At 53.4% G+C, this 49425-nt stretch carries 46 protein-coding genes; 29 read left to right on the top strand and 17 right to left on the bottom strand.

From position 1 onward, the window contains the following. Positions 1-524 precede the first annotated feature (524 nt). The 3 genes from INT33_RS15285 to INT33_RS15295 form a co-directional block, all read right to left on the bottom strand. The gene (locus tag INT33_RS15285; RefSeq protein ID WP_192536929.1) at positions 525-1457 is read right to left on the bottom strand and encodes a lysine exporter LysO family protein; all 933 of its coding nucleotides are present in this window, start codon (positions 1455-1457) and stop codon (positions 525-527) included. Beyond that, the gene (locus INT33_RS15290) at positions 1458-2192 is read right to left on the bottom strand and encodes a hypothetical protein (protein WP_193092302.1); all 735 of its coding nucleotides are present in this window, start codon (positions 2190-2192) and stop codon (positions 1458-1460) included. A 312-nt stretch (positions 2193-2504) separates the two neighbouring features. Further along, positions 2505-3440, bottom strand: a complete 936-nt coding sequence (locus tag INT33_RS15295; RefSeq protein WP_192536931.1) for a 2-hydroxyacid dehydrogenase — start codon at positions 3438-3440, stop codon at positions 2505-2507. Between the two features lie 136 nt (positions 3441-3576). Between INT33_RS15295 and INT33_RS15300 the strand changes: the two genes are divergently transcribed. The 4 genes from INT33_RS15300 (at position 3577) to INT33_RS15315 (ending at position 7507) form a co-directional block, all read left to right on the top strand. Then, entirely contained in the window at positions 3577-4587 is a 1011-nt protein-coding gene (locus INT33_RS15300; RefSeq protein ID WP_192536932.1) for a DNA topoisomerase IB, read from the top strand. Positions 4588-4752: 165 nt separating this feature from the next. Continuing rightward, positions 4753-5952 (top strand): ectoine hydrolase DoeA, encoded by a 1200-nt coding sequence (gene doeA, locus INT33_RS15305; protein WP_192536933.1) that lies wholly within the window; start codon positions 4753-4755, stop codon positions 5950-5952. 53 nt (positions 5953-6005) lie between these two features. Then, positions 6006-7022 (top strand): N(2)-acetyl-L-2,4-diaminobutanoate deacetylase DoeB, encoded by a 1017-nt coding sequence (doeB, locus tag INT33_RS15310; protein ID WP_192536934.1) that lies wholly within the window; start codon positions 6006-6008, stop codon positions 7020-7022. Between the two features lie 8 nt (positions 7023-7030). After that, entirely contained in the window at positions 7031-7507 is a 477-nt protein-coding gene (locus INT33_RS15315; RefSeq protein WP_192536935.1) for an Lrp/AsnC family transcriptional regulator, read from the top strand. Between the two features lie 84 nt (positions 7508-7591). Here the strand turns inward: INT33_RS15315 and INT33_RS21465 are convergent, their stop codons facing one another. Continuing rightward, a complete protein-coding gene (locus INT33_RS21465) occupies positions 7592-8809 on the bottom strand; it encodes a GGDEF domain-containing protein (protein ID WP_193092303.1) in 1218 nt (405 codons plus the stop codon). 379 nt (positions 8810-9188) lie between these two features. Here INT33_RS21465 and INT33_RS15325 point away from each other — a divergent pair, with 379 nt between their 5' ends. The 5 genes from INT33_RS15325 (at position 9189) to INT33_RS15345 (ending at position 13920) form a co-directional block, all read left to right on the top strand. After that, on the top strand, positions 9189-10685 hold the full coding sequence (locus INT33_RS15325; protein ID WP_193092304.1) for an NAD-dependent succinate-semialdehyde dehydrogenase: 1497 nt from the start codon (positions 9189-9191) through the stop codon (positions 10683-10685). A gap of 87 nt (positions 10686-10772) precedes the next feature. Further along, positions 10773-12206, top strand: coding sequence for an aminotransferase (locus tag INT33_RS15330; RefSeq protein WP_192536938.1), 1434 nt, complete (start codon positions 10773-10775; stop codon positions 12204-12206). Between the two features lie 112 nt (positions 12207-12318). Further along, a complete protein-coding gene (locus tag INT33_RS15335) occupies positions 12319-12996 on the top strand; it encodes a haloacid dehalogenase type II (protein ID WP_193092305.1) in 678 nt (225 codons plus the stop codon). 60 nt (positions 12997-13056) lie between these two features. Beyond that, the gene (locus INT33_RS15340; protein ID WP_193092306.1) at positions 13057-13404 is read left to right on the top strand and encodes a putative quinol monooxygenase; all 348 of its coding nucleotides are present in this window, start codon (positions 13057-13059) and stop codon (positions 13402-13404) included. Positions 13405-13452: 48 nt separating this feature from the next. After that, on the top strand, positions 13453-13920 hold the full coding sequence (locus tag INT33_RS15345) for an S-ribosylhomocysteine lyase (RefSeq protein WP_192536941.1): 468 nt from the start codon (positions 13453-13455) through the stop codon (positions 13918-13920). Positions 13921-14021: 101 nt separating this feature from the next. Here the strand turns inward: INT33_RS15345 and INT33_RS15350 are convergent, their stop codons facing one another. Next, positions 14022-14726 (bottom strand): inorganic diphosphatase, encoded by a 705-nt coding sequence (locus INT33_RS15350; protein ID WP_193092307.1) that lies wholly within the window; start codon positions 14724-14726, stop codon positions 14022-14024. A gap of 88 nt (positions 14727-14814) precedes the next feature. Further along, positions 14815-15465: a DUF1826 domain-containing protein gene (locus INT33_RS15355; RefSeq protein ID WP_193092308.1), complete on the bottom strand. Its 651-nt coding sequence runs from the start codon at positions 15463-15465 to the stop codon at positions 14815-14817. A gap of 255 nt (positions 15466-15720) precedes the next feature. On the opposite strand from INT33_RS15355, the gene INT33_RS15360 reads away from it, so the two are divergent. Both INT33_RS15360 and INT33_RS15365 read left to right on the top strand, forming a co-directional pair. Beyond that, positions 15721-16752 (top strand): CNNM domain-containing protein, encoded by a 1032-nt coding sequence (locus INT33_RS15360; RefSeq protein ID WP_193092309.1) that lies wholly within the window; start codon positions 15721-15723, stop codon positions 16750-16752. Between the two features lie 170 nt (positions 16753-16922). Beyond that, positions 16923-17573: a peroxiredoxin gene (locus INT33_RS15365; protein ID WP_192536945.1), complete on the top strand. Its 651-nt coding sequence runs from the start codon at positions 16923-16925 to the stop codon at positions 17571-17573. Between the two features lie 67 nt (positions 17574-17640). Here INT33_RS15365 and INT33_RS15370 read toward each other — a convergent pair whose 3' ends face one another. Next, the gene (locus INT33_RS15370; protein ID WP_193092310.1) at positions 17641-18915 is read right to left on the bottom strand and encodes a methyl-accepting chemotaxis protein; all 1275 of its coding nucleotides are present in this window, start codon (positions 18913-18915) and stop codon (positions 17641-17643) included. Positions 18916-19052: 137 nt separating this feature from the next. Further along, positions 19053-19490 (bottom strand): MerR family transcriptional regulator, encoded by a 438-nt coding sequence (locus tag INT33_RS15375; RefSeq protein ID WP_193092311.1) that lies wholly within the window; start codon positions 19488-19490, stop codon positions 19053-19055. Between the two features lie 68 nt (positions 19491-19558). Here INT33_RS15375 and INT33_RS15380 point away from each other — a divergent pair, with 68 nt between their 5' ends. Then, a complete protein-coding gene (locus tag INT33_RS15380; RefSeq protein ID WP_193092312.1) occupies positions 19559-21685 on the top strand; it encodes a heavy metal translocating P-type ATPase in 2127 nt (708 codons plus the stop codon). An 83-nt stretch (positions 21686-21768) separates the two neighbouring features. On the opposite strand, the gene INT33_RS15385 is transcribed toward INT33_RS15380, so the two are convergent. Continuing rightward, positions 21769-22782, bottom strand: coding sequence for an isocitrate dehydrogenase (locus INT33_RS15385; protein ID WP_193092313.1), 1014 nt, complete (start codon positions 22780-22782; stop codon positions 21769-21771). A 523-nt stretch (positions 22783-23305) separates the two neighbouring features. Here INT33_RS15385 and INT33_RS15390 point away from each other — a divergent pair. Together INT33_RS15390 and INT33_RS15395 are read left to right on the top strand one after the other, a co-directional pair. Continuing rightward, complete coding sequence (locus INT33_RS15390) at positions 23306-24796, top strand: SulP family inorganic anion transporter (RefSeq protein ID WP_193092314.1); 1491 nt, start codon at positions 23306-23308, stop codon at positions 24794-24796. Between the two features lie 19 nt (positions 24797-24815). Continuing rightward, positions 24816-25673 (top strand): universal stress protein, encoded by an 858-nt coding sequence (locus INT33_RS15395; protein WP_192536951.1) that lies wholly within the window; start codon positions 24816-24818, stop codon positions 25671-25673. A 47-nt stretch (positions 25674-25720) separates the two neighbouring features. Here INT33_RS15395 and INT33_RS15400 read toward each other — a convergent pair whose 3' ends face one another. The 3 genes from INT33_RS15400 to crcB are packed head-to-tail and all read right to left on the bottom strand — an operon-like array spanning position 25721 to position 27508. Further along, positions 25721-26707: an arsenic resistance protein gene (locus tag INT33_RS15400; RefSeq protein ID WP_193092315.1), complete on the bottom strand. Its 987-nt coding sequence runs from the start codon at positions 26705-26707 to the stop codon at positions 25721-25723. A 52-nt stretch (positions 26708-26759) separates the two neighbouring features. Beyond that, entirely contained in the window at positions 26760-27134 is a 375-nt protein-coding gene (locus INT33_RS15405; RefSeq protein ID WP_192536953.1) for a fluoride efflux transporter FluC, read from the bottom strand. Beyond that, entirely contained in the window at positions 27131-27508 is a 378-nt protein-coding gene (crcB, locus tag INT33_RS15410) for a fluoride efflux transporter CrcB (protein ID WP_192536954.1), read from the bottom strand. Before crcB ends, INT33_RS15405 begins: the two co-directional genes overlap by 4 nt. Before the next feature lie 252 nt (positions 27509-27760). On the opposite strand from crcB, the gene INT33_RS15415 reads away from it, so the two are divergent. Next, entirely contained in the window at positions 27761-28615 is an 855-nt protein-coding gene (locus INT33_RS15415) for a universal stress protein (protein WP_193092316.1), read from the top strand. A gap of 121 nt (positions 28616-28736) precedes the next feature. On the opposite strand, the gene INT33_RS15420 is transcribed toward INT33_RS15415, so the two are convergent. After that, positions 28737-30431, bottom strand: a complete 1695-nt coding sequence (locus tag INT33_RS15420) for a 2-isopropylmalate synthase (protein WP_193092317.1) — start codon at positions 30429-30431, stop codon at positions 28737-28739. A gap of 247 nt (positions 30432-30678) precedes the next feature. On the opposite strand from INT33_RS15420, the gene INT33_RS15425 reads away from it, so the two are divergent. Both INT33_RS15425 and INT33_RS15430 read left to right on the top strand, forming a co-directional pair. After that, positions 30679-31161 (top strand): Lrp/AsnC family transcriptional regulator, encoded by a 483-nt coding sequence (locus INT33_RS15425; RefSeq protein ID WP_192536957.1) that lies wholly within the window; start codon positions 30679-30681, stop codon positions 31159-31161. Between the two features lie 71 nt (positions 31162-31232). Then, entirely contained in the window at positions 31233-31592 is a 360-nt protein-coding gene (locus INT33_RS15430; RefSeq protein ID WP_192536958.1) for a RidA family protein, read from the top strand. A 3-nt stretch (positions 31593-31595) separates the two neighbouring features. Here INT33_RS15430 and INT33_RS15435 read toward each other — a convergent pair whose 3' ends face one another. The 4 genes from INT33_RS15435 to INT33_RS15450 form a co-directional block, all read right to left on the bottom strand. Then, complete coding sequence (locus INT33_RS15435; RefSeq protein WP_193092318.1) at positions 31596-32459, bottom strand: MurR/RpiR family transcriptional regulator; 864 nt, start codon at positions 32457-32459, stop codon at positions 31596-31598. Further along, positions 32449-34221, bottom strand: a complete 1773-nt coding sequence (locus INT33_RS15440) for an EAL domain-containing response regulator (protein WP_193092319.1) — start codon at positions 34219-34221, stop codon at positions 32449-32451. Before INT33_RS15440 ends, INT33_RS15435 begins: the two co-directional genes overlap by 11 nt. Continuing rightward, positions 34218-36830 carry a hybrid sensor histidine kinase/response regulator gene (locus INT33_RS15445; protein WP_193092320.1) on the bottom strand — a complete coding sequence of 871 codons (2613 nt, stop codon included), beginning with the start codon at positions 36828-36830 and terminating at the stop codon, positions 34218-34220. Before INT33_RS15445 ends, INT33_RS15440 begins: the two co-directional genes overlap by 4 nt. A gap of 67 nt (positions 36831-36897) precedes the next feature. Next, positions 36898-38253, bottom strand: coding sequence for an aldehyde dehydrogenase family protein (locus INT33_RS15450; RefSeq protein ID WP_193092321.1), 1356 nt, complete (start codon positions 38251-38253; stop codon positions 36898-36900). A 161-nt stretch (positions 38254-38414) separates the two neighbouring features. On the opposite strand from INT33_RS15450, the gene INT33_RS15455 reads away from it, so the two are divergent. From INT33_RS15455 to lpxL, 12 genes are all read left to right on the top strand, one after another. After that, the gene (locus INT33_RS15455) at positions 38415-39560 is read left to right on the top strand and encodes a GNAT family N-acetyltransferase (RefSeq protein ID WP_193092322.1); all 1146 of its coding nucleotides are present in this window, start codon (positions 38415-38417) and stop codon (positions 39558-39560) included. 111 nt (positions 39561-39671) lie between these two features. After that, entirely contained in the window at positions 39672-40013 is a 342-nt protein-coding gene (gene ftsB, locus INT33_RS15460; protein WP_018916423.1) for a cell division protein FtsB, read from the top strand. Between the two features lie 46 nt (positions 40014-40059). Continuing rightward, positions 40060-40758: a 2-C-methyl-D-erythritol 4-phosphate cytidylyltransferase gene (gene ispD / locus INT33_RS15465; protein ID WP_193092323.1), complete on the top strand. Its 699-nt coding sequence runs from the start codon at positions 40060-40062 to the stop codon at positions 40756-40758. Positions 40759-40767: 9 nt separating this feature from the next. Further along, positions 40768-41256: a 2-C-methyl-D-erythritol 2,4-cyclodiphosphate synthase gene (gene ispF, locus INT33_RS15470; RefSeq protein WP_193092324.1), complete on the top strand. Its 489-nt coding sequence runs from the start codon at positions 40768-40770 to the stop codon at positions 41254-41256. Beyond that, complete coding sequence (gene truD, locus INT33_RS15475; protein WP_193092325.1) at positions 41249-42289, top strand: tRNA pseudouridine(13) synthase TruD; 1041 nt, start codon at positions 41249-41251, stop codon at positions 42287-42289. The genes ispF and truD overlap by 8 nt, the downstream gene beginning before the upstream one ends. A 36-nt stretch (positions 42290-42325) precedes the next feature. After that, entirely contained in the window at positions 42326-43072 is a 747-nt protein-coding gene (surE, locus tag INT33_RS15480) for a 5'/3'-nucleotidase SurE (protein ID WP_192536967.1), read from the top strand. Continuing rightward, entirely contained in the window at positions 43059-43736 is a 678-nt protein-coding gene (locus INT33_RS15485) for a protein-L-isoaspartate(D-aspartate) O-methyltransferase (RefSeq protein ID WP_192536968.1), read from the top strand. Before surE ends, INT33_RS15485 begins: the two co-directional genes overlap by 14 nt. Further along, positions 43733-44701: a DUF368 domain-containing protein gene (locus INT33_RS15490; RefSeq protein WP_193092326.1), complete on the top strand. Its 969-nt coding sequence runs from the start codon at positions 43733-43735 to the stop codon at positions 44699-44701. Before INT33_RS15485 ends, INT33_RS15490 begins: the two co-directional genes overlap by 4 nt. Before the next feature lie 7 nt (positions 44702-44708). Next, positions 44709-45803, top strand: coding sequence for a peptidoglycan DD-metalloendopeptidase family protein (locus INT33_RS15495; RefSeq protein ID WP_193092327.1), 1095 nt, complete (start codon positions 44709-44711; stop codon positions 45801-45803). A gap of 160 nt (positions 45804-45963) precedes the next feature. After that, positions 45964-46938 (top strand): RNA polymerase sigma factor RpoS, encoded by a 975-nt coding sequence (gene rpoS / locus INT33_RS15500; protein ID WP_193092328.1) that lies wholly within the window; start codon positions 45964-45966, stop codon positions 46936-46938. A gap of 112 nt (positions 46939-47050) precedes the next feature. Next, positions 47051-48151: an alanine racemase gene (alr, locus tag INT33_RS15505; RefSeq protein ID WP_193092329.1), complete on the top strand. Its 1101-nt coding sequence runs from the start codon at positions 47051-47053 to the stop codon at positions 48149-48151. A gap of 9 nt (positions 48152-48160) precedes the next feature. Next, complete coding sequence (gene lpxL / locus INT33_RS15510) at positions 48161-49075, top strand: LpxL/LpxP family Kdo(2)-lipid IV(A) lauroyl/palmitoleoyl acyltransferase (protein WP_193092330.1); 915 nt, start codon at positions 48161-48163, stop codon at positions 49073-49075. Positions 49076-49425: the final 350 nt, after the last annotated feature.

The following is a 49425-nucleotide window of genomic DNA, read 5'->3' on the forward strand; positions in this document are numbered from 1 at the left end:
CGACGCTGAACGAAGACGATCTCAGTGCACTGTTGCCCTGGCACTGGAAAGAAACCTTACCTACCTGAGAAATGCTTGACTAGATGTGGTTAGTGGCGCGCTTACAAACTACTTTAGTCGAAAAAGCATACGTTGGAGGCATGGCGCTCAACCATAACCTATATCAACTGATGTTTTAGATAATGGTTAAATGGCCTGGATAACGTTTTTAAACGGCCGATTGAATCTAATAAGCTATTATAATGTATGGCGTTTAATATCGATGTTAATGATAGTTAAAATTTTTGATCGGAGTCTGGGTTATCTATTTCTATATTTGTTAAGGAGTTTTAGGGCTTTGTTTTTAATTTATCTTAAAAAGTTTGTTAATTGTTAAGTTTGATCGATAAAGCGTTATATCGTTAAAAACCGAAAGAAGAACAACCCGCTCTGAGGGATTAACAAACCAGAGAGAGAGCTTGCATCACCGTCTTTTGTTAGGCGTTGAGCGCAGTCTTTCATTTTGGCCAATGGAGCCTGTGGCCTTATGCCGACAGGGAGAGAAAGAACAGAATCAGTGGAGGCGAGAGCAGCGAAAGAATAAACCCGCTAACTACCGCAATGGGCACGCAGGCGACGCCGCCGTGCTGTTGAATCACAGGCAGCGTAAAGTCCATTGACGTCGCGCCGCCATAGCCGATGGCAAGGGCGGTGTGTCGATGAATCACCAGCGGAATCAAAATAAACGCCAAGAGCTCACGAGTAAGGTCGTTAAAAAACGCCACGCCGCCCATTAGCGGCCCTAGCTGGTCACCAATTAAAATGGCCGACAGCGAATACCAGCCAAAGCCCGAGGCCATGGCGAGTCCTTCGTTCCAGCTAAGCGAGAGCAAAGGCGCTGCAGCCAACCCCGCCAAAAGAGAGCTAACGGCCAGTGTGACCGCGATAGCAAGCCCTAGCCGATTGAGCAGAATTTGCTTCAGCGGCATGCCGGAATTACGTAGCTGACAGCCAATTAGCACCAATAACGCATACAACACCCACTCGGCCATAAGGTCAGCGGTGGTAAACAGCGCTTCACCTAGAAAGGGGCCCAGCAGAAGGCCTGTTATAACGCCGCCCGCTACTACGGCTAGCAAAAGTAGCGAACCCTGCATGGCGGCAAGCTTGCTAGTTGGAGCATTTTTAACCACCGGTGAATTGCCCGCTTTTAATGCGACCCGACGAGACAGCCACCACAGAGCTCCCAGGTTAAACACCGTAGTAATGCTAAACAGCAGTAATGCATTGCCTCCTAAGCGTGAAAGCTGGCTTGCCAGATTCTCAAGCCCGGCCAGGCTAATCCCCATAAAGAGCAAAATGAGATAAACCGAGCCGCTAACGGCCCGGTTGATAAGTTGCTGCAAATGGTGAGAGCGAACGCGTATTAAATAACCCACTACGAGGGGGAGCAGAACAATCAGTAATCCGGACAGCATCTAGGGTGTGGTGCCCCCTTCGGGAGTAAAGCGGGTAAGCCTAATACGAGTTTGGCGACGTCCTTCTTTTTGATACTCCGCGGAGAGAATCAAACCAGGCCAGTCTGGGTGAAAGTTAATCTCCAAGTGGCGATCAGGCTTCTCTTTATCTATTAAAACCACCTGCTGGGCATCGAATTCACCAGCCGGTACGCTTAACGTGTGGGTTTGGGGGGCGGCATAGTACTGAAAATTCTCATCACGGCCACGGTGGTCCACAAAGTCGAGATCGCAAGGCGCGCTTTGCGTGCAATTCTCATGGCCGGCGCGACGCGATAGATCTACCAGCGCGGCTTGACGGTCTATGGAGAGAATATCCCCTTCATTCAATTGATAGCTATCGCCGACGCCTAGTAGTGAATAACTGCTGCTGTACAGCAGCGAGCGTATTGAGTCATTACTTTCCGAAAAGCGGCTGTACTCCTGTCCGCGCGCAATAGTCACCGAAAAGCTCATGTCGCTTAACCAATGCAGGCCTTCCTGGCTTAGTTTATGGTTAATGGTGGCTCCCGGCCAGCCACGCGTTTCCAGCCGGTATTGGGCTTCGAAAGGCATGAGTTCAGTCAACTCATCGGTTGCTTCTTCGCCCGCGTTTACCTGCAGCGAAAATAGCGACAGGCAGGCGGTGCCTAACAGCGTACTGGCCGATAAAGGAACCATTGAGCCCAAAAAGTGCTTTGAACGGGCTGGTCGCATAGTGACTCTCCTTGTTAGCAAGCGATTGCCCAATAAACCGGGCAGTAGGGTGGTGCGAAAGAGTATTTAATCAATGACCAAGCGGCAGGTTCAGCGCCAGCGCTTAGTCGCTTTGCTCTTTTTCCATGTCTCAATATGTTGGCAAATACGTCTGTCTCGCTTTTCCATAGCCTGACATAACCATATCCGAACGCTATACGCGTCTATCTTAACATCGGTTACGTACTGATTCCTGGCGACAGCCTATTATCTGCCTAAGAAAACGCCGTGCGCCCTCACCAGACGCGTTCGCTACCCAAGGTTTTAAGCGTTTTAGTAGCCTTGGCTGGAGTTAACGATCGTCAGCGTTTCACCTGCCTCAAAGGCGTGCAGATAGGAAATAACCTGGTCAATGGCGTCATTCAGAGGGGTTGGGGCCGCCATATGAGGTGTAACTATCACCCGTGGATGCTGCCAAAGAGGATTTCCAGCAGGCAGCGGCTCTTCGCAAAACACATCTAACAATGCGCCGCGCAGGTGGCCGGGTTGATCGTTATCGCCCAGCGCCTCAAGAAGCGCCTGTTCATCAATCAGGCTACCCCGCCCGGGGTTTATCACGCTGGCGCCCTGGGGCAGTTTGGCCAGCCGTTCAGCGTTAAGAATGCCTTGGGTTGCGGGGGTATCAGGCAAAATAGCGACTACGCTCTGCACCTGGCTAAGCAGCTCATCCAGCCCTTCATCGCCATGCAAACACTGTACGCCTTTAATTGTCTTGGGCGAGCGGCTCCAGCCCAGCACCGGAAAGCCTGCCTGCTGCAGGGCGCTTGCCACATACGCGCCGATAGCACCTAGACCGAGTACACCCACCGGCCAATCGGCTTTATCTACCACGCGTTGTGGCTGCCATTCGGCGCTGGTTTGCTGATCGGCGTAGCAGTCCATGCTGCGGTAAAAGTGCAAAACGCCGTAGAGGACATAGTCGGCCATAAGCTCGCCCATACCCGCATCGCGCAGTTTTACGATGGGAACATCGACGGGCAGCCCTGGTGTGCTGAGCAAATAATCCACCCCGGCGCCCAGGTTGATGATGCCTTTAAGCTGTGTCTGCTCTTTCAAGAGATGCGCAGGTGCCTTCCACACGGCGAGGTAATCAGCATTTTGTCGTGCTTCTTCAGGCGCATCGCTGGTGACGACCGTTGCGTTAGGTAGCGCTTTAGAAAGGGCAGCGCGCCATTGTTCGGCGTCATCGGTATGCACAACAATTTTCATCTTGCCTCCTGGCGTGGTGGGTTTATCTGTTAACTATCATGGGTGAGGTCGACTATAGGCTGCAAGTCGTAACACCACGATAAACCAGTGCGTTTGGCCTACGCTTAAACGAACATCACGGTAAAGGGAAATTACCATGTCCGAGGCTTCGCTTCGTAAGGTGACTCGCCACCGCAGTGGCAAAGGATTTACCTATAGAACAGCGACAGGAAAAACATTACGCGATACGCGCTGGCGCGAGTGGATCGATTCCTTGGCGATCCCGCCCGCCTGGCAGAACGTCGAGATTACTCTCAATCGCCGCCACCATATTTATGCGGTAGGGCGTGATGACGCTGGGCGCAAACAGTACATCTATAACCCCAAATGGCGTGAAGCCCGCGAGGCAAAAAAGTTTGATCGCATCGTCGACTTCGCCCAGCGGCTGACCACTATGCGACGTATAACGGGGCAGCATTTAACGCTTGAAGGCCTGCCCCGGGAAAAGGTATTGGCCTGCATGGTGCGTTTGATCGACAGCGCCTACTTTCGGCCCGGCAGTGAGCGCTATCGACGGGAAAACGAATCCTACGGGTTAACCACCATGCGCTCCAAGCACCTCACCATTGAGGGCGATGAGCTGATTTTTGATTACCAGGGTAAAAGTGGCCAGCATCAGCACCGGGTCGTCGAGGATGCGAAACTCGCTCAGGTGGTCGCCGAGCTTGACGATATTCCGGGTTACGAAATCTTTAAGTACTTTGACGAAGATGGCAGCAAGGTACGCGTTGATAGTGCCGATCTGAACGACTATATCCACGAAGTGATGGGCGAAACTTTCAGCGCAAAAGATTTCCGCACCTGGGCGGGTACGTCACTTGCCGCGCTGGCGCTTGAGGAGCTGGGTATTGGCGAAGATGATAAGGCCAGCCAGAAAAATGTCCGTCAGGCGGTGGAGCATGTGGCGCAATCGCTAGGCAATACGCCAAGTATCGCTAAAGCCAGCTACATTGACCCGCGAGTGGTCGAGAGTTACCTGGATGGCCGCACTCTAGAGCACTTTCGCCAGCTGGTGAAGAACGAACTTGAAAACGAGCGGCTCATTGGCCCGGATGAGCGTGCTGTACTGGAGCTTTTACGCAGCCGTTTAAAGGAACAATTAAGTTGATGGGCATAAAGGCTTTGACCCGTAACCAAGGGGTGGTGCTAGTATCGGGCTAAGACGACATTGGCAAGCCCATGAGCGGCGGGGCCAGGTCGACCCTCTGGCCCGTTGCTTGGCGTGAAACAAACGCGCACCGGTTCTTGATGATCTTTGATGGTGAGTTGCCCGATGACTCAGGTTTCCCTGCCTTTTACGCGTGAAGAGTATGCTCAGCGCCTATGGAAGGTGCGTGCTGAAATGGCCAGCCGCGGTATTGATGTATTGATCGTCAGTGACCCATCTAACATGGCATGGCTGACCGGCTATGACGGCTGGTCGTTTTATGTGCACCAGTGCGTACTGGTGAGCCTTGAGGGCGAGCCGGTATGGTTTGGTCGGCGTATGGATGCCAACGGCGCGCTGCGAACCTGCTGGATCGACCCTGCCAATATTACCTATTACCCGGATTACTATGTTCAGAATCCGGAGATGCACCCGATGGATTATCTGGCCCAGTCGATCATGCCAGATCGCGGTTGGCACACCGGCGTGGTGGGCATGGAGATGGATAATTACTATTTCTCCGCCAAGGCCTACCAGAGCCTGCTGCGTGAGCTGCCCCACGCGCGCTTTATTGATGCCAATGCGCTGGTGAACTGGTGCCGGGCGATCAAGTCGCCCCAGGAAATCGCGTATATGCGCATTGCCGGCAAAATTGTTGAAGGCATGCACTCGCGCATTCTGGAAGTGATCGAACCGGGGCTGCCCAAGAGCAAGCTGGTATCGGAAATCTATCGGGTCGGCATTGAAGGCTTTGTAGACGAAAACGGCAAAGTGTATGGCGGTGACTACCCTGCGATTGTACCGATGCTGCCGACGGGTAAAGATGCCGCTGCACCGCATTTGACCTGGGACGATACGCCGTTTCGTGAAGGCGAGGGCACGTTCTTCGAAATTGCCGGGGTGTTCAAGCGCTATCATGCGCCCATGTCGCGTACCGTGTTTCTGGGCCGGCCACCGACCGACTTTATTCGCGCTGAATCGGCCCTGCTGGAAGGGATCGAAAACGGCTTGGCGGTTGCCAAGCCCGGCAATCGCACCGCCGATATCGCGATGGCCTTGGGCGCTGCCATGGATAAATACGGCTTTGACCGGGGTGGCGCGCGCTGTGGCTATCCCATCGGTATCTCCTACCCACCGGATTGGGGCGAGCGCACCATGAGCTTGCGCCCCTCTGATGAGTCCATCCTGAAGCCCGGCATGACCTTTCACTTCATGCCTGGATTATGGGTGGAAGACTGGGGGCTGGAAATTACCGAAAGCATCTTGATTACTGAAACAGGCTGCGAAACGCTGGCCAATTTTCCACGGCAGCTATTCGTTAAATGATGATAAGTCGTTAAATGACGATAAGCCGTTGAGTAACTGATTAAGGATTCGTTATGACCCTGCGACCGAGCCCGATTTCCGCGACTGTCGACTTTGATGCTGACGGCGTGCAGCACGGTTTTTTAAAGCTGCCTATCTCCACCGATATTTCGGCCTGGGGGGCGGTAATGATCCCGATCACGGTGGTCAAGAATGGCGAAGGCCCGACGGCGCTATTAACCGGCGGTAACCACGGGGATGAGTATGAAGGTATTACTTCACTGCTTAAGCTTGCCAATGCGCTTACCGCAGAGGACGTCAGCGGGCGGGTGATCATCGTGCCGTGCATGAATACGCCGGCGGTGATGGCAGGCGCGCGCACCTCACCCATGGACAAAGGCAACCTTAACCGCAGCTTTCCGGGCGACCCAAACGGCAGCGTGACGTTTCAGATAGCTGATTACTTCACCCGCGTGCTGGTGACCATGAGTGACGTGGTGCTGGATCTGCACTCCGGTGGCCGCACGCTGGATATTCTACCGTTCGGCGCTTCTCATGTGCTGGATGACAAGGCCCAGCAGCAGGCCGCTCTGGAGGGTGCCAAGGCCTTCGGCGCGCCCTACGCCATGGTGATGTTCGAACTCGACGCCGAAAAGCTCTTCGACACCGCCTGTGAACGACAGGGCAAGGTATTTGTAGCCACCGAACTGGGTGGCGGCGGGACTTCGACGCCGCAAAGTATGGCGATTACCGAGCGCGGCGTACGCAACTTCCTGATCCATTACGGCTTAGTAGAGGGCGAGGTGGAAATGCCGGAAGGTGGGCAGGTCTATCTGGATATGCCGGATGCCAGCTGCTACGTGCAGAGCCAGCACACCGGCGTACTTGAGCTTTGCGTGGCGCTGGGCGATGCCGTGACGAAAGGGCAGGTGTTGGCCTACGTGTACGATATGACCCGCACCGGCAGCGAGCCGGTTGCCTACCGCGCTGAACGCGATGGTATTCTGATGGCGCGCCGCGCCCCGGCGCTGGTCAATATGGGGGATACCATTGCGGTGATTGCCGATGTTGTCGAACGCCTGGAGGCATAGCCCAAGGCATGATGAAACTCGACCGATATGATCTGAAAATTCTCGATATCCTTTCCCGCGATGGGCGAATCACCAAGTCCAAGCTGGCCGAGGCGATTAACCTCTCGGTCAGCCCCTGCTGGGAGCGGGTCAAACGCCTGGAAAAAGCCGGGGTTATCGAGGGCTACACCGCGCGTATCAATGCCGATGTACTGGTGCCGCGTAATCCGGTGTGGGTGCAGATTGAGCTTAAAGCCCACAACGCCGAAAGCTTTGCCCGTTTTGAAGCCTTAGTGATGGAAACCCCGGATGTTACTGAATGTGTTGCTGTAGGTGGTGGCGTCGATTACCTGGTGAAGTTTGAAGCGCGCACAATTGATAGCTATCAGCGATTGATGGACAAGTGGCTGGTATCCGAGGCGGGCATCGAGCGTTATTTCACCTATATCGTGACCAAAACCGTTAAGCGTCAGCCGCTACCTGTCGATGTTGATGCATTTCTATGATCTTAAATATCACCGGGGGGCTTAAACATCATGTAGGGAAGGGCGTTTAACGGGCGGGATACGCTTAAATGAGCGCAAGCAGGCTTATAATGGGTTCATGGTCTCGCCAGGTGCTAATGGGGGACATGTAGCGCTATGAATATTGTGGCATACCCGGTTACGGCCCTCGCGCTTCGCTTGATAAAGCGCTTCATCGGCCGATTTGATCAAGGTTTGAAGGCTGGTACTGCCGTCTAGTGAGCCGCAACACACACCGACACTGACGCTTACTATTCCATTAGTGGGCTGATGAGGTATGGCAAGATCAATAACGTGCTGGCGGATGCTCTCTGCTAAGAGAAGCGAGCTTTTAAATGATGATGTCTCATTAGGATGTAACACCAGAAATTCTTCCCCGCCATATCGGCACACAACGTCGTTAGTATCACAGGCGCTGCGTAGCGCGTTTGCTACTGCACATAGACAGCTATCACCTTCGTTGTGACCATAGTAATCGTTATAAGCTTTGAAATTATCCACATCGATAAGGATGATGGCCACTCGCCTGGAGGCGCTGACGTTTCGCTTAAGCGCTTTGGCGCGAAGAGCCAGAGCTCGGCGATTGGCAAGATCGGTAAGAGGGTCAATACAAGAAATTCGCTCTAACTCTGCGTTACGGGCAGCCAGCTCTTCGCGTAGCTGCTCTACGCTCACTTTTTCCAGATAAAGCCTTAAAGATTCGGCTGAGAAACGATAATTAGCCATTAACGAAAGCACCAGTACGGGCATCCCTACAGATAAGTGATGGAGAACGTACCTGGCGTTGGCGCCTTCCAAAAACCAGATAGTGGTATAAAGGCAAGCAAATACAAATAGAGAACCATAAAGACTGTACTCAAACGGGGGGGTGATAACGATGGTGAGCACTAAAAAAAAGACTAGCCCCGCGTAAAAGTAATTTAATACGTTTGGATCATTGGAGCCGAGAAGAACGGCGCACCATACGAGGGTACCCAGACAAGCTTGGCAAACGCCGGCTAACTCCTTACGCCGAATAGAAACCGACCGCTGATAGTAAGCAAATAGCATAATGGTCGGTGGCCCAACGATTAATCCACGCAGCAACACTGAGCGTAAAGTAATATCAGGCAGCAAATTGATATCGACAAGCGTATAAGAGAAATAGAACGTGGCCAGCCAGACGGTAATACGTTTGAGCGAGCGCAGACGCTCGTCATGCCGGTCACTATCATATAGATCACGCACCGTCACGTTACCGAGACGCTGTGAAAGTTGCTGATAATAGACAGAAAATCGGTACACGGTAACGGTCTCTCAGCTTGCTAAGCCTTAACGTGACTATATTTGCGGAGCAGGTTTGCTCACAATCGTAAGAACTAGGGTCATCTTAGCCGAGTATTATGGTAAAAAACGTTTAAATTTAAAGTATCGCGGCTATTTACACTCTTTATAATTTTAGTTTGATACTGCGTAACAATACGCTTGCGCCAACCAAAAAAAACCACTCCCAAACGCCCGTTGACAAAAAAAGCCGCATAATAAGTGGCAGTTTTCAAAAACACTTCGTGCGCTATCTCCCTTACGCTAGGCACATCGAAAAACTAGGCCAAAAGCTAATTTTTCAATCGTCAACGTGCAACGGTTTGTCGCCTGTCAATGGCTTCAACCAGGGGAGGTTTCCATGACCACACTATCGACCACGCTGGTTAAACGCTTGGAAGACCCACGCCTGTTCCGCCAGTATGCCTATGTGAATGGCAAATGGACGCATGGGGAAGGTGGCCGTGAAGAAGCGGTGTATGATCCGGCAACCAACGAAGCTATTGGTCATATCCCGCTGCTTGAAGCCAAACAGATTACCGCAGCTGTTGATGCGGCAGAGGCCGCCTTTGTCCGCTGGCGTGCCCTGCGTGCCGATGAGCGCTGCGAACGTCTGCTCGCCTGGTACGATTTGATTCAGGCCAATCGTGAAGATCTGGCGACCATCATGACGCTGGAGCAGGGCAAACCGCTGCCTGATGCGCGTGGTGAAGTAGAGTACGGGGCAAGCTTTGTGCGCTGGTTCGCCGAAGAAGGTAAGCGCACTTACGGGGAAACTATCCCCAGCCATATTCCCAACGCCTCGTTGGGGACTATCAAAGAGCCTGTCGGGATCGCCGCGATGATTACGCCGTGGAATTTTCCACTGGCAATGATTACCCGTAAAGCGGCGGCCGCGCTGGCTGCTGGTTGCCCGGTGATTGTGAAACCTGCCAATGAGACGCCCTTTTCAGCGCTGGCGCTGGCAGAATTGGCCGAGCGGGCAGGCATACCGGACGGTATCTTTAACGTTGTGCTGGGTGAGCCTGCCGAGGTTTCTAAAATACTGTGCAGCGAGCCGCGCATTCGAGCGCTGTCATTTACCGGCTCCACCCGCGTTGGCCGCCTGTTAATGGAACAAAGCGCCGGTACCGTGAAACGTCTTTCCCTGGAATTGGGTGGCAATGCGCCGTTTATCGTTGGGCCGGATATGGATCCTAAGGAAGCGGCCTATGCGGCGGTTGCGGCCAAGTTCCAAACGGCCGGGCAGGACTGTCTGGCAGCCAATCGTATTCTGGTGCACGAATCCATTCACGATGAGTTTGTTAAGCAATTTACCGAGCGCATGGCGGCGTTAACCGTAGGTAACGGATTGCAGGGTGAAGTAGACCTTGGCCCGTTGATTCATCGCCAAGCCGTAGAGAAGGCCGCTGCAATTGTCGACGATGCGATTTCCCAGGGTGCAACGCTAGTGATGGGTGACCAGAGCCAAGCCCCGGGCGATAACTTCTTTATGCCGGTGCTATTAACGGACGTAACGCCACAAATGAAAGTCTGGCGGGAAGAGAACTTCGCCCCTGTGGCCGGGATTACTGCTTATTCGAGCGATGAAGAAGTCATCGAGCTTGCCAATGATACCGAGTATGGCCTGGCGGCCTATGTCTATACCCATGATATCCGCCGGATCTGGAAACTGATGCGTGCGCTGGAGTACGGCATGGTCAGCGTCAATTCGGTGAAGATGACCGGCCCGCCGGTGCCGTTCGGCGGCGTGAAACAGTCTGGTCTTGGCCGGGAGGGCGGCGCCACCGGTATCGACGAGTATCTCGAAACCAAGTATTACTGTTTGGGCGCGCTTGGGTCGGTCTCGGGAAGCTAGCGGCGCAGATTGCATAAAAACTTACGTTGTTACTAATTTTAAAAACTTTCCTAACAGTAGGAAGGTTGATCGTACAGAGAGAACGCTATGAGCTTGCATCAGGATCTGATCGAACGCGACCGCAAAGTCACTTTTCACGCCTCTACTCACCTGCGTGATTTTGCCCATGGCGATGCGCCGGGCCGTGTAATTACCGGCGGTAAGGGCATCAATATCGTGGATAAGGACGGCCGCGAATTTATCGACGGCTTTGCCGGGCTTTACTGCGTGAATATCGGCTATGGCCGCACGGAAATTGCCGAGGCGATTTATAAGCAGGCAATGGAAATCTCCTACTACCACACTTACGTGGGCCACTCGAACGAGCCGCAGATTGCGCTTTCCGAGCGTATTCTGAAAATCGCCGGCATGAACATGTCCAAAGTCTACTACGGCATGTCAGGCTCAGACGCTAACGAAACCCAGCTGAAAATCGTGCGTTACTACAACAACGTGCTGGGCCGTCCGCAGAAGAAAAAGGTGATCTCGCGGATGCGCGGCTACCACGGCTCGGGCATTGCTTCCGGCTCACTGACCGGCCTCAAGGCGTTCCATGATCATTTCGATCTGCCTATCGATACCATCCGCCATACCGAAGCGCCGCACTACTACCTGCGCGCAGCCGAACAGCACGGCATGACTGAGCTCGAGTTCTCGTCTTACTGCGCCGACAAGCTGGAAGAGATGATTCTTGAAGAAGGCCCGGATACCGTGGCGGCGTTTATCGGCGAGCCGGTATTGGGTACGGGCGGTATCGTACCGCCGCCGGAAGGCTACTGGGATGCGATTCAAGCCGTGCTTGCCAAGTACGATGTGCTGCTGATCGCTGATGAAGTGGTGTGTGGCTTCGGGCGTACCGGCTCTGACTTCGGTAGCCACCACTACAACATGAAGCCTGATCTGGTCACGATTGCTAAAGGCCTGACCAGTGCTTACCAGCCGCTTTCCGGCGTGATTGTGGGTGAAAAAGTATGGCAAGTGCTTGAGCAGGGCACCGGCGAGTTTGGTCCCATCGGTCACGGTTGGACCTACTCTGGTCATGCGCTGGGCTGTGCGGCGGGCATTGCCAACCTGGATATCATTGAGCGTGAAAACCTGGTGGGCAACGCCGCGGAAACGGGTGCCTACTTCCAGGCGCAGCTTAAGGCTACCTTTGAAGGCCATCCGCTGTTAGGAGATGTGCGCGGCGTTGGCCTGATGGCCGCGCTTGAGTTTTCGCCCGAGGCGAAACAGCGCCTGCACTTTGACCCGGCATTAAAAGTTGGCCCACGCGTGGCGGCAGCGGCAATGGAAGAGAACTTGATTGCTCGCGCCATGCCCCAAGGGGATATCCTGGGCTTTGCGCCTCCGCTTACTATCAATCGCTCAGAAGTTGATGACATGATTGGTCGCGCCAAACGCGCTATCGACCGTGTAGCGGATGAGCTTACGCGCTCAGGCGATCTGAAAAAAGGCCATCAGGAAGCTGCCTTTACGGTTTAATGGATAGGCGCTGACCTTATAAACGCCGCTGCTTATGCAGCGGCGTTTTTGTTTTTGAACAAGGCGGCTATGCTGAACAGAGTGCATGATCGACTGAGAGGCAGGAGTGACTATGCAACCGGTATTGGCTTTTGATGTTTACGGCACGCTGATTGATACACAAGGGGTTACCACCGAGCTTGAACGGCGCCTGACGGATGCCTCCAAGGCGGGTGAGTTTGCCAAGCGATGGCGGGAGAAGCAGCTGGAGTACAGCTTTCGGCACGCATTGATGGGGGCTTACGTGCCTTTTTCAGAATGCACACGAGAAGCCCTGGTGTTCACCAACCGTGCGCTACAGGCGGGCCTTTCGGATAACGACCACGATCACCTGATGGCTATATATGCAGAGCTTCCTGCCTTCCCTGACGTGGTGCCTGCTATTGATCAGCTACGTGACGCGGGTATCCGTTGCGTGGCGTTTTCCAACGGCACGGCTGAAGCGGTTACACAGTTGCTGGCACGTGCGGGGGTAGAAAGCCATATGGACGCGGTGGTGAGCGTGGATGATATCAAGCGCTTTAAACCAGACCCGGCAGTCTATGCGTATCTTCGCGCGCAGCTGGAGACGCGCCCTGAGCATACCTGGTTAATTTCCAGCAATCCCTTTGACGTGATTGGTGCAACCCATGCAGGGCTACGCAGTGCCTGGGTGCGGCGTCATTCCGATGCGCCATTTGATCCGTGGGGGATCGAGCCGGATATGACGGTGCCTGATTTGGAAACGCTGGCGGGGCGACTGATCGGTTAGGTTGGTATCCCGTCCCTGAAGCCGCATAATAGGCTACACGTAACGACTTAGGACGCGATCATGTCAGAGAAAATTTACTGTGTTGCCAGCTTTAAACCCAAACCGGGCAAAGAAGAGGAGGTGTTCAAGGCGCTTCAGTCGCTTGAACCAAATACTCACCGGGAAGACGCCTGCATTCACTACACGGTGACGCGCCAGATCGATAATCCCTTCGCTCAGGGCACCGGTTACCCGATCGTATTCCATGAAATCTGGGCCAGTCGTGAAGAGTTTGAAGCGCATTGTCAGCGTAAAGAGATTCAGGACTTCTTCGCTGAGCATGTTGAATCACCCGATGGCGATATCGAAGACGCCAATGTGTGCGTGTATACCGATGAACCGTGGAACTTTGACGCCCCCAAGGTATAAACCCCGCGTGTAGAATGGGCTCACGACACCGATAAACACGGAGCAAACATGACCGACAAGAAAATGAACGTTGAAAGCTTTAACCTGGACCATACCAAGGTAAAAGCGCCTTATGTGCGTCTGGCGGATATCAAGCAAGGCCAGAACGGCGACCAGATCCATAAATACGATCTGCGTATCTGCCAGCCCAATAAAGAACACATGGAGATGCCTGCGCTGCATTCTCTTGAGCACTTAATGGCCGAGCTATCGCGCAATCATACCGATAAAGTCGTCGATATCAGCCCCATGGGCTGCCAAACCGGCTTCTATATCGCGATGATTAACCACGATAACTACGACGACGTGCTAACCATCATCGAGCAAACGCTGAACGATGTACTAATCGCCACCGAAGTACCTGCCTGCAACGAAATGCAGTGTGGATGGGCCGCCAGCCACAGCCTGGAAGGTGCTCAGGAACTCGCTCGTAACCTGCTCGCCAAACGCGGTGAGTGGACGGAAGTATTTGCTTGATTACGTAGTGATTTAGTAAACCTAAAACGCCTCTGTATAGAGGCGTTCTGCTGATAAGCTTGGTTATTTTTGCATTTGTTTTGCTATATAACACAGCTTATTTATGGCGTTGAAAAATTCTCAGCGGCCGCTTCTAATACAGCTAAAGCGGATTCGGCATCTTCAAACCCAAGTCCTTCCATACCGCCATCGGGCCCTTTGTAGTTTGCAAACCAAATATCGATGATTTGGCTAACACCAGGGAATTCACTATCGAGCTGCGTCATGCTTTCAACATGGGCAAATGGTGAACCTTGAGTCAGCACCGCTATGAGTTTGTCGTCTTGCTCACCGCCATCCAGCATTTTCAGAACCCCAATAACGCGGACATCAACGATTTCGCCGCGTGGAATTGCCTGACCTAGCACAATCACGTCGAGCGGGTCGCCATCACCGCCCATTTCTTTAGGTAGGTCTGTGCCAGGAATCGCACCGTAATTTCCGGGGTAACCCAGATAATTTACAACGCGGGGCGCATCATTTTTATATTCCCAGTAAACCGCGTTAGTATCTTCTTTACTAACTTCCCATTTAGCTGATGTGCCTGTTGGGATTTCAATAATGGCGCTGACAACGCCATTAGAATTTATAGCATCCATCGCCATTAAATCTTGATCACCAACAATGGTGAAATCGTCCTTCATGTTCATGCTTGAGCTGTGAGGCGTTGTCTCAGAAAATGCTAAGCCACCCAGCGGCTCCGCATGAACGGTAGTCGTTAGCATTGAGGCGTACATCAAACTCGCAAGCAATATTTTGTTACGCATAACAATTCCCACACCTGATTAGATTTTACAAAAACGTTTACAAAAACTTATCAGGTGGGGATGACGCATTAATGACAGTTTCAACATGTCAGGCAGGATCAATTGTAAGTAGCAGTCGCTTTTGGCCTTCATTAAGTGAGGGGCTGCGGTGCGCTAGTGCGCTATGCTCGCATCCTTCCCAACCACTGCCTTTAATAAGCGCGATATCGCCTGCTTTGAGCGTTTGGACGGCATTAGGTTTAAGTACTATTTCAGGCCTGTCAGGAGTCGGGGCTCCCAATCCATCGCGGTTAACGGCTTCTTCGGGCAGCCATTCACTGCCGGGGCCTAGGTAGGTTGTCACTAAGCGCACAGGAAGATTGTCGCAATGAAAACGCGGGCACATCGCCTCGGTCAATATTCTAAGCCGTATACCTACGGTCTGTGACTCAAACAGATAAGCAACCGCCTGGGCAAGGGACACAATATCGTCAATCAGAGCATTTGCCGCCTCCGGCTGCGGCGCGCGGCGCCTAAGTTCTTCTATGAGGTTGTCATCGGGGGTACCTAACCATGAAAACTGCCAGGGGCGCTCTGTTTGGCATTGCGCCGTAGCACTTAATGCAACGTCGGCAGGTAAGCGGCGTTGCATCACGGCAATATTAATGGAATCTTCAAATATACGCGGCAGCACGCTGATATCTTTACCCATCGCGGCATGAATGGGAGACAGTGTGGTCGAGGAGGCGGTGGCGGTCATAAGTTAACCTCGTCAAAGAAGAACGTAGTTAGTTATCAAAATCATAATTGATATGTTATAACATTAAATGCAGTTTGAGGTAACCTAACATTATTTTTCGGCATGCCGTTATCGCTTAATACCTTTCCATCCAAGCGCTTAGACATTCTGCGGGCGGCCACCATTGCCCATGTCAGAAAAGGCCTGCAGAGGTCTATTGACAGGCGTCCATAGTTGCTCCTATAAACACGCTATAACCCCTCACCTCAGGCGCTCATGTTCCTGCTCATCACGATTGCCACGCTTTCTATCGCACTGTCTTTCTTATGTTCCATCCTTGAAGCGGCCTTGCTCTCCCTTACGCCAAGCTATATCGCCAGGCTGAAAGAAGACAAACCCAAGCTGCATGCCTCGCTTAGCCAGCTTAAAACCAGCATTGACCGGCCACTGGCGGCGATACTGACGCTTAATACAATTGCGCATACCGTTGGTGCAACAGCGGTGGGGGCACAAGCGGCAGTGGTATTCGGAGAAGCCTCAATTGCCATTGTATCTGCCGTCATGACGATGCTGATTCTGATACTTTCTGAAATTATTCCCAAGACGATTGGCGCCACCTACTGGCGCGGTCTGGCACCGCTTTTGCCGCGTTTATTAAAGCCGATGATAGTGGGGTTACTGCCCTTTATCTGGATGTCGGAGCAGATTACGCGTCGGCTGGGCACGTCAGAGCACGACGTTGATCTACGCGACGAAATCAAGGTGTTGGCACGTGTTGGGCTTGAGGAGAAGGTGCTGGATGCTGATGAGTCGCGCACCATCATCAATATGCTTAACCTGCATGAAATTGCTGTAAGCCAAGCCATGACGCCAAGAACGGTGTGCGTGACAGTGCCACCGAACATGGACGTCAAGACATTTGATCAGCAGTACAGTAAGACGCCGTTTACGCGTTTTCCAGTGATGGATAACGGTGAAATGGCCTTTGGCTATGTGCATAAAGCCGATATGTATCATGCCGATGATGCTAAAACCATGCGTGAGCTTATGCATCCCATTGCGAGTGTCGATATCGCGCATAATGTAGAGCATGTGTTTGCTTCAATGCTCAAGGACCATCTGCATATGCGCGTTGTATATGATGAGCATGGCACCTTTGTGGGCCTTATTACGCTTGAAGATATTATTGAAGCTATCCTGGGCCAGGACATTATTGATGAAACCGATAGCGTGGCCAATTTAAGGCATCACGCCAAGCAGCGCTGGCTGACCCGTATAAAGCATAAAGATTCCAGTTCCACTATTTAGATAGCAGGGCGTCTGGTTGGCTCATAAGATTCAGGCGCACGGTCCTGAAAAGAAAAACACGTGAACGTTGGGATAACATTCGTAGTCTTAGCACTAAATGTTCTATGGTGAATTATCTATAGGTGGTTTAAGGTATTAAAAAAACATTAATCACCCGCGAAGGAGGCACTATGTCATTACGTATCAATGCGGTCGTTCCCGATTTTGAAGCCCAAACTAGCCAGGGGCCTATTCAATTTCATGAGTGGATCGGCGACAGCTGGGCTATTTTGTTTTCACACCCCAAAGATTTTACGCCGGTCTGTACCACTGAGTTTGGTGCGGTAGCCACACTAAGTGCCGAGTGGAAAAAACGCAGCACTAAAGTGATTGGCGTGTCGGTAGATGGTGTTGAAGATCACAAGCGCTGGGCGGGCGATATTACCCAGTACAGCGGCAGCGATGTTGACTTTCCGATCATTGCTGACGAAGGCCTCAAGGTTTCAAAGCTTTTTGATATGCTGCCTGAAGATGCTTACCTGCCGGATGGCCGCACGCCTGCCGATAGCGCCACGGTACGCTCGGTGTTTATTATCGGCCCGGATAAGCAGCTCAAGCTTTCCATGACCTATCCCATGACGGTAGGGCGTAATTTTGCAGAAATCCTGCGCGCCCTCGACGCCCTCCAGGCAACCGTTAAACACGGTGTTGCGACGCCTGCTGATTGGACCGTTGGCCAGGATGTGATTATTCCGCCCAGCGTCTCAGATGCTGACGCCAAGCAGAAATTTGGTGAGTTTGAAGCCGTGCTGCCTTACTTACGTAAAACGTCACTTAAGTAAGCGCTAAGTACTGCGTATAGTAAAGCCCTGAGGTTCTAAAACCTCGGGGCTTTTTAGTGGGATTTGATCAAGCTTGCGAAGCTTCTAAGGCAAGTTGTTCAACCGTGTTCGATACGTTACGCGCGCCCAATAAGATTTCATTAACAATGTTTTCAATTTCACCAACGCTTGCCTGGCTTGATTTACCCTGTTCAACGACCAGCTGCATGGCCTCGGTGGTTTTCATTACTAGCGCCGTATTCTCTTTCAGCAACTGAGTAATTTCAGTTACCGCATTACTTGAGCCTGTCGCTAGCTGCCGAACTTCGTTAGCAACCACGGCAAAACCGCGTCCCTGTTCACCCGCCCGGGCAGCTTCTACAGCAGCGTTCAGCGATAGCAAATTGGTTTGGTTGGCAATGCGGGCAATGGAGGCTGTGATGCTATTGATGCTCTTGGCCTGTTCGTTCAGCGCTTCGATCAGCCGCTGAGCTTCCGCTATGGTCTGGGCGGCCTGGTCGGTATCGCGCATGACTCGCTGCAGATGGTTTAGGCCGTTTTGAGCTATTTGTTCTGTCTGCGTTGACGTACTTTGTGCCGAAGAAACCGCTTGCTTAGTCGCTTCCGCTTCTTCAACGGCACGAGTGATATCGGTGGCAAACTTGACCACTTTAAATACCTTGCCGTTGGAATCAAAAATAGGGTTATAGGTGGCTTCTAGCCAAACGCTTTTGCCTTGTGCATTAATGCGCTCAAATTTACCCTGCATCAGCTCGCCCTGGGATAAAGACTGCCAGAAATGTGGATGCGTTTTATAAAAGTCCTCAGAGCAAAACAGCTGATGATGTACCCCAATAATTTGTTCATTGCGGTAACCCATTGTGCGTTCAAAATTCTCGTTGGCATTGAGTACGTTGCCTTCAGGGGTAAATTCAATTACCGCCATGGAACCGTTTAGCGCCTGAAGAACGGCATTTTTACGCTCAGCCTGGAGGTGAGCATCGGTGATATCGTTGGCTAACTTAACCACTTCACGGACGCGGCCCCGCCGGTCACAAATCGGAAGGTAAGTAGCTTCCAGCCATACTTCGTTGCCTTGGGCGTTAAAACGCCGGAACGTACCTCGATGGCTTTCACCGGCCGCTAACGCTTGCCAAAACGCCTGATATTCCGGCGTCTGGGCTTCAGCTTGACTGCAGAACATGCGGTGGTGCTGGTCGCGCAGGTCGTTAAGGGTATAGCCCATGACGTCTAAAAACAGCGGGCTTGCGGTTTTGATATCGCCAGTCGGTGTAAAGGTAATGAACGCGGTGTGCTGTTGGACAGCGGTGCGTAAATGTGAGCTGGATCGTAAAGGTAGCATTAGTCGTGTGCTCATCGTATAGGGTTGGTATAATTTTTCTAAAAGATTAGTATGAGCTTACACCAAAAACACAGTTTTTTTCGTTTAGTGACAGTTGAATAAAATCGTAATATTTAGTTACCGCTAATTGATGTTATTTAATGGAGGGGTTCGCTCAGCACTTCAATAATATGGCATTGCTTAACACTGCCCCCCGCGCATTGGTCAATGGTCTGGGTTAACTCATCACGTAGTGCGGTAAGGCGAGCGATACGCGACTCCACCTCCGCCAAGTGATGCCTTGCCAGTGCATCTACCTGTTGGCAGGGCATGGAGGGGTGATCAACCATTACCAAAAGCTCACGTATCGCATCCACAGAAAAACCGAAATCTCGTGCATGACGTATAAACGTCAGACGGCGGATAGCGGCAGGAGTATAACGCCGCTGATTACCTTGATTACGTGGTGCTGAAGGCAGTAACCCTATGCGCTCGTAATAGCGCACCGTTTCAGGCTTGCAGCCGGACAGACGTGCCAATTCACCAATGCCTACTTGCTGCTCAGAAATAGATTGTTGTGGTATTTGCTCTTTCATGGCTTGAACCTCTAGTCGCTACAGGTATTACGCTGTCATTACGATAGGAGATTAAGGAAGCGAGTGCCATGTCTACTAGTCAACACAGCAGGTCGGATATCTTAACGCTCCATGTGCAAGGCATGGATTGCGGCGGGTGTGAGCGAAAAGTTGAAGCAGCATTGAGTCGCTTGGACAACATTCATCACGTCGCTGCCAGCAGTATCAGCGGTACGGTAAATATTGTCAGCGATGATAAAACGCGCCCTAACCGGCAAGCAGTGGAAGAAGCGCTGATACGTTTGGGGTACATCCCCGTAACGGCCGACTCATCCCAGTCCAGCTCGCCCGCCTGGTGGCAAACACCTAAAGGAAAGCTGGTGCTTTTGAGCGGAAGTTTGCTTTTGCTGGCATGGCTTTGCACGCTGGTTTGGCCAGCAGCTGGCCACTGGCCATTTTTGGCGACAACGCTGGTGGGGCTGATACCCATCGTACAGTCGGCATGGCGTGCCTTACGCATGCGCAATCCGTTTACCATTGAAATGCTGATGAGCATTGCCGCCGTGGGGGCGCTTGCTATTGGGGCCTTGGCAGAGGCCGCCGTAGTGGTATTTCTATTCGCGGTAGGAGAGCTGCTTGAAGGCGTTGCCGCGACTCAGGCGCGGCGGCGTATTTCGGCGCTCACGAATTTAACTCCCTCAACGGCACGGCTGTTAGTTGACGGCGTAACACGTGAAGTCGCTGCATCAACCTTAATGCCGGGTCAGCATGTTGTGGTGCGCCCCGGCGACAGAGTACCTTGCGATGGCTATATCCTTTCAGGCGAATCATCAATTGATGAATCACCGGTCACTGGAGAATCAGTGCCTCGCGCTCGCTTGGTCGATGACGACGTCTTTGCTGGTACGATTAACCTGGATGCCTTGATAACGATAGAGGTAACTCGCCGCGCTGAAGACAACACCCTCGCGCGGATAGTGAGGCTTGTTGAAGAAGCGCAGGCCAGTAAAGCACCAGTGGCACGTTTCATTGATCGTTTTGCCCAGATATATATGCCTGCTGTGGTGGTGGCCGCGTTGTTAGTTGCGTTGGTGCTTCCGCTGGCATTTGATATGACGTGGTCGGAGTCCACCTATCGAGCGCTCACGCTGTTATTGATTGCCTGCCCTTGTGCTCTGGTGATCTCAACGCCTGCAGCTATTGCCGCTGGGCTCTCCAGTGCAGCACGGCATGGGTTGCTGATTAAAGGCGGGGCTGTGCTGGAACAGCTAAGCCATCTTAAGCGGGTGGCCCTTGATAAAACGGGCACATTAACCGCGGGCGCTCCACAAGTAACCGATATTGAGGTTGCAACGCCGGGTGCTGAAACCCGATTACTGCGCCTGGCAGCGACTCTTGAACAGGGCGCTAATCATCCCATCGCAACCGCTATTACTAATCATGCGCAGGCGCAGGGCATTATCCCGTTAAACGAGGCGGTCTCTGTGCGCTCGCTGCCTGGGAGCGGGGTGATAGGCCACGTAGACGACAGTGAGGTAATGCTCGTTAGTCCCCGCTATCTGGCGCATATCGGACTGCCTTTAGATTCATGGGCAGAGCGTATCCAGACGCTTGAGCGGCAGGGGAAAAGCGTTGCCCTGTTAATTGAAAATCAAGTGCTGTACGGGCTAATTGCTTTACGTGATGAGCCGCGTGAGGACGCACTCGAAGGCATACAGGCACTTAAAAAACTGGGTGTGGAAGTGATTATGCTCAGCGGCGACAATAACCAAACGGCGCAAGCCATTGGAGAAAAGCTGGGGCTTCAAGCGTACGGTGAATTGATGCCTGATGATAAGGCGCAGCGGGTACGTGAATGGCAAGCAAAAGGATTAGGCCCGGTGGGTAAGGTCGGTGATGGGATTAACGATGCCCCGGCTTTGGCCGCGGCAGAGATAGGCATCGCCATGGGCAATGGGACCGATATAGCCTTGGAAACGGCGGATGCGGCCCTGCTGAAAAATCGCGTTAGCGGGGTCGCGGAGTTGATTAAACTATCCCGGGCAACGCTTTTTAACGTGAAAACCAATGTAGCGCTGGCGTTGGGCTTCAAAGCGGTTTTTCTGGTCTCTACGTTGCTGGGCGTAACCGGTATGTGGGTGGCCGTAATGGCAGATACAGGGGCAACGGTTTTGGTAACGCTAAATGCCATGCGTCTGCTACGTTATCGTTTTTAGCATGGCTGACTGAGAAACCAGCGTTTGTTGATCAAGGAACCTGCTCCAGGCCCTGAGTATAGAAGGGCCTGGATTCTCTAACGCTATGCTTCGACGTACTCAACCAACGCTTGGGCGAACGTGTCAGTGGTGCCTGTACCGCCCATGTCGGGGGTTACCATCTCGCGGCGCGTCTCAAGTACTTCACGGATACCTTGACGAATTGCCTCCGCTTTAGCATTCATGCCCAGGTGGTCAAGCATCTGCGCGGCGGCCAGCAGCAGGGCGCAGGGGTTGGCAAGCTTTTTACCCGCAATATCCGGCGCTGAGCCGTGCACCGCTTCAAAAATCGCGGCTTTTTCGCCAATGTTCGCTCCAGGAGCCAGGCCCAAACCACCCACTAACCCAGCACAAAGGTCTGAGAGAATATCGCCAAACAGGTTTGTGGTGACCACGACATCAAACTGATGCGGGTTCATCACCAGCTGCATACAGGCATTATCAACAATCATTTCCTGAAACTCGAGTTCGGGATACTCTTTGGCGATTTCGCGCGCCACTTCAAGAAACAGGCCTGAACTGGTTTTAATGATATTGGCTTTATGAACAGCGGTGACCTTTTTACGCCCCTGGTTTTTAGCCAGCTCAAACGCATAACGTACAATGCGCTCCGACCCTTTACGGGTCACCTTGATAACGGAAATACCGGTGTTGCCGTCGTCGATCATCTCCTGCCCGTCAGACAGATAAGCGCCTTCGGTATTTTCGCGCACGGTAATCATATCGATATCTTCAAAGCGCGATTTAGTACCTGGGAAGCTAATGGCCGGGCGCACGTTAGCGTAAAGGTCAAAGTGGCGGCGAAGCTGAACATTGATGGAAGAAAAGCCTTTGCCGATGGGGGTCGTAAGAGGGCCTTTAAGCGCAATGCCGTGTTTCTCAATGGCATCCAGTGATGCTTGAGGAATGAGCGTGCCATGTTTTTCAAGCGCTACCAAGCCTGCATCAACAAACTCATAGTTCAAGCCACACTCAAGGGCATTCAATACCTTTAAGGTGGCGTCCATAATTTCTGGACCGATGCCATCGCCTTCAATAACCGCAATCGTTTGGCTCATGTGTTGTTCCTCTGATGTCAATGACCGCTGGCCGCTATCGTTGACCAAGCGTATAGCGTGCGCTTTACGCGCTTGACCCCTATGGTAAGCGATGGCTATGCAGCAGGTCATCTCGCGCTGGGTATTCAAGTGTTTAATTAAACGTTTCTTGCGCTGGGGTGCAGAAAGGATGGCGTGCTGGTAAACTCTTCGCCTGCTCTGCCGTTTAACCCGCAATGGCAAGGCAGCTTCGTAAAATATCACGGCAAGGCATACGCGCAATGAAACACTCATTGGCAACATCTGTATTACTTACCGCTGGGTTGATGACTCCACCCTAGGTAATTCCCTTCTTTACCAACGTCACTGCGCGTAAGCGCTTCCACGGCGTTACGGCATTCTATTGCCGTTATTTGGCTACTGACGCTCTTGGCGTCTTCATTTTATAGCCTGACTCATACAATCTGATCCTAATGACGTGACATCTAGCCCTACATGGCGGTGTTGGCACGTCGTGTTTAATCCGTAACTATGGACTCCCTGAATGGCACTTTTCAGCAAGCATGAGTGGTTTTCCAATATTAAAGGCGACACACTTTCGGGCCTGGTAGTCGCGTTGGCGCTCATCCCCGAGGCCATTGCGTTCTCGATTATCGCCGGTGTTGACCCGAAGGTGGGTCTTTATGCCTCGTTCTGTATCGCGGTGATCATCGCCTTTACCGGTGGTCGGCCCGGGATGATTTCGGCAGCGACCGGTGCCATGGCACTACTGATGGTAACGCTAGTACGTGAACATGGCCTTGAGTACCTGCTGGCCGCCACACTGTTAACTGGCGTGTTCCAGATTATCGCCGGCTATTTAAAGCTCGCCGAGCTAATGCGCTTTGTGTCGCGTTCGGTCGTGACAGGCTTTGTTAATGCGCTGGCGATTCTGATTTTCATGGCGCAACTGCCTGAGCTGACCGACGTTACCTGGCACGTCTACGCCATGACGGCGGCGGGCCTGGGGATTATCTACCTGTTTCCGTACCTGCCCGTTATCGGCAAGTCGCTGCCTTCGCCGCTGGTGTGCATTGTGGTGTTGACCATCGTATATATGGTGAGTGGCATGGATATTCGCACCGTGGGCGATATGGGCGAGCTTCCGGATACCCTCCCGGTATTTCTGTGGCCGAGTGTGCCACTTAACCTTGAAACGCTGATGATTATCCTGCCGTATGCGCTAATGCTGTGTGTGGTGGGCCTGCTCGAATCCATGATGACCGCAACTATTGTGGATGATTTGACCGATACTCCCAGTGACAAGAATCGCGAATGCAAGGGACAGGGCATGGCCAACATTGGCGCCGGTCTGATGGGTGGTATGGCGGGCTGCGCGATGATCGGTCAGTCGGTGATCAACATAAAATCCGGTGGCCGTACGCGTCTCTCTACATTGATTGCGGGCGTTGTACTGCTGTTGATGGTGGTGTTTCTGGCGGATTGGGTATCCCAGATTCCCATGGCGGCGCTGGTAGCGGTTATGATTATGGTGTCGATCGGTACCTTTAGCTGGGCGTCGATTCGCGATCTCAAAAAGCACCCTTTAAGCACCAATATTGTCATGCTGGCGACCGTTGCTGTCACGGTAGGCACGCACAACCTGGCCATTGGGGTATTCGTGGGTGTGCTGCTCGCAGCCCTGTTCTTTGCTAATAAAGTGGGCAACATTCTTTACATCGGCTCAACTGAGACAGAGGCAGGTAATAGACGTGAATATCAGGTGGTAGGGCAGGTGTTTTTTGCCTCCTCCGAGCGTTTTATGGCGGCCTTTGATTTTAAAGAGAGCCTTGAGAGAGTAATAATCGATCTATCCAAGGCGCACTTTTGGGATGTTACTGCTGTGCAAGCCCTTGACCGCGTGGTAATCAAATTCCGCCGCGAAGGCACCGAGGTAGAGCTTGTTGGCTTAAGCGAAGCCAGTGCCACGGTTGTGGATCGTTATGCAGTGCACAATAATCCTGAGGCTGTTGAAAAACTCATGGGCGGCCACTAATTAACACAAGGAGAGCAACATGAGTGAGCAAGTAATCGCCGCGATTGATGGCTCAGAGTTTTCAGAAGGTGTGTGCGACTACGCTGCCTGGGCAAGCTTGGCGCTAAATGCACCCCTGTGCTTTGTGCATGTGTTGGACAACCACTCAGCAGCGCCCAGTGAACAGGATCTTTCAGGTAATCTACATTTTGGCGCCCGCGAGCATTTGATGGAGGAGCTTTCAGCGCTTGATGAGCAGCGCGCCAAAGTGAACCGCGAGCAGGGGAAGCTAATGCTGGAAGCCGCTCAGAAGCGGACGAAAGCGAAAGACATTAGTGACTCGACTACCCGCCAGCTAAATGGGACGCTGGTGGAAACCTTGGTAGCGCTTGAAAAAGACATACGGCTACTGGTGGTAGGTAAACGTGGCGAGACGGCCCACCAGGCCAGCGGCCATCTGGGCGCCAATCTTGAGCGCGTCGTGCGTGAAATGCATCGACCGATTCTCATGGTCCCGGCTACCTTCAAGCGGCCTGAAAAGGTGCTGATCGCCTTCGATGGCAGCAAAACGGCTCGCAAGGGAGTAGAAATGCTGGCCCGCTCGCCGCTGTTTGCGGGCAGCGAGTGCCATGTATTGATTGTGGGTGCCGAAACGGCAGAAAATCACTCCCAGCTTGACTGGGCGCTGGATAATCTTCGCGAAGCGGGCCACCAGGCAGAAGGTGCTATTCGTGCAGGTGATGTAGACGAGGCATTACAGGCCTATGTGCAGGAGCACGGCATTGATCTGCTGGTGATGGGCGCCTACGGGCACTCGCGCATTCGCCATTTGCTGGTGGGCAGCACGACGACCGCGATGCTCCGCGGTAGCCATATCCCGGTGCTGATTCTGCGCTGATCGATAGCCAGTGATGTTTGAAACCTGTGCGGTTCAAGGCCGCCTCGCTACTGGTTGGCGGGGCGGCTTTCTTGTCCATGGCCTTCAGGCAGCAGCCGGTTGGGCACCCAGCGCAGGAAAACGATCATGCCGAAAAGCTCGACCAGCGACTGAAAGACAATCACCACCACGGCGACCTGCAAGGCTTCCGGCAGGGCCAGGGCAATGGGCAGCATGACAAACGAATTGCGCGTGCCAAAGCTGAAGGCCAGCGTTCTGGCGCTGGCTACAGGAAGCCTGAACAGCGTGCCCAATAGCTTCCCCAGCCATCCCGCAAACATCAGAAAACCTATAAAGATAAGCACTACCTGGGCCATCACATAATAAAGCCCGTCTAGGCTATTCACCTGCGACGCCGCTATGGTAAAGACCACCAGCGCAAGCAATGGCACGGGAAGTATGCCCAAACAGTAAGTGATCTTCTTAATGCGGGGTTGCCGAGCGCCAGCGTACTCGGTCAGCCAGGCCAGCGCTAACGGCAGTAAAATAAAGCCTGCAAAAGCGCCCAGTAGCGCCGTCGAAAAGGTAAGCAGAAACCACTCGCTGCCTAAGAACAGCCACAGGTAGAGCGGCAACGCGATTATCTGCACCAGCAATAGCAGCGGGGTGGCGGCAATGGCTCGCGCAGTATCGCCTTTACCTAAGTGGGTGAAGCTGATAAACCAATCGGTGCAGGGCACTAAAAGTACCAGTAACACACCGGCCAGCACGGCGGGGGAAAGCGGGAGCCACAGCAGCATCATGGCTAAAAATGCCGGAATAGCCACAAAGTTGCCGACCAGCAGGGCGATCATAAAGCGGGTATCGGTGGCACCTTGTGCTATGCGTAGCAAAGGGATCTGGGTAAACGTTACGTAGAGCAGTACGCCTAATAGTGGCCACAATAAACGGTCAAAAGACGCCGTTAGCTCTGGCGCATAGGCGCCTAGCGCTAAGCCCGCACAAATAAAGCCAAGATATATCCAGGACTGATGTTTTTCCATCTGGTCACGCATTAAGGGGGAGTGCTCCTGGCCGCTTAGGGTTAACGGTGGCTGGTGTAGGTTTTTATGAGCGCGCCATGCGATCGCCTACTGCAGCGGCGCCCAGCCACAGCGGTAGGCTAACCACTAGATACACAAGCGCAAGGCCCGGCTTGCCTATATCAATAAAATGCAGTGTCTCTACGCTGAACAGTGAGAACGTCGTAAAGCCGCCACAAAATCCTGCGATGCCAAAAGGCTGCCACCAACGGGTAGGCGCAAGCGTTGCCACAGCGGCTAACCAGCCAATCAGCCACGAGCCTGCCACGTTGGCCAGCAGCGTGCCCCAGGGGAAATAGCTGCCCAGCGTTGCTTGAGCACCAAGCGATACCGCATAGCGCATTGCGCTACCCAGACCGCTGCCAATGCCTACGGCTAAATAATGCTGCCAAGCCTTCATGAGCGGCTCCCGGATAACAGCCAGCCCACATAAGCCATACAAAGGCCAAGCAACAGCGTCGCGATAATATTGGTAATAGCCCTTATAGAATGGCCACTTCGCCAAAGCCCAAGCGTTTGTAAGCTGAATGACGAGACGGTGGTGTAACCCCCGAGTAGCCCGGTGACGCTTATAAGCCAAAGCGATGAAGTAGCGTGCTCAGGAAAGCCCTGTGTGCCTAAAAGCCAGCCAGCCGCCAACGCGCCGCTAGCGTTTACACAAAGCGTACCCCAGGGGAATTGCTGTCCATACTTTTTGGCGAGCAGGTTTGCAATTGCAAAACGCCCCATGCCGCCAAGCGCGCCGCCTAACGCCACTAATAAAAAACTCATCATGCCAAGCCCCTGCTGACGTCATCGGGTGCGCCCAATGGCTGGGTTTTAAGCTAAAAGCGCCAAAGTGTATCACGCCATTCTATGGAGGTAGGAAGAGGCGCTAATGGCGATATGAGTAGACAGAATCCCCAGAAAGAACTAATACACAGGTAAGAGCCAATAAAAATTAGCGCCCCTTGCTAGTCGATCACTCCACCTAAACGAGGAATAGGTCATCAGCGCAGTGTCTGCACTCACTTGAAGAGGTCGCTTATGTCTGACTACGTTTTAGCCGCTATTGATCGCTCCCCGTTTGCAGAAGGTGTTTGCCAATATGCCGCATGGGCAGCAAAGGCGCTGGATGCTTCACTCACGTTTATCCATGTGGTCGAGCATGACGCTCAGACGGTGAGTCCTGACCTGACCGGTCATCTGGGTTTGGGGACCCGTGAGCATTTACTGGAAGAGCTAGCTAACGTTGATAAGCAGCGCGCTAAAATTGCTCGCGAACAGGGTCGCTTATTGCTTGAGGCAGCGACGACGTGTGCCGAAAAGGCGGGTATTGCAGAGTTTGAAAGCGTGCAGCGTCATGGAACGCTGATCGAAACCCTCACCGACCAGGAGCACACGTTACATTTGCTGGTTCTCGGGAAGCGTGGGGAAACAACCCATCTGGCAAACGGCCATGTAGGCGCCAACCTTGAACGCGTTGTCCGAGAAATGCAGCGTCCCATTCTGATGGTGCCCAGGGAGTTTATCCCGCCTCATAAAGTCATGATGGCTTTTGATGGCAGTGCGACGGCACGTAAGAGTATTAAGATGGTGGCGAAAAGCCCGCTGCTTAAGGGGCTTGAGTGCCATGTGGTGCTGGTGGGTGCAGAAACCGCCGAAAACCGTCTACAGCTGGCCTGGGCATTAAAAGCATTGCGCGATGAGCAGCATAGCGTTAAAGGCGCGATACATGCAGGCGATGTAGAAGAAACGCTGCGCCATTATCAGCAGGACCATAAGATCGATATGCTGGTGATGGGCGCCTATGGACACTCGCGCATTCGTCGTTTATTACTGGGCAGCACGACCACTACAATGCTGCGAAAAACCCAGGTGCCGGTACTGATTTTGCGCTAACGGTACTTCCGGCACGTCTGTCATACGCGAAAACAACCCTTGGCAAACGGCTACAGATGTAGCTTTTCATCGGCTTGCCAAGGGCGTAACTGCATAGACCTTAAATATTAGGCCTTAAACATTAGACCGTAAGCGCGCTTTCGGACGACTGCTGAGCGCTCTTATCGGCGTTTTGCGCCGCTAAATTGATCCCTGAAATCAGTGCTTTCAATGAAGCACTCACGGTATCGCTATCTTCAGCAAAGGCACAGATCCGCTGGCCGTCTATGTTGAGCTGCACAAAGGCAATGGCATTGGCTTCGCTGTCGCCGCCTAGTGAGTGTTCGCTGTAATCTATAATGCCGATACTGGTACCGGAATGTTTCTGCCAGGCGTCGGTAAACGCGGACATAGCGCCATTACCTGAACCCGCTAAACGCAGCGTTTCACTGCCTTGCCAAAGGGTAACTTCAAGCCCTTCGCGCTGGCCCTTGGAGAGCTGGTAATCCGCCAGCGAAAGCGGTGTGTCCTGAGTGAAGTTGTCGCACATCACTTGGCGAACCATCTCGCTTGAAAGCTCGCTGGCGCGATCTTCACTCTCTTTTTGCACATAGGGAGCGAGTGCCAGCATCATCCAACGTGGCAGGTTGATGCCGTAGTCACGCTCCAACAAGAAGGCCATGCCGCCCTTGCCGGATTGGCTGTTAACCCGAATCACCGCTTGATAATCGCGGCCAATATCGTGAGGGTCAATCGGCAAATAGGCCACTTGCCACGGCTCATCAGTCTTCTGGTGTTTCAAGGATTTGCGAATCGCATCCTGGTGGCTGCCCGAGAATGCGGTATACACCATTTCGCCTACCCACGGGTGGCGTGGATGCATGGCAATCCCGGTGCACTCGTTGACCACCTGGATGATTTCATCGGGGTTGGAAAGATCAAGCTTGGGATCAATGCCCTGGCTATAAAGATTCATGGCCAGCGTCACGATATCCATGTTGCCGGTACGCTCGCCGTTGCCCAGCAAAGTGCCTTCTACTCGGTCGGCCCCTGCCAATAAAGCAAGCTCTGCTGAGGCCACGGCACCGCCCCGGTCGTTATGGGTATGTACCGAGATAATCACGCTGTCGCGACGGCTAATGTGCTGGCAGAAGTATTCGATCTGGTCGGCATGGTGATGGGGGCCGGCCACTTCGACGGTCGTCGGCAGGTTGAGAATACATTTGTTCTCAGGGGTTGGCTGCCAGACGTCCATGACTGCTTCGCAGATAGCCAGTGAGAAATCGATTTCGGTGCTGGAGAAACTTTCTGGGGTGTACTCGAAACGCCACTCAATGTCAGGGTATTGGGCGGCGTAGGTTTTGACCCAGTTAGCACCCTGAACGGCAATATCAGTAATGCCATCGCGGTCCATCTCAAAAACGCGCTCGCGCTGAATGGTTGAGGTGGAGTTATACAGGTGGACAATGGCTCGCTTGGCACCCACTAACGATTCAAAGGTCTTTTCAATCAGGTGCTCGCGGCACTGTACCAGCACAGCAATGGTGACATCGTCCGGAATCTGGTTTTCTTCAATTAGCCAGCGGACAAAATCAAAATCGGGCTGGCTGGCGGAAGGAAACCCCACCATGACTTCTTTAATGCCCACCTTGACGATCTGATGCCAGAAGCGTTTTTTCTGCTCAACGGTCATCGGCTCCAGCAGCGCCTGGTTACCGTCACGTAGGTCTTCACTTACCCAGATCGGCGCGCGATCAAGGTCTCGGTCAGGCCATTGGCGGTTAAACGCAGGAACGCGCGGTGCTGGGCGATATTTACGATGATCGAAAGCAGACATGGTGAAATTCCTAAGGGTTAATGACTTGGAAAACTGGCCGCTTGTGGTGTAGGCCTTGGTGCATTAAAACACGCTCATCGGTGCAGACTCATGATGCAGAGTATGGCACGCAACTGTTAACTGCTTTTGGCAGTGTGGATAGTGTAACGGGTTTGTGGCGCTAGGTTGTTGCTAAAAATAGATAAAAATGGCATTAATTGGCAGTATATTTTAATAAATTGAAATTTATTAGCAGGAGCTGCTTATTATGTCGATAACGCCATTGACGCTGGATCGCTTTGATCGCCAGATTTTGGCTATCCTGCAGCAGGAAGGGCGGATCAGCAACCAGGAGCTTGCCGACCGAATTGGCCTTTCGGCGTCGCCCTGCTTACGCCGGGTCCGCGCGCTGGAAGAGCACGGCTTGATTATGCAATATCGCGCCGAGGTAGATGCCCGCCAGTTGGGTTATCAACTGATGGTGCTGCTGCACATTGCGATGGATCAACATACCTCTGAGCGATTTGAGAACTTTGAACACCATATCCGACAGATTCCCAACGTCATTGAGTGTTTGATTATTACCGGGCAGGCTGCCGATTTTCAGTTAAAAATTTTGGTGCGCGATATGGATGACTACCAGCATTTGCTGCTGCACGTGATCAACCGTATTGAAGGGGTCACCGGTGCACATACAAGCTTTGTGCTTCGCCGGGTTTTCGAGCACCGACCCGTGCCCAGCGAACGCTGAGCACGAAAGCATGGTCAGCGATTAGATAGCCGTTTACACTGCCTTTTTACCCATATGCAGTGGAGTCTTCTATGTCTATCAAGCGTCACGATACCAAAGCCCGTATGAGCCGCGCCGTTATTCATCAGGGCGTTGCCTATTTATGTGGCCAGGTGGCCGGGCCTGAAGCGCGCAATGGCGATATTACCGCGCAGACACAAAGCATGCTGGCCCGCGTCGATGCACTGTTAAAAGAGATTGGTTCCAGCCGCGAGGAGCTGCTCAGTGCCACGATTTATCTCAAGGATGGCAGCGATTTCGCCGCCATGAATGACGTTTGGGACGCCTGGGTACCCGAAGGCTATGCGCCGGCTCGTACCTGCGTGTGTGCTCCGATGCCTGCCGACGAATTAAAAGTAGAAGTTAGCGTAACGACGGCTGTTTCGGCCTAACGATTATTGGCTGGACGAATCTAGCGGAAAGCGGGTATCACGCAGGCTGTCTTTGATTTTCTTAAGGTGCGGCAGGAAATCCTCGCCGCGCCGCAGCGTGACCCCGGTGGCTAGCGCGTCAATCAGTGTGAGCTGAATTACCCTGGAGGTCATCGGCATATAGTGGTCGGTATCTTCTGGTGTCGCCACATCCAGGGTGGCGCTGCACTCTGCACTCAGCGGTGAGTCTGGCGCAGTAATACCCAGCACCACCGCTCCGGCTTCACGCGCCACGCGCGCGATGTCGACCAGCTCACGGGTACGCCCGGTGTAGGAGATAATCACCACCACATCACCGGTATGGCAGGCTGCTGCCACCATGCGCTGCATCAGGACGTCGACGTACGCCATCACCGGCAGGTTGAAGCGGAAAAACTTATGCTGGGCATCCTGAGCGACAGCCCCTGACGCGCCCAAGCCAAAAAAATGGATCTGTTTCGCCTGGGTTAGATAATCAACCATGCGCTCGACGGCTGAGATATTGATGTCACGCTGTGCTTCATCCAGTGCGGCAATCGTTGCGCCAAAAATTTTGTGTGTGTATTGGGCGGCCGTATCACCAGGCTCTACCGCGCGAGTGACATACGGGGTTCCGCCTGCCAGGCTTTGGGCCAGTTTGATTTTAAAATCTGGATAGCCCTTGGCGCCAAAGTTGCGGCAAAACCGATTAACAGTAGGCTCACTGACGCTGGCCGCCTGGGCGAGGCTTGCGATGCTTAAGCTGGTTGCCGCGGCCGGATCTTCTAAAATCACATTAGCGACTTTGCGCTCGGAGCGATTTAAATCTTCTAAGCGTTCGCGTAAGCGATTAAGCAAATCATGCGCCATTAAACAAGCTCCGTGTCGTGAGTGGCATAGGCTGTGGAGCCCAATTATTACACCAGGCAACAAAGTCATCGGCAGGTAATGGGCGGGCATAATAAAAGCCTTGCGCAGCTTCACAACCGATAGAGCGCAGGTATGCCGCCTGTGAGGCGGTCTCAATACCTTCTGCTACTACATCGCAGCCCACCGCATGTGCCAACTGGGTAATCATAACGGCAAGCTGACGATCCACGGCATTTTTTTCAAGATCCATCACAAACGCACGGTCGATCTTTAGCGTAGAGAAGGGCAGCGTTTTTACATAAGCAAGCGATGAGTGGCCAGTGCCAAAGTCATCAATAGCCACGGCCACGTTCATTCTGGCGAGCTGAGCCAGCTGCACGCGGGCATTTTGCATATCGCTCATTAAGCCTGACTCGGTCACTTCCAGCGCTAGAAAACGTTCAGGAATGTCATACGCTGCCAGTCGATCCAGCAGTTTTTGGGCGAAGTCTTTACGCGTTAACTGGCGCGCAGCCACATTGACCGCGATATGAAAATGATCGTTGAGCAGCCCCTGCTTTCGCCAAGTTACTATTTGCTGCATGGTTTCTTCGAGCACCCATTCGCCAATCGCCAGAATATCCCCGCTGGCTTCTGCCAAAGGAATAAAGTCTGCAGGCGAAATATGCCCAAGTTCAGGGTGGTGCCAGCGCAGCAAGGCTTCTGCACCAATAATCTGTTGGGTCGCCAAAGAGATTTTAGGCTGAAAGGCCAGCGACATCTCGCCACGCTGAGGGGCGCCGCGGATGGCTTGTTGAAGGTTGAGCCGGTGGCGTTGCTGTACTTCCAACGTTTCCTGATAGCGTTGAATGCGCAGGTTGCCGCCCCTATGCGGCAGCGCCAGCGCCGCCATATGTACCAGCCGTTCGATTTCAAAGCGCCCACTTGCCCAGCTAATTCCAATGCGCGCATCCAGTGGCAAGAGCAAATCACCCAGCGCCTGATCCTGTTCAAAGGTGCTGAGCAACCGCGTGGCTAATTGTTCAAGCTCATATTGGTCGCTGACCGGGGTGATGACCAGGAGTTCGCTTCCGCCCCACAAGCCCAGCAGACCAATATTATCCAAATGTGCAGAGAGCTGCTGACTCGTATGTGCAATCAACTGATCAGCGATGCTATAGCCGTGCAGCCGAACCACATTATCCAAATCATCCAAAGCGATAAATAAAAGCCCTGTGCCTGAGGCTGACAATGCAGCTTCTCGAAGTGCCTGCATTAAGCCGCGTCGATTGGGTAATTGGGTTATGGAGTCGGTGCGCGATTGGCGATTCAGCTCTTGGGTACGCTTGGCCACCATGCGCTCAAGCGTTTCGGCTTGTTGGTCGCGTACCTGATAGCGATGCTCAAGGCTAAGCGCATTGCGAATGCGCTGAAGTACCTCATCATGATTGAAGGGTTTGGTAATAAAGTCGCGTGCGCCCATATTGAGTGCGCGGTAACGAGTTTCATCGTCAATTTGTGCGGTAAGCACAATAATTGGCGGCATTTGATGGGAAAATTGTTTTTGCAGCAGGGAAATCAGTGCATAGCCATCCAGGACAGGCATCCGAATATCCAGCAGTATTAAGTCTGGCTTTTGTAGCTGACAATGAGCAAGAACATGGCTTGGGTCGCTAATTCCATGTACCTGAGTAAAGCCGTTGTCGTCTAGCAGATCCAGTAGCAGCTCAACGTTGATAGGGTTGTCATCCACTACTAGCACATGTTTACTGGCTAGGTTCATGGCTCCTTCCCTGGGGCTAGGCTAATAAACTTGGTAAGCGTGGTGGCGAGTCTATCAATATCTAAAGGTTTGGTAAGATAGGCGTCAAAGCCTGCGGCAAGACCGTGCTTGATATCCCGTTCCATTGCGTTAGCCGATAACGCAATAATATGAATACCGCGTAACTGCTCATCTTTTTGGATTACATCCAACGCCTGAAAGCCGTTCATTCCTGGTAGGTGTATGTCCATTAATACAATGTCCGGCGGCGATTGACGCATCAACTCTAAACCAATTTCGGCACTTGGCGCCATCACTAGCTGAAGTTCCTCAATATCCTCAATGATGTCTTCCATTAGCCGTTGGTTGGTCGGGTTATCTTCGATATAGAGCAGCTTATAAGCACGCAGGTTATTAATCGGGAAGCTAGTAATACCTGACGTATGGCGCGCAGGGTTGAGCGTCGATGGGTCGGCTATGGGTAAGGTAAACCAGAATGTGGCACCGTTGCCCAACTCGCTTTCCACGCCCACCTGTCCATTCATGCGCTCAATTAATTGGCGTGTGATCGCAAGGCCTATACCGGTACCCTCAATGGCCCCATATTCAGCATCCAGACGGTTAAAAGGTTCGAACAACTCATGATGGCGTTTCGGCGAAATTCCAAACCCAGTGTCGGTGATGTTAATACGTATGCTGTCGTCACATTGTTCGACAGCAATGGTAATTTTGCCTGCTTCACAGTTGTACTTAATGGCATTGGATAACAGATTTAAAAGGACCTGTTTGGCGCGTGTATAGTCTGCAACGACCTGGCAGGGAACGGACAGAGGCGATCGTATCAAGGTGATATCAGCCGCTTCCATCGTCGCTTCTAAAGTAGAGCAGGCATCATCTATAACGTTTTCAATCAGAATTGGCTCAATCGAAAGGGCCATTTGGCCCGCTTCGATTCTTGCTAAGTCGAGTACTTCATTGATCAGGTTTAATAGGTGTTGACCACTTTTTTCGATCTGATTGATTTGGCGCTGTTGTTTACTGCTTAGCGGGTCGCGGCGGCCTTTGCCCAGAAGTTGGGAAAATCCGATAATAGCGTTGAGCGGGGTGCGTAACTCGTGGCTCATCGAAGATAGAAATTCACTTTTACTTTTATTGGCTTTTTCAGCCTGATCACGGGCGGCGGCCAGGTCATGCATTACCTGTTCGCGCTCTGCCATTTGGCCATAAAGATTAATTAACAGGGCGCAGGTATCGGTAAACGGCTGTAGCCAGTCGAGCAGTCCCTGATTGAGTGGTTGCTTGCTGTTGGCAATCGCGTACATGCCAATAAGCTCTTCACCGTTAAAAATCGGCACACCCAGGTAGTTGGATAACGTCGGATGCCCAAGTGGAAAACCGCCGCGCTGGATGTGGGTATAAACGTCATTGGTCATGACGACTTCGCCAAAGGCAAATACACGACCCAGTAGCGAATTAGGGTTGGTCAGCATCATATCGCCACTGCGCAGGCTCTCCATCAACTGACGTGACTCAGCGTTCCAGGAAAGATCGGTAATGGCATGAATTTTAAGTGCATTGGTGGTATCGGTAGGTAACACCTCGCCAATCAACGCATAGTCGCTGTCGGTTAGCTCGCGCAATGCTTCCATAAGAAACGTCCATAAGCGCTCGCCCGACATCAGCGCCTGGTAGTCGGTTATCCCTTGGTGAAGCACTTTTAGCAGGCTCTGCTCTTTATTAGTGCGCTGGTTGGCGGCGTGTATATCGCTTAAATCGGTCAAAATGCCCAAAAATTCAACGACTTCTCCCTGATCATTGGGGATAGTGTTGACCGCTAGATGAACGGGTATGACATGACCATCTTTGTGCTGGGCGTAGACTTCTCGGCCACGGCCAATAATTTTAGGCTCACCGCCAGAAAGGTAGCGGGCAATAAAACCGTCGTGGTGTGAGGCGATATCGGGCGGTGTTAGAATGGCTACGTTTTTGCCAATCAACTCGTCTTCGGTATAACCAAGTAACTGCACGGCAAAAGGGTTAACGGCAATCATATTGCCAGATCGATCAATGCGCACTTTGCCGGTAGCGCTTTTAGTAAACAGTGCCTCAAATCGGCGCGCCGTACTGGTTAGTGCTTCACTTAGTGTGCGCTGATTCAGTAGCTCTTCAACCTGTTGGGCAAGACCTTTCAAAATGTTTTGTTCACGCGCTGAAAAGCTTCTGGGCTTTCGGTCAATCAGGCAAAGAGTGCCCACGGGTAGGCTGCCGTTTGGGCGTAGGGGGTAGCCTGCATAAAAGCGGATAAACGGGGCATCACTGACCAGGTCATTATCATTAAAGCGTAGATCGTTGTATGTATCTTCTACCACCAGAAAGGCATCCTGGGCGATAGCGTGAGCGCAAAATGAAACGCGGCGCTCTGTCTCGCAGGCATCAATTCCTTGGCGTGATTTAAACCACTGACGATCTTTATCAACCAGAGAAACTAGTGCAATAGGAACATCAAAGATTTCCCTGGCCAATTGAGTGATACGGTCAAAAGATGCTTCAAGGGGGGTGTCGAGAATATTCAGAGCCTGCAATGCCGCGAGGCGTTGTGCTTCGTTATGGGGCGTATCGGCGGCTTGCATAAGGTTCCTAAATGAAAAAAATATGTAAAGTAATGTATGTCTATTATCGGTCGCTGATTAATAAACTTTAACCAAGCCGAAGTAAGTTTATTAGCCAGCGCCGGTAGGGAGGATGTAAAAATCGGCTTGTAGCACGCTTTGCCTGATGAAATACACTACGTAAATGGCTAAAGCGATCGAATCCACTACGCCCGTGATACGCACCCATGCCGCTTTCGCCCACGCCGCCAAACGGCAGAGTGGGAACGGCGTGATGCAGCAGCGTTTCATTAAAGACCAGGGCGCCGGAACGCGTGGTCTTTAACAGCCGCGATTGTAGCGTTTTATCGTTGGTAAAGGCATAGAGGGCAAGTGCATGCGGGCGCGCGTTAATGAATGTAAGCGCGGCGTCGATGCTTTTGACGCTAATGACAGGCAGTCCTCGGCCAAAAATCTCCTCGCGCATGATGCGTAGATCCTGGGTCGGGTCTATGACCAGCGAGGGCGCGTAGTCACCATGATCAATGACACGGCAGCCATGGTTACGCGCTTGTGCCAACATTTCTTCAATGCGCTGTTGATGCGCTTCATTGATGGGCTGTGTTACCTCGCGGCTATCCGGGCGCTGATGCACAATAGCGCGGCTTAAAGCGCTTATCAGCGCATCTAAATGACGGCTTTCCACCAGCACATAGTCCGGCGCGAGGCACGTTTGGCCACCGTTAAACGCTTTGCCGAAGATAATTGCAGCGGCGGCTTTATCCATGTCAGCATCGCCTGCCACCAGCACAGGCGATTTGCCGCCCAGCTCCAGGGTGACCGGGGTAAGGTTTGCCGCCGCGGCACTGGCTACTTGGCGCCCCACGCTGGTCGAGCCGGTAAATACCAGATGATCAAAGGGCAGCGCACTAAATTCCTGCGCGATTGATGCGTCGCCCTGGATTACCGAGAGTTCGTCCTGAGTAAAATATTGCGCGACCAGACGTGCAAGCAGAGCGCTGGTGTGCGGGGACAGCTCACTAGGCTTCAGCATCACCACGTTGCCTGCCGCAAAGGCGTCAATGACGGGCATTAATGCCAAACTCCACGGGTAGTTCCAAGGCGAGATAACCCCCACGATGCCTAACGGCTGGGGTGAGATGCGCGCTCGGGCGGGCAGTAAACGCCAAGGCATGCTAGCGCGCCAAGGTCGCATCCAGTGCCAAAGGTGGCGGCGCGTATAGCTAATCGCCTGTATCACGCTGTTAATTTCTGCCAGGCGGATTTCGACGGCACTACGCTGACCGAAGTCCGCCTGAATGGCGCGAACAATGTCGTGCTGATGCCGCTTGGTCATTTGCGCTAAACGCGCCAGGCGCTTGCGCCTCACACTTAACGTTGGGAAAGGGGTCTGATTAACAGCATGCCGCTGGGCGTTAAAAATGCCTGTTAAATCGTGCGTCATAGCCTCTCCTTATTTCTCGCCTGATTGTTCGTACCTGAATGTCATGGGCGAAATAGCTGTCGCGATAAGCGCCAGGTTAACTGAGTTAAGCGTCAACCGGGGTTAATGATAAAGTAACGCCAGATGACAAGAGGCGACCACCTCGCATTTCGGGAGATACCATGCCTACATGTCCGCTAAAGCTCTCTAGTTTATCTGCCATGAGCGATATTAAAGCAAGCCAGTGGGACGCCTTGGCTGGCGATCAGCCGTTTTTGCGCCATGCCTTTTTAAATGCACTGGAACTCAGCGGCTCGGTAAGCCGTGAGACAGGGTGGGAGCCATGCCATGCCTGCGTTTGGCAGGGCGACCAGCTGGTCGGCGCACTGCCAATGTACCGTAAGCATCATTCGTACGGTGAATACGTATTCGATTGGGGGTGGGCTGAAGCTTTTGAAAAAGCGGGTGGAGACTACTACCCCAAGATACTCAGCGCCATTCCATTTACTCCCGTTCCAGGCATGCGCACGTTGTTGGCCAAAACGTTTGATGTAGATGCGGTTCGCGCGCTGCTGGCCTCCGCTTGGCAGTCACTGTGTGAGCAACAGTCGCTCTCCAGCTGGCACTTACTGTTTGCCGATGAAAACGACGTGGCGGCCTGGCAGGCCCAGTTCCCTGAGTTGATTGCCCGTGAAGGCGTGCAGTTTCAGTGGCGGGATGCAGGCTTTGGCGACTTTGATGGCTTTTTGGCAAGCCTCACCTCCAAACGCCGCAAAATGATCAAGCGTGAGCGACGTCTGGTCGCCGAGCAGGGGCTCACGCTGGCTCGCCTGGAAGGCGAGAACATTTCGCCGGAGGCGATGACCCACTTCTATCGCTGTTATTCGATGACATACCTGGAGCGGGGTCGCTCCCCTTATCTGAACAAGGCATTTTTTGAGCAGTTGCGCCAAACCATGCCTGAAGCGCTGATGCTGGTGCAGGCGCGTCTGGATGGTCAGCCGGTCGCGTCGGCCCTTTACTTTCGTAATGAAAAAACGCTTTATGGCCGCTATTGGGGCAGTGAGGTGGTTGCTGACTGCCTGCATTTTGAAGCCTGTTATTATCAAGGCATAGAGTACTGCTTACAGCGGGGGTTGACACTTTTTGACCCCGGTACCCAAGGCGAGCATAAGTTAATACGCGGTTTTGCGCCCCAACGCATACGCTCGCTGCACTATTTGGCTCATCCAGGCCTCGCGGCCGGCGTTGCCCAGTTCTGTCAGCAGGAAGGTGCGCATATCAACGCGTACCGGGAAGCGGCTTATAAAGCCTTGCCATTCAAATAATGTGCGGCTCGCTGATGGTTCTGCATAATGGCATAATGCGCGCCGTTACCGTGGATGGCTGTAGCTTCTTTAATCCTTATATCATTTAGTCTTTATGTCAGGAGATCGGTGATGCACAAATGGCTGGTGGTTGCGCTACTTGCCGTGCTGGGCTTGCTCCAATATACGCTGTGGTTGGGCAATGGTGGCTTACGTGATCTGCAAGTAGTGGAACAACGCGTTGCGATGCAAGAGGCCGATAACCTGCCCATGCGTGAACGTAACGCCCGTCTGGCGGCCGAGGTCACCGATCTCAAAAACGGCTTGGATGCTATCGAAGAGCGTGCCCGAAGCGATATGGGCATGGTTCGCAGCGATGAGCAATTTTTCTGGGTACCCGGGGTGGCGATCGCGACCGAACTGATAGGCATTAACGCAGGCTTGGTGACCCAGCCTCGGCTGAACCGAGAGTAATCTGCACAGTGAATGCATTTGCGATGAGTAAGCTCGGAGAGTGGCGGTGAGCAGGGCATTGTGGTTAGTGGTGCCCGCTGCGGGCCAAGGGCGACGTATGGGCGCCGATAAGCCCAAACAGTATTTGATGCTGGATGAGCAACCCATCCTTGCGCGCACCCTGGCGCGGCTTTATCAGGCGTTTCCGCACGCCACGCTGGTGCTGTGCCTGGATGCCGACGACCGCTGGTTTCAGCCTGACTGGGTGCCCTTTGCCCACTGGCAGCGCGTGCCCGGCGGTACGGAGCGTATGGACAGCGTATTGAATGCGCTGCATGCCATGCAGGCGCGCGACAACGACATTGTGATGGTGCACGACGTGGCGCGCCCGTGTATTACCCCGGGGGATCTGCGGGCGCTTTATCAGGCCGCATCAACTCACGCAGGCGGTGCGCTATTGGCGATGCCTGTGGCCGATACCATGAAGCGGGCCAATGCCGAGCAGCTGAGCGCCCATACCGAACCCCGCGATGGGCTTTGGCATGCTCTGACGCCTCAGGGGTTTTCCTACGCGCTGCTGCGTCAGGCGCTCGAGAGCGCCCGGCATCAAAAGCGAGTAGTGACCGATGAAGCTTCGGCGGTCGAAGCGCTGGGCCATCAACCACGCTTAGTCAGCGGACGTCGGGACAATTTAAAAGTCACCCATCCTGATGATCTTGCCCTTGCTGCCGCTATTTTAGCAGCACAAACAGACCCGCTTATTTAGGAGCGCCTAATGCGTATTGGCCATGGATTTGACGTTCACCGCTTCGGCCCCGGCGACCATTTAATGATCGGTGGCGTTAAACTGCCGTTTTCGCAGGGCTTTGTAGCCCACTCCGATGGTGATGTATTGCTGCATGCGATTAGCGACGCGCTTTTAGGCGCCTGCGCGCTAGGCGATATCGGTCACCACTTCCCTGATACGGACGCCGAATGGGAAGGCGCGGACAGCCGAGCGCTGCTGCGTCATGTCATGGTTCTGGTTCAGGCTGAAGGTTTTGGCATTGTTAACCTGGACGCCACGCTGATGGCTCAGGCGCCGAAAATGGCACCGCATATTGAAATAATGCGCCAAACCATCGCTGATACGCTGGGCGTTTCGCTTGGTCAGGTGAACGTTAAGGCGACTACGACTGAGCAGTTAGGATTTACCGGGCGTGGGGAAGGAATTGCCGCTGAAGCCGTGGTATTGCTCGGCCGGCTTGAGGAACCCAATGAGTAAGCTTCCTAGCTGGCAGCGCCGTTTGGATGACACGTTTGGGCCGCCCAGGCCCGGCCAGTATCGTGCCCAGCCTGAAGATTTTCTGGTTGATGAACACTTGGACTTCACCCCGGAAGCGCACGGAGAACACCTTTGGCTGCGGCTTGAGAAACGCAATCAGACCACGCTGGATGTGGTGAAAAGCTTAAGCCGACTGTGTGGCGTTACCCAGCGGGATATTGGCTATTCGGGCATGAAGGATCGGATTGCCGTCACGCGCCAGTGGCTAAGCGTGCATTTGCCTGGGCGCGAAGCGCCTGACAATCTGGCTGCCTCGCTTGCGGCGCTAGGGATTAAGGTGTTGGAGCAGGCCCGCCACCCGCGCAAGTTAAAGCGCGGCGTTCATCGCACAAATGGTTTTACTCTGCGCTTAACGGGCGAGGCCATCCAGGCCGATGATTTTGAAAACCGTTGGCAGGCGCTATGCAGGCAGGGCGTACCCAACTATTTTGGTCCCCAGCGCTTTGGCCCTGAAGGGCGCAATTTACACCGCGCCGAGGCACTGCTGGCGCGCGGTTGGCGTAAGCGCGATGATCGACAAGGGATGCTGCTTTCCACCGCGCGAAGCTTTCTGTTTAACGAACTGTTAAGCACCCGGCTGTCGGACGGCACCTGGAACCAGCCTGTCGCGGGCGATACGCTGATGTTAGACGGCACGCAAAGCGTGTTTAACGTCGATTCAGTGGATGAAAGCCTGATATCCCGCGCCGCTGAGCTGGACGTGCATCCAACCGGCGTGCTGTGGGGCGTGGGTGACAAAGCCTCTGAAGATGCAGCGAGCTATGAAACGCAGCTATCCCAGCAGTACCCTGCGCTGTGTGCCGGTTTAGAACAAAGCGGTGTGAAGCGGTCGCGCAGAGCCTTGCGCATGCGATTAACCGCGCCCCAGCTCACCTGGGAATCCGATGCCGTGCTACTCTCGTTTGCGTTACCACGAGGCAGCTTTGCTACTGCCGTCATCGGTGAGTTGATTCACCACCCCGATATGGCGTGATAGACACGGCTACGCTTGATAAACAAGGAGACTTCCATGCGGCGACTGCTGCTTTCCAATGACGACGGCGTCCATGCCCCTGGGCTTAAAGCGCTGCATGACGCGCTGCAGGCGCATGCCAATCTGCGTGTTGTGGCACCGGATCGCGATCGTAGCGGGGCAAGTAACTCCTTGACGTTATCGCGGCCGCTCTCGTTGACGGCGCTAGATAATGGTTTTTATAGCGTTGACGGCACGCCCGCTGACTGCGTTTATTTAGGTGTTAACGGCGTATGGGACGAGCATCCCGATCTGGTGATATCCGGCATTAATCATGGCAGTAATCTAGGGGATGATGTGCTTTACTCAGGTACCGTCGCCGCTGCCATGGAAGGGCGTAATCTGGGCATGACCGCAATTGCTATGTCGCTATGCGGTGAGCGCTACTTTGATACCGCCGGTAAAGTGGCTGCCAGCCTGATCGGCGCGGCCGACAGGCTCTCCTTGCCCCCCAGAACGCTGTTGAACGTTAACGTACCGGATGTGCCCTGGTCGTCCATCAAGGGCGTCAAGGTGACGCGTCTTGGGTATAGAGGGCCTGCTGAAAAGCCGCTGCCCGTTGAAGACCCACGCGGACGTACGCGCTACTGGATTGCGCCGGTGGCTGCTAATGCCGACGATGGCGAAGATACCGACTTTGCGGCTATTGAAGCCGGTTTCGTGTCGATTACCCCGTTGCAAACCGATTTAACGCGCCATCCAGCGCGCCGTGATGTGCAGGACTGGTTGGATGCCTTTGCCTGAGCTTTCACTCATTGAGCGTCTGGGACGAGGGATGACCTCCCAGCGCACACGAGACCGTATGGTTGATCGCCTGATTGAGCAGGGGATCCGCCACCCAAAGGTGTTGGACGTGATGGCCAGCGAACCTCGCCATCTGTTTGTCGATGAGGCCCTGGCTCATCGCGCCTATGAGGACACTGCGCTACCAATCGGGTTTGGGCAGACGCTCTCCCAGCCGCTTACGGTTGCCCGTATGACCGAGCTGGTGGTGAAAGCCGAGCCGCGTCGCGTGCTGGAAGTCGGCACAGGCTCTGGCTATCAAACGCTGATTTTATCGCGCCTGGTGAAAGAGCTTTACTCGATTGAGCGTATTTATGCCCTGCACGAGCGGGCAAGCGAGCGTTTGTGGCGGCTGGGGGCCGAGGCCAGATTGACCGTGGCTGACGGCGGTGAAGGGTGGTCCGCGGCGGCACCCTTTGATGTTATTTTGTTGACCGCCTGTGCTCAGACGCTGCCAGAATTGCTGCTTGAGCAGCTCAGCCGTGATGGGGTATTAATTGCCCCGCTTGAGGAACCTGACGGCAGCCAATGGCTTACCCAAATAAAGCGCATTGGCGGTGCCTTTGAAAAGCGGCGGCTTGAGCCCGTTCGCTTTGTACCCCTATTGCAAGGAGTGGTGGATTGAAGCGTAAAGCCTTGGGAATCTTTTTAAAAGGCGCCGGAATGGGCGCCGCTGATGCCGTACCCGGGGTGTCTGGTGGCACAATTGCCTTTGTGACCGGTATTTATGAAGAACTGATCAATACCATCAAGCAGTTTAGCCCCCGTGCGTTGGGGGTGTGGCATCGCAACGGCTGGCGCGCTTTATTCCAGTATTTGAACCTGGCTTTCTTGATTCCGCTGCTGACGGGTGTCGGGATCAGTCTGGTGAGCGTGGCGCACCTGGCGTTATGGCTAATGGAGGCGCACCCGCTATTGCTCGACGGGTTTTTCTTTGGTTTGGTCGCCGCTTCCTCGCTTGTCGTGGGGCAAGCCGGGAGGCGCTGGCGGTTCTGGTTTGTGATTCCACTGTTAGCAGGCCTGGTGCTGGCCAGCATGTTGCCGAGTTTAATGCCGCTGGTACTATTGATCGGCAATGAAGCGCTCGTTGTCATGGTGGCCGGCTGTATCGCGATTAGCGCCATGCTGTTGCCTGGCGTGTCAGGCAGCTTTTTGTTGCTCACGATGGGACTCTACGGCACGATTATGGGGGCTATCCGCAGCTTCGATATCACGATCATTGTGCTGTTTGGTATGGGGTGTGTGGTTGGCTTGGCATCGTTTTCACGCCTATTATCTTGGCTGTTAAAACGCCATCATGACTTTACCATGCAGCTACTTTTAGGGTTTATTATCGGCTCATTGCCGGTTCTCTGGCCGTGGCGTGAGCTGTTACGCTATCAAATAGGCCCTAGCGGGCAAATGATTCCATTGGATTATCGTTATTTGCTGCCGAGTGATTATGCGATGTTGACCGGCACTTCAGCGCAGGTCATTGGCGTGGTGGCGCTAATGGCTATTGGCGCACTGCTGGTCGTATTGTTAAATCGTCAGGCAGGACAGGCGGCCACGTCTGATTCAAAAATACCGCGCAGCGCTGAAAAGGAGTAGGGTTTGCATGCGTAAAATCTTCATGATGTCAGCGTTAGTATTGGCGATTAGCGGGTGTGCCAATCAACAGCATGGCGCCCCGCAGGTGCGTGATTTAAGCGAAGCGCGCAGTGCCGTGGAAAATTCGCCTCAATATACTGTAAAGCCCGGCGATACCCTGTATGGCATTGCCTGGCAGCATAATCTGGATTATCGGCAGTTGGCCGCGATGAACAATATCGAGGCACCCTATCAGATTCGTCCTGGGCAGATGATTGCCTTGCGTGATGGGGGCTCACGCGCTAATAATTCACCGTCCAATAATGCTCAGCCTAATAACCAGCCGCAAAATGCCCGCAGTGAATCGCGTGGCGTAGTGGCGACGGGGTTAAATCCCCCGACGACGGCGGTAGCCAGTAACGACCAGGAGCTCGATTGGCTGTTGCCTGACGAGTCGGCGATTGAGCGTAATCAACGTTTAAACGCTGAGGGTCAGGCACAAGAGCGTGCTAATCGCCAGGCCGTTGAGAGCGCTGAACAAGTAGCCGCTAGCAGCAATACGCCGCGTGAAGAGCCGTCCAAGCCAGAGGTCGTGGCAGCGGCTGAAGCAGAAGAGCCAAAACCTGAACCAGAGCCGGCGGCAGCTCCTGCACGCGAACCGGCGGAACAGTCCGTTGCCCAATCCGCGGCACCTGCTGCCACGCCTCCAGCACGTACAGATCGTTCATCGCGCACTTTCACGCCTGTAGAGACGATAAACTGGCAGTGGCCGACCGATGGACAGGTCACTGGCAAGTTTGGTGAAGGGGACTCGATTACCGCCGGGATTGATATCGACGGACAAAAGGGGCAACCTGTCAAAGCGGCTGGTCCTGGAATTGTCGTTTATGCAGGCAGCGGCGTACGTGGATACGGCAATCTCATCCTTCTTAAACACAATGATCAGTTCTTGAGTGCCTACGCGCACAACGACAGTTTAAGCGTTAAAGAGAATGATGTAGTGGAAGCGGGCGAGGTAATTGCCACCATGGGTAATAGCGATGCAGGAAGTGTCAGGCTGCATTTTGAGGTGCGTCGCGATGGACAGCCTCAGGACCCATTGGACTTTCTCCCCTCACGTTAACCACGGCCTGCAGCTAGGCAGGTGGATAATGGCAAGCTCTATGAATCAGCGCTAAGCCGCTGATTCAGCATAATAACAATAACGGTATTGCGCACCGACAGTGCGACTACCCTTTAATTTTTGGAAAAAGGCGGGCGGGCGATACTACGGGGGTAAGACCATGAGTATGCTGGAGAAGGATCTACAGGAGGTTGACCTGGATGCTGCCGAAGAAGCGTTTGATAACGCTGACGATGATGTCGCAGCGGAAGAGGATGCCTTTGAAAAAGCATTAGGGCGCGAGGATCGGCAGTCAACTCAAAGCTTAGATGCTACGCAAATCTACCTCAATGAAATAGGGTTTTCGCCGCTATTAACGCCAGAAGAAGAGGTCTATTACGGCCGCTTGGCGCGTAAGGGAGATGCACTGGGTCGTTCACGAATGATCGAGTCCAACCTGCGGCTGGTGGTTAAAATTGCCCGGCGCTACCTCAATCGGGGGCTAACGCTGCTTGACCTGATCGAAGAAGGTAATTTAGGTCTTATTCGTGCGGTTGAAAAATTTGACCCTGAACGTGGGTTTCGCTTTTCAACGTATGCAACGTGGTGGATTCGCCAGACTATCGAACGTGCGCTGATGAACCAGACGCGGACGATTCGTTTGCCGATTCACGTTGTTAAAGAGCTTAATATTTATCTGCGCGCAGCACGTGAACTGACCCAAAAGCTTGACCATGAAGCAACCGCAGAAGAGATTGCTGAACATCTCGATAAGCCGGTTGATACGGTTAAGAAAATGCTGGGCCTCAACGAGCGTGTCTCCTCGGTCGACTACCCCATGGGTGGCGAGAGCGATAAACCGCTGATCGATACCCTGGCTGATGACGATGTACAAGGCCCCGAAGGCAGTCTGGTCGATGGTGATGTGCGTGAACACGTGGATCACTGGCTGGATGAGCTAAGTGATAAACAGCGCGAGGTCGTTGTGCGCCGCTTCGGTTTACGCGGCCATGAAGCGGCCACTCTTGAGGAAGTGGGCGCGGAAATTGGCCTGACCCGTGAGCGTGTTCGACAAATTCAGGTGGAGGCGTTAAAGAAACTGCGCCGCTCACTTGAGAAGCAGGGCCTTTCATTAGAAGCTATTTTCGAAAGCTAGTTGATACGACCCATTCAGTAGGCACTGCCTTGACGCACCGAGTTTATGCTCGGTGCGTTGCCGTTAGGGCGATGGTTTATTGGGAACTTATTATGTATAAGCGAGATACGTGATGCGCCCGCTCGTGGCCCATATTGATCTAGACGCGCTGCGTCATAACTATCAGTTAGCGTGCCGCTGCGCACCGCAAAGTCGCTCTGTAGCGGTTATCAAGGCCGATGCCTATGGGCACGGTGCCGTAGAGTGCGCTCGCGCACTTGAAAGCCTGGTACCGGCCTTTGCGGTCGCGTGTATCGAAGAAGCCATTGCCTTGCGTGACGGCGGTATCAATAAGCCCATCGTGCTGTTGGAAGGCATTTTTAGTGCCGATGAGCTGCCGCTGGTAGACCGCTATGGATTGTGGACGGCCGTGCATAGCGCGTGGCAGGTTGAAGCGCTGATGGCATTTTCGCCTAGCCAGCCGATTCCCGTTTGGTTGAAGGTTGACTCGGGTATGCATCGGCTGGGGTTTGATGTAGATGAAACTCAGGCTGTCTGGCAGCGTTTGGTCGATGCGCCTCAAGTGACTGCGCTGCACTTGATGAGCCACTTCGCGACGGCGGATGCCAGGGACGGGCGCTATTTCAATCAGCAGCTGCAGCACGTACAGGCGCTGGCAAAAGCGCTTGATGCGCCCTTATGCCTGGCTAATTCACCCGCCACGCTTGCCTGGCCTGCCGCGCATGGCGACTGGAATCGCCCTGGCATTATGCTGTACGGCAGCGACCCGCTGGAAGCTGCCAACGACATCACCCGGCAGTTACGCCCGGTGATGAGTTTGCGCTCGGAAATTATTGCCCTACGTGAGCTGGATGAAGGTGAGCAGGTAGGTTATGCGGGACGCTGGCGCGCCAAGCGTCGTTCGCGTATTGCCGTTGTTGCTGCAGGCTATGGCGACGGCTATGACCGTCACGCGGTGGATGGTACGCCGGTGCTGGTCAATGGGCAGCGCTGCGCTATCGCCGGTAAGGTGTCGATGGACATGCTGACCATCGACGTTACCGATTTGAAAGAGGCTGGCATTGGCAGTGAGGTAGTGCTTTGGGGGGCCGCAAGCACAGGGGAACTGCTGCCAGTCGATGAGGTGGCAAGCTATTGCGATACGATAAGTTATACTTTGCTGACCGGGGTGTTGCCACGCGTACCCAGACGTTATCAAGAGTCCTTAGTGTAGGTGGTACGTATGTCGAAAAAAGAATACCCACGTTCGTTTGCCCATCCGCGCTACTGGGGCACCTGGCTTGCCATCGGCGCAATGTACGTAGCCGCCTGGTTGCCCTGGGGCGTCAAACTTTGGGTGGGAAAGATCATCGGGTTGCTCGCGTGGCGCTTTGCCAAGCGTCGGCGTGATATTACTGCCACCAATCTGGCGCTGTGTTTTCCAGAAAAAAGTGCCGATAAACAGCGCAAACTAGTGAAAGATACCTTTATTGCTAACGGTATCGGCCTGGTCGAAACGGCCACTGGCTGGTGTCGCGAAGTTGAAGGGTTTCGTCATCGGGTGGCTTATCATGGTCAGGAGCATCTGGCCCATGCCAAGGCGCAGGGAAAGGGCGTGCTGGTCGTCGGTATCCACTTCTCTACGCTGGATTTGGGTGGGGCGCTGCATTCGCTGTTCTTACCCGCCGATGTGGTTTATCGACCGCACAATAACCCACTTTTTGAGCGCTTCATGACCCGCGCTCGGTCACGCATTTTCGGTCAGGCGATTGATCGGCACGACCTGCGTGGGGTAGTGCGGCGTATCAAGGCCGGACATATTGTCTGGTACTCGCCGGATCAGGATTTCGGTCGCGATGTCAGCGTGTTTGCACCGCTGTTTGGTCAGCAGGCGGCGACTATCCGCTTAACGGCCAAAATCGCCCGGATGACCGGGGCACCGGTGGTGCCGTTGATGTTTCATCGCAATCCCGATAACCGCACCTATACCATCGAGTGCTTACCTGCGTTTGAAAACTTCCCGAGTAGCGATGAAGTCGAAGATGCCACCCGGATCAATCAGTTTATTGAACGGGCTATTCGCAAGCACCCTGAACAATACCTGTGGCTGCACCGGCGTTTCAAGACCCGTCCTGAAGGGGAAGAGGGGTTCTATTAACCCTTGTATGAAGCCTCTCACTAATCGAGAGGCGGGCTTGAGCAACCCTGTGCGGGGGCGCTGTTAATACCTCCTTGTACGCTACTTTCGCCATCTGACCGCCATGGATGGCGGAAATGCCGGAAATGTCAGGAACTGTTTTCCGGCCTTGGCGAAAGACCCCCGCTACCTGTGACAGGTACTATCAGCAAAAGCCGACTCGCGTCCACTGCTGTCCCATAAACATTAATAAATGAAAAAGCCTGGATCCAAGTGAGTAAAATGAGAGTGCGCCCAAACACTCTACTCATAAAGGATTCAGGCTTTGTCTCATCATAACACCGCATTTCATCAGTTGCTCCAGCCGTTAT

Origin of the sequence: Halomonas colorata, assembly GCF_014897985.1 — a bacterium.
Taxonomy (GTDB): Bacteria; Pseudomonadota; Gammaproteobacteria; order Pseudomonadales; family Halomonadaceae; genus Vreelandella; species Vreelandella colorata.

Bases quoted from the DNA above. Each gene is read 5' to 3' on its own strand.
- INT33_RS15430 (WP_192536958.1), top strand. From the start codon at position 31,233: ATGTCTATCAAGCGTCACGATACCAAAGCCCGTATGAGCCGCGCCGTT.
- INT33_RS15295 (WP_192536931.1), bottom strand. From the start codon at position 3,440: ATGAAAATTGTTGTGCATACCGATGACGCCGAACAATGGCGCGCTGCC.
- INT33_RS15445 (WP_193092320.1), bottom strand. From the start codon at position 36,830: ATGCAAGCCGCCGATACGCCCCATAACGAAGCACAACGCCTCGCGGCA.
- INT33_RS15385 (WP_193092313.1), bottom strand. From the start codon at position 22,782: ATGAGCCAAACGATTGCGGTTATTGAAGGCGATGGCATCGGTCCAGAA.
- INT33_RS15455 (WP_193092322.1), top strand. From the start codon at position 38,415: ATGCCTACATGTCCGCTAAAGCTCTCTAGTTTATCTGCCATGAGCGAT.
- INT33_RS15435 (WP_193092318.1), bottom strand. From the start codon at position 32,459: ATGGCGCATGATTTGCTTAATCGCTTACGCGAACGCTTAGAAGATTTA.
- INT33_RS15400 (WP_193092315.1), bottom strand. From the start codon at position 26,707: ATGCGTGACCAGATGGAAAAACATCAGTCCTGGATATATCTTGGCTTT.
- INT33_RS15330 (WP_192536938.1), top strand. From the start codon at position 10,773: ATGAGCTTGCATCAGGATCTGATCGAACGCGACCGCAAAGTCACTTTT.
- ftsB (WP_018916423.1), top strand. From the start codon at position 39,672: ATGCACAAATGGCTGGTGGTTGCGCTACTTGCCGTGCTGGGCTTGCTC.
- INT33_RS15340 (WP_193092306.1), top strand. From the start codon at position 13,057: ATGTCAGAGAAAATTTACTGTGTTGCCAGCTTTAAACCCAAACCGGGC.
- INT33_RS15375 (WP_193092311.1), bottom strand. From the start codon at position 19,490: ATGAAAGAGCAAATACCACAACAATCTATTTCTGAGCAGCAAGTAGGC.
- rpoS (WP_193092328.1), top strand. From the start codon at position 45,964: ATGAGTATGCTGGAGAAGGATCTACAGGAGGTTGACCTGGATGCTGCC.
- INT33_RS15415 (WP_193092316.1), top strand. From the start codon at position 27,761: ATGTCTGACTACGTTTTAGCCGCTATTGATCGCTCCCCGTTTGCAGAA.
- INT33_RS15365 (WP_192536945.1), top strand. From the start codon at position 16,923: ATGTCATTACGTATCAATGCGGTCGTTCCCGATTTTGAAGCCCAAACT.
- lpxL (WP_193092330.1), top strand. From the start codon at position 48,161: ATGTCGAAAAAAGAATACCCACGTTCGTTTGCCCATCCGCGCTACTGG.
- INT33_RS15425 (WP_192536957.1), top strand. From the start codon at position 30,679: ATGTCGATAACGCCATTGACGCTGGATCGCTTTGATCGCCAGATTTTG.
- INT33_RS15290 (WP_193092302.1), bottom strand. From the start codon at position 2,192: ATGCGACCAGCCCGTTCAAAGCACTTTTTGGGCTCAATGGTTCCTTTA.
- alr (WP_193092329.1), top strand. From the start codon at position 47,051: ATGCGCCCGCTCGTGGCCCATATTGATCTAGACGCGCTGCGTCATAAC.
- INT33_RS15380 (WP_193092312.1), top strand. From the start codon at position 19,559: ATGTCTACTAGTCAACACAGCAGGTCGGATATCTTAACGCTCCATGTG.
- INT33_RS15450 (WP_193092321.1), bottom strand. From the start codon at position 38,253: ATGACGCACGATTTAACAGGCATTTTTAACGCCCAGCGGCATGCTGTT.
- crcB (WP_192536954.1), bottom strand. From the start codon at position 27,508: ATGATGAGTTTTTTATTAGTGGCGTTAGGCGGCGCGCTTGGCGGCATG.
- INT33_RS15495 (WP_193092327.1), top strand. From the start codon at position 44,709: ATGCGTAAAATCTTCATGATGTCAGCGTTAGTATTGGCGATTAGCGGG.
- INT33_RS15285 (WP_192536929.1), bottom strand. From the start codon at position 1,457: ATGCTGTCCGGATTACTGATTGTTCTGCTCCCCCTCGTAGTGGGTTAT.
- doeB (WP_192536934.1), top strand. From the start codon at position 6,006: ATGACCCTGCGACCGAGCCCGATTTCCGCGACTGTCGACTTTGATGCT.
- INT33_RS15345 (WP_192536941.1), top strand. From the start codon at position 13,453: ATGACCGACAAGAAAATGAACGTTGAAAGCTTTAACCTGGACCATACC.
- INT33_RS15485 (WP_192536968.1), top strand. From the start codon at position 43,059: ATGCCTTTGCCTGAGCTTTCACTCATTGAGCGTCTGGGACGAGGGATG.
- doeA (WP_192536933.1), top strand. From the start codon at position 4,753: ATGACTCAGGTTTCCCTGCCTTTTACGCGTGAAGAGTATGCTCAGCGC.
- INT33_RS15315 (WP_192536935.1), top strand. From the start codon at position 7,031: ATGATGAAACTCGACCGATATGATCTGAAAATTCTCGATATCCTTTCC.
- INT33_RS15370 (WP_193092310.1), bottom strand. From the start codon at position 18,915: ATGCTACCTTTACGATCCAGCTCACATTTACGCACCGCTGTCCAACAG.
- INT33_RS15405 (WP_192536953.1), bottom strand. From the start codon at position 27,134: ATGAAGGCTTGGCAGCATTATTTAGCCGTAGGCATTGGCAGCGGTCTG.
- INT33_RS15335 (WP_193092305.1), top strand. From the start codon at position 12,319: ATGCAACCGGTATTGGCTTTTGATGTTTACGGCACGCTGATTGATACA.
- INT33_RS15355 (WP_193092308.1), bottom strand. From the start codon at position 15,465: ATGACCGCCACCGCCTCCTCGACCACACTGTCTCCCATTCATGCCGCG.
- INT33_RS15360 (WP_193092309.1), top strand. From the start codon at position 15,721: ATGTTCCTGCTCATCACGATTGCCACGCTTTCTATCGCACTGTCTTTC.
- ispF (WP_193092324.1), top strand. From the start codon at position 40,768: ATGCGTATTGGCCATGGATTTGACGTTCACCGCTTCGGCCCCGGCGAC.
- INT33_RS15390 (WP_193092314.1), top strand. From the start codon at position 23,306: ATGGCACTTTTCAGCAAGCATGAGTGGTTTTCCAATATTAAAGGCGAC.
- INT33_RS15395 (WP_192536951.1), top strand. From the start codon at position 24,816: ATGAGTGAGCAAGTAATCGCCGCGATTGATGGCTCAGAGTTTTCAGAA.
- truD (WP_193092325.1), top strand. From the start codon at position 41,249: ATGAGTAAGCTTCCTAGCTGGCAGCGCCGTTTGGATGACACGTTTGGG.
- INT33_RS15440 (WP_193092319.1), bottom strand. From the start codon at position 34,221: ATGAACCTAGCCAGTAAACATGTGCTAGTAGTGGATGACAACCCTATC.
- INT33_RS15300 (WP_192536932.1), top strand. From the start codon at position 3,577: ATGTCCGAGGCTTCGCTTCGTAAGGTGACTCGCCACCGCAGTGGCAAA.
- INT33_RS15325 (WP_193092304.1), top strand. From the start codon at position 9,189: ATGACCACACTATCGACCACGCTGGTTAAACGCTTGGAAGACCCACGC.
- surE (WP_192536967.1), top strand. From the start codon at position 42,326: ATGCGGCGACTGCTGCTTTCCAATGACGACGGCGTCCATGCCCCTGGG.
- INT33_RS15350 (WP_193092307.1), bottom strand. From the start codon at position 14,726: ATGCGTAACAAAATATTGCTTGCGAGTTTGATGTACGCCTCAATGCTA.
- INT33_RS15420 (WP_193092317.1), bottom strand. From the start codon at position 30,431: ATGTCTGCTTTCGATCATCGTAAATATCGCCCAGCACCGCGCGTTCCT.